The sequence below is a fragment of the Thermococcus atlanticus genome (assembly GCF_054657855.1).
In genome coordinates this window covers 1844334-1898226 of record NZ_BAAHXX010000001.1, presented here as the reverse complement: position 1 = coordinate 1898226, position 53893 = coordinate 1844334, and the positions used below count along the sequence as shown (strand labels likewise).

The following is a 53893-nucleotide window of genomic DNA, read 5'->3' as shown; positions in this document are numbered from 1 at the left end:
GCGGGCCTTGGGGTAGCCCGATAATGCTCAGGTTTAAAAATATAAACATGGAGATGGGCCAAAAATGAATCCGGATCAGCCAAGGGCTGAAAGTAAAACCCCTGCCGCCACTGCGGTTCCGATAACCCCGGCAACGTTCGGGCCCATCGCGTGCATGAGGATGAAGTTCCCCGGATCCTCATCGCTGGCCATCTTCTGCACCACTCTTGCGCTCATTGGCACGGCCGAAACTCCCGCCGCTCCTATCATCGGGTTTATCTTGCCGCCGCTGAGCTTCATCATGACCTTTCCGAGCAGCACACCTCCCGCAGTGGCTGTTGCAAAGGCCACTATGCCGAGGGCCAGGATTTCGAGGGTCTGGAGCTTCAGGAAGTAGTCTGCCCTCATAGTTGAGCCCACACCGAGGCCGAGGAATATTGTGACGATGTTCATCAGTTCTTCCCTCGCCGCCTTGCTCAGCCTCTCAACGACACCGCTTTCCCTGAAGAGGTTTCCTATCATGAGCATGCCGACCAGCGGGGCTGCCGAGGGAACCAGGAGGCCTATGATTATCATCGCCGCTATCGGGAAGAGTATCTTCTCCCTCTTTGAAACAGGCCTGAGCTGCTCCATTCTGATTTTCCTCTCCTCCCTGCTGGTCAGGGCTTTAATGACCGGAGGCTGGATGAGGGGGACGAGGCTCATGTAGGAGTATGCCGAAACGGCCGTAGCCGGCAGTATCTCCGGGGCGAGCTTTGTCGTCAGGTAAATCGTCGTCGGACCGTCGGCGCCGCCGATAATTCCTATTGATGCGGCCTGCGGGAGCGTGAAGCCAAGCAATACCGCTGTTAGCATTGCGATAAAAACACCGATCTGGGCAGCAGCTCCGAGCAAAGCCGTCTTCGGGTCTGCGATCATGGGCCCGAAGTCCGTCATGGCCCCAAGTCCGAAGAATATCAGCAGGGGAACGATTTCGGTCGAGATAAGGTATCTGTAAATCAGGTCAAAGAGTCCCGGAGAAACCCCCTGAGGAATTGGCCCAACCATTGGCCAGTTGACCAGATGGGAGTTGGGAATGTTGACGAGCACGGCGCTTATGCCGATTGGGAGGAGCAGGAGGGGCTCCATCTGGTATTTAACCGCGAGATAAACCAGTGTCAGGCCCACGATTATCATTATGATGTTTCCAGGCGTCAGGTTCACCAGCCCCATGCCCCTGAAGAATTCGATGACCGCCTGTTCCAGTCCTGTCATGTTCATCACCCGATTTCTATTAGTGGTTGTCCTGTGTCTACGGTGTCGCCTTCTTTTATGAGGATTTTTTTGATTGTGCCGTTTTTTGGTGAGGGTATTTCGTTTTCCATTTTCATGGCTTCGAGGGTTAATAATGCTTGGCCTGTTTTTACTTCTTCTCCCTCTTTCACGAGTATTTTCAGTATTTTCCCGGGCATTGGGGAAGTCACAACACCCTCCCCCGCTGCCGCCGGAGCAGGAGCAGCGGGTGCGGAAGGAACAGGAACAGAGGCAGGCGCTGCGGGAGCCTGTGCCTGAACGGGCACTTCAACAGCATTCAGCGGGATTCCCAGATCCTGGGCTTTAACCTCGTAGCTTTCTCCATCAAAGGTTACCCTGAACTTCCCGGGGCTGAGCTCTTCAACATCAACCTCGTATTCAATTCCATCAACGATGACTCTGACCTTCGCCATTTTACCACTCTCCCATCTCATAATTAAAGTTTTCAACCTCCTCCATCTGGCTGTGGAGTCCGTACAAACGCCATGCATCCGAGGGCTTCCTCTTAAAGGGCAGGGGCCTCAGCTGGGCGGCTTTCTCGGCGGTATATGCGAGAACGGCAGCCGTGATAACCGCCACCTTTCTGGGTTCCAGCTTCGGTTTTTCCTCAATACCCTTCTCTGCCTTAACCTCCTCGGCTGGAACCGGCTTTTCCTCCCTCTCCACGAGGCTAACCTCAAGCTTTCCGATTGCATACATGGCTATTGACAGTATTATGAGAACTCCGAAAACCACGCTAACGCCCAAAATGGTGATGTAGAGGCCTTCCATGAAGGCTGCCATTGAAATCATTTCCCACACCTCACAGCGGAATATTGCCGTGCTTCTTCGGAGGCAGCTTGACCCTTTTGCTTTCCATGGCCTCAAGGGCAAGGATTATCTTTGCCCTCGTCTCTGCGGGGTCTATAACGTCATCGATGTACCCCCTGCTCGCTGCCACGTACGGGTTTGCAAACCTCTCCCTGTACTCCTGAATCTTCTGCTTTCTGACCTCCTCAGGATTTTCTGCTTTTGCTATCTCCTTCCTGAAGATGATGTTTGCAGCCCCCTCAGGCCCCATCACTGCAATCTCTGCTGTTGGCCATGCAAACACAAAGTCTGCCCCGAGGTGCTTTGAGCCCATGGCCAGATAGGCCCCTCCGTAGGCCTTTCTCAGGATTACGGTAACCATTGGAACCGTTGCCTCGGCATAGGCGTAGAGAACCTTTGCACCGTGTCTTATTATTCCCCCGTACTCCTGCTGAACGCCGGGCAGGTAGCCGGGAACATCGACCAGTGTAACTATCGGGATGTTGAACGCGTCGCATGTCCTCACGAAGCGGGCTATCTTGTCAGAGCTATCAATATCGAGAACCCCTGCGAGGTGAATCGGGTTGTTTGCCACTATGCCAACCGTCTGGCCGTTCATTCTCCCGAAGCCGACGACGGCGTTGGGGGCATAGTACGGCAGTATCTCAAGGAAGTCGGGATTTCCGTTTGCGTCCCTGTCCACAATCTCATAGATGACCTGCCTTACATCGTAACCTTTGTTTGGATCATCCGGAACGATGCTGTACAGCCCCTCGGTCTTCCTGAACGGCAAATCGTTCGTTTTAACCCTCGGTGGCTTCTCCATGTTGTTGGACGGCAGATAGCCCACGAGCCTTCTGATGAGTGCTATAACCTCCTCGTCGCTTTTGCCCATGAGGTGTGCCTGACCGCTCTTTTGAGCATGAACCATTCCACCTCCAAGCTGGCTCGGGGAGACCTCAACGCCCGTGACAGCCTTGACCACCTGGGGCCCTGTGATGAACATGAATGTTGCGGGATTGTCCACCATGAGAATGAAATCGCCTATTGCGGGGCTGTAGACGGCTCCTCCAGCGCAGGGGCCCATAATGGCTGTAATCTGAGGAACAACACCGCTCAGGATTGTGTTCATCTTGAATATCTCGCCGTATCCCTTAAGCGAGTCAACTCCCTCCTGTATCCTCGCCCCTCCGGAGTCGTTGATGCCTATTACGGGGGCTCCTGCCTCCAGCGCCAGCTCCATAACACGCTTTATCTTTGCGGCGTGCATTTCACCGAGTGACCCACCCATCACTGTGAAGTCCTGAGAATAGACAAAGACGAGCCTCCCATCTATGGTGCCGTAGCCTGTGATAACACCGTCGGCGGGCAGCTCCATTCTGTCGAGGCCGAAGTCCATGTTTCTGTGCTGGATGAACATTCCTATCTCCACGAAACTTCCCGGGTCGAGAAGCTTCTCTATTCTCTCTCTGGCCGTTAGCTTGCCCTTATCATGCTGCTTCTGGATTCTTGCCTCCCCACCCATCTGAAGAATCCTCTCTTTCTTCTCATAGAGCTCTTCAACCTTCTCCTCCATGCTCATAAGAACTCCTCCTTTTAATATGGCATGAACTTGAAGGTTTGTCGTTTGTAAAGTTTAAAAGGGTTTCCATGGCCCCGGGCTGGCCAGAAGAATACAAATGGGCATTAAAAAATTAAAACCGAAGTGCTCAGAGATGGGCTATCGGCGTCTCGGCACCGCAGGCCTCGCACTTGAGGAAGTGGAATCTTCCCTTCTTGAGAATCTTTGTATCGGGTGAGCCGCATACCGGGCAGATAACATACTCCTTGATGTACTTCTTCATCTTGTTTGCTATCAGGTATGGGGTGAAGCGGCCCTGGAGAACCACCCTCCTGCCCTCAAGAGTTCCTGCGGTTGCAACCTCCCTGAGGATGAATTTCAGCAGGTGGTTGGGGTCTCTGTTCAATGCGTCTGCTATGTCCTTGAAGTTCTCGATCAGCGTCTTGTTGCCCTCGATGTTGACTATTGCAGCGGGCACCTCAAATCTGGATGTGTGGTGCTTCACATTCTCCGGCAGCTCCTCATACGCTTTATCGAGTAAAGCCTCGTAATCGTAAAAGTCAACCTCATCCATTTCAACACCTCCGTAGTCCCATACTCCTCTCCATTTATAATCTTTGGCCTCAGCCAACTATCTTGTAGTAGCCGTTCCGCGGTTCATAAATCCTTGAGTTGGCAATCAGCTCCTCTATAAGCTTCCTCGCTTCCTGTTTGCTGATTCCTGCCTTTCCTGCCTCCTGAAGGATGTCGTCGGCTGGTGCGCCGTAGTCCGTCGAATCCTGAAGCTTCTCTATAATCTCAAGCAGCCTGTCAATCTTGTTTATCTTTCTTGAGGACTTCCCGACTTCAAGGATTGAAATGTCCATTATGCCCTCCTCGTCGATGGCTATCTTCTTCAGGGTCTCCTCCATGATCTTTATGGCCTCCCTGGCGTCGTGCCTCGTCACTATCTCGCTCAGCCTCATCCTTGCGTGGGCCTCGCTCAGGCGGATTAATGCCTCAAGCTGTCTCGCCGTTATTGGGATGGGCTTGACGCCCTCAGTCTCACTCCCTCCCCCGATTCTCTTCCTCATCTTCACGTAGTATCTCTCAAGCTCCTCCATGGCCTCCCTTGTGAGCACGGGGTGTATGTTCTTCCTCGCGTAGGCGATGTACTTCTTGAGGAGATCATAGGGCACCTTGGGCGTAACGGCCTCGCTTTCACCCTTCCTCACCTTGAGGATGTGGCGGGCTATTTCACCGTCCACCCTTTCATCGGGTTCGTCGAGGAGGAGGAATATCAGGTCAAATCTGCTGAGCAGAGTTGGCGGTAAATCCAGCTGCTCCGGCAGTGGCTTGTGCCTGTTGAAACGGCCGTATTTTGGATTTGCGGCGGCTATAACCGTGGTTCTCGCATTTAAGGTGGCTGTAATGCCGGCCTTGGCTATGCTTATGGAGTTGTGGAGGACGAGGCCGTGGGAAACGAACAGGCCGTAGGGCTCAACCGTTACATCATAGGCCCATTTCCAGCGGTCGTTTGGAATAGCCCTGGCGGATTTTACAGTGAGGAAGTTCACGTTGGAGTCTAAAAACTCCCTGACTTCCCGGATGGCGTCCCTTACCTCCCTTGCCCTTGCACTGATTTCACCCTGAACGATGCTCACCGCAATCGGCTCGCCTTCCCTGACCCTCTTTTCAAGCGTTAAAACGCTCATTCCGTACTTGAAGGAAATCGCCGACTTGGGGAGATACCTCAAAGCCTCTGAGGGTTCCCTTTCGGCCAGCTCTTCAGCCATCCGGGTGTGGCGTTCGAGCCTCTCGATAACCTTCCTGATGTATGACTCGGGCACAACATGCCTCCTCACGATATATGAATTTTCCCTCCTGAATTTTAGTCCCCTTCCTGCCCTGAGGAGCTTTTTGAGAAGGTCTGCGGGCAGCTTTCTCTCATCGGGAACTACCTCGTAGTAGTTCGGCCCCCTCCGTATCTTTGAGACCACACCTCTTGAGTAGAGGACATCCTGGTATGCCAGGGCTTCCTCCAGGGATTTAAACCTGCCTCCGCCTTCCGCGGGGAGTTCGAGGGGATACCTCGCAATCCCCAGTACAGCGCTGCCCTCTTCAATTTTTCCCGCCGGCTTCTCCACAATCCTCCCATTCTCCCACACCATGATTGGATGCTCGGGTGTAACCAAAATCTCCCTGCCATTGGAGAACTTTATGTGTATAAACTTCTCCGGGGCTTTATGCCTGCTCACGCGGGATACCTTTGCCTTCACAACATCCTTTCTCTCAAGGTCGTAGGCGAGGATATGAAGGTCATCAACGGGCAGAATCTCGGTGTCTATGCCTTTTATGACCCTTTCACGGTTCCTCTCGATGAGGGAATCAACAAGCTCGCCTATCCTGACCTTCCTCCCGTCCGCGAGGAGGAGTTCGAAGTCGTGGTGGTAGCTCTGCTGTTCGAGAGCTTCGTGTATTGCACTCCTGTCTCTCTCGCTCATCTTATCGAATTCATCAATGCAGTTGTGGACGATTATCCCCTCTGCCAAGAAGTTGTGATTCCCGGGAACGTAGAGGTCGTAAACGTAGCCCTCATATGGAACACGTTCAATGGAGATGATTTCATCGAGGAAATAGTCCCTCATTGCCAGGACCTCCAGCTTAAACCTCAGTTCTGTTGGTAGAAGGTCTTTTAGCTTGTTCAGTATCTTTCTTAGCTGAATCCTGCTTGGCTGATATCTTCCTTTGGCGTATGAGTAGAGCGTGCTCCAGAGACCCATCTGCTGGAGTGTGCTCGCGGGTACACCCTTTATTATCTCCTGTGCGAGGGATTGCACAGGTTTTGCTGGAACTTTATCGCTTCTCGATGAAACGAGATGTTTCTTGAGAGGTATATCCTTAACCTTAACACTGTATTGTCTTATGGCTTCAAGAAGGTTCGAGACGTCTTCCCTGCCTGTTATCCTTATCCTGTTCACACCCTTCCCAAGAACCACTCGGGCATAAACGTCGAATCTGCGGAGGAGCAGTGCAAATGCATTATCCTGTTCTCTGCCGTTGGAGAGCAGGAACTCAATATGAATGACTTCTCCCTTCCTGCTCCTCTTGATTGAAACACAGCCATCGGAATCCAAGGCTCCAGCTATGAAGGCCTTTAAAGCCTCATCATCGAGGGAAAACGCATTTTTAAGATTATCTCCGGTGATATATTCATAGATGAAGGCGAGCAATGGTGAGCTTATATGGAAAATTATGCTGTTGCTCTTTATTCTGTTGCCAGCCAGCTTACTCTTGGTTGTTCTCTCATATTCCCGTAGCCCATCCCGGTAGAAGCTTTTGAATGTCTCCCGTATCCGGTTAATTTGCTTGGGATGGGTCTTTGACTGAACAATGCGCACATGGACTTTCGAACCGTTTCTGTGTATCCATCCATCTCCGTAAAGGAATCCAATGAAGTACGCAAGTTCGGGACTTATATAGGCAACTTTGAGACGCTCTCTGCGGTAATTGGGACCGTAGGTTAGTGGTCTCTCTTTCCATTTGTTGTAGATGCCAAAGTCCTTAAGAATCTTTCTGAACCTTTCAACGCTTATTGCACCCTTTCCTGACAGGAAGTCCTTGGAAAGCTCGTATTTGCGGTTGAACTCTGCCAGGGTTTTAAACCGCCTGAGCACTTCTTTCTTTAGTTCCTCATTCTCTTCTCTCGTTAGCTTGACTTTCCAATCTCCGGGGAGTATATCAAGAAGGTAGATTCTTTCTTTCACGCCCGGAAGCCTTAGAGGTGAGACTATCCTGTCGCCAACCCTAAACTTTTCGGCTTCTTTCCATTCAAGTGTATCGCCATCTATAAGGAAATGATCAGGAGTTAGAGTTATCTCGTTGCCGGAGCGGAGCTTAATCCTTAAAAGTTCGCCCTTCCAAGGCTTTCTCCTGATTATGGTTGCCGGCGATATTTCCGTCTTCATGCTTTCGAGGTTTAAGGATGTAACCCGGATTGTCTTTTCTTGGATGTCCACAAGCTGGCCGTCTGAGAGAGCTTTATAGGATTTCTCGGGCTCAAGGAGTTCTTCAATGCGCATATATTTTCCGTCTACGAGCACCCTTGAATCCGGATGCAGACAGGCAATCCCGCCGTCCGCCAGCACCAGAACACCCGCCTCAAGAACCCATGAACCTGTAAACTCGTCGCGCACTGCTGCGGCGGTGAGCCCGGCTGCGCTTGAACTCTTACCGCTCGTGTATATTGCCCTCGGAGCGAGGTTGGCAACGTAGCGGAGAATCTGACTGTTGTGAACGAAGATGTCGTTGGCTATAAAGTTGTGGTGCTCTGGAATCTGAAGGTCATAGACCCATTGCTGTTTAGGAACATATTCAGTGATTTCCACGATTTTGTCCCAGAATATATCTGACTCGGCAAGGAGCTTTCTAAGGTGTTCATCATATGTCTCTGGAATCATCCCCGGTTCGCTCTTCCCCCGGGGTGTTGCAATAAAGTCCCCAATCTTCAGTTCTTCCGCCTTTTTAGTCTTAAACTGTCCGTCCTCAAAGATGAAAAACGGATGGGTCGGTGTTACTTTTATCTCCCTTCCACTTGCGGTTTTAATTCTGAACATTCTCTCTGGAGCACTCCTCTTCCAGGCGATATTTGCCTTGGCTTTCCGAATCTTTAATGTTTTAGCATCAAGGGCATAGAGTTCCAGCTCGATGGGAGCGTAAAAGCCGTCATCGACGATTCCCAGATTTCCCATCTTCTTAGCCTTTTCAATCGCCCCTTCTACAAGTTCCCCTATGGATTTGAGAGTGCCATCTGAAAGAACAACTTGAGTCTCATAATCGACGCATTTTGCAACACCCGGATCCCCAACCAGCAAAATATGGCTCTCTCCCCTCAGCTTCGTCCCGTCCGGCAGAACCTTCTGCACACCTCCGAAGAGTGCGAGGGCGATTCCCTTCTTGACATCCCGATGTCCCCAGATTGCGGGTGCTATCGAGTCCACTATCACATCGACAACATCCTTCCTCTTGGCCAGCTCCCTGATCCTCTGCTCATCTTCGGGGGTTATTTCGAGCTCCTCAAGCTCCTTGCTCAGGGGTTCTATGTGGTTGACCTCAAGAACCTTCTTGAAAATCGGCCTCTTATCCTTCTGTTCGAGGATGACCCTGAGAACCCCGGTCACGATAACCCTGTCTCCGGGCAGCGCTGTGTCCACGAGGTCATCCAGCAGGATGGCATCTATAAAACGGGGCATCTGACCGCCTCTGAGACTTTCCGGCCTGTCCTGAAGGCGGAAGCTCTGGAAATTTATAAATCTGCTCTTGTCGACATCAAGCTCAAGGTTTCTGCTCCCGCAGGCCTCACATTTCACGGGTTTTACAATATTCTGATACGGTCTCTGAAGCCTTACCATCTCATTCCCGCAGTCCTTGCACACGTAGACCGCCTTTGCAACATAGGGCTTTACCTCGCTCACACGGGTTATTATACCATCAACCTGAACGAACCGGTTTATATGCTCGCTCGCCAGCTCCTTCACAAGGAGGGTGTTGGGCATGTTGAAGAATCTGGCGTGGATTTTGAACTCCTCTTTTTTCAATATGGGCGGCTCTTTGAGAACGATCTGGATGGCGTCTTCGGCTGCAGCGATGCTCTCCTCCGGGTTTTCTATGAGCTCATTTGCAAGCTCGGGGTCATAGGAGTTGAGATGCATCCAGTCTATCGAGAGCGAGCGTTTTGGGGTTATCGTGAGCAGATCCCTGAGCTTGTTTATATAAACCTCTTCCCCCTCATCATCCACATATTCCCTGAAAAAGCGGGCGTATCTCTCTATCATATCCTCCCTGTCCATCAGCTCTCACCCAACCATTCATCCCTTATGCCTGAAAGCTCCAGATAAATTCTCCTCTCCTCCGGTGAAAGGCGTGAGAGGATTTCGAGACTGTTCGGTCTCTGCATCACGGATTCGAGTATCTTCTTGAAGCGTATGATTTTCAGATTTCTCAGCTTTTTCTTGAGGTTGGCCAGCTTTGTTAGCTTGACGTTTATCGTTTCGATGTTTTCACCGGCGTTCATCCTGACGTAGTTCTCCAGATAGTACATGTAGAACTCTGCTCTCTCGTAGAGTCCGCTGGGGAGGGGCATTAGGGGCTCGTTCTGCATCTCCTCCCTTATCGCCCTGTCAATCTCGCCGAGGATTTTGTCTGTTTCATCGAGGATCTCGGCGATGCCGGCTTCCCACAGCTCTTTCGCCTTCCAGTCTTCGATTATTATCCTATCCCCTGCTTTCCAGTCTCTGAAGGGTTTCAGGATTTTAACTGCTATGAGTGCTCTCCCCATGAACATACCCATCATCTCTATGGAGTAGAACATTTATCTCTTAAACTTTCCCACCTCCATACGGCAGCTTTAGTTAAGCCTATAAACTTAAAAGTGAAATATTCCCTTAGGTGGTGCAATGCTGATTGGAATCATGAGTGATACCCACGATAATCTGCCTGCAATAAGGAAGGCGGTTGACCTGTTTAATAAGAGCGGGGTTGACCTGGTGGTTCATGTGGGTGATTATGTTGCCCCGTTCACGGCAGGGGAGTTTTCGAGGCTTAAGGCACCCCTGAAGGGAGTCTTTGGAAACAACGACGGTGAAAGGGCCGGCCTGAAAAATGTCCTTGGAATAGAGGATGAAATCCTCGAGCTCAACGCTGATGGCATGAAGATGGTGCTCATCCACGGGACTGATGAGAGAATAATCAACGCCCTCGCAAGGAGCCACCTCTATGATATCCTCATAAGGGGGCACACCCACAGATACGAAATAAGGGAGTGCGGGAGAACCATACTCATAAATCCCGGGGAAGTATGCGGTTATGTTACGGGAGTGAAGAGCGTCGCCCTGCTCGACACTAAAAAGAGGGAGGTTAGGATAGTCAACATTGATGATGGCACCCTGCTCGGACTCATGAGCCTTTGAGGGAGGGTAAAGATGGAGGACGTTGAGATACCCAAGGAAAGGTACGACTCTCTGGTGTTCATAGGGGTTAGAAGGGACGGCACGGTTGAATTCGTCAAGGTCTACGCTGAAAACAGGGAGAAAGCCATGCAGGTGCTTGAGGGATTTTTCTTCAGGAGAGGCCTCCATCCAGCGGATTTTGTTGTCATTGAGCAGGGTGAGGAGGATGTGAGCGGAAAGGCCATGATAGGCACGAGGACTGAAAAGGAGCTGTCAGCAACTCTGGCCCGACTGGGTTTAAAGCTTGTATCAAACGGTGTCTTATACACCTCTGGAAGGGACACATTCTACCAGATCACAGCCGTCAGCAGGGGCATACTCGCTGAATTGAAGGGTGAGGGTGCAGAGCTGGAAGGTGGTTCCGTTGAGATTGACCTGAGCGGGGTGAAGGGCTACCCGTACATTGAAAAACTCAGGCTCTTCGAGCTCAGGGAGGACGTTCTCGTGGAGAATAAGGCCGGTGTTGACCTTGAGGAGTTCCTTAACACCGTGGTCAGGGGCACCGTCAGGATACCCGCATTCATAGACCTCGATGAGAACAGGATTCTGGTCTACGATGGGATGTTTCACGAGAAGGTGTCAGACCTGCATGATTATGTCCTGGTCAGGGTTCCCGTGATATACTGGGATGCGTATTCGGACGACATTGAGGACTTTAAGCTGAGAAAAGTTGCAAGGAATATCTACTCAGCGCCTTTATTCATGAAGGCACACAGGGGATACCTCATACTGAACGAACCTCCTGTAGGCCTCGTGCAGAGGCTTCTAAGCATCAAAAGGAGAGGATACTTCAGGTTCAGGCTCGAAGGCCGGAAGTATGAGATTCCCGTTGATTTCATGCTCGTTGTCGAGACTAAGGACTCCTCGAAATACGTTGGCATGAACTTCCCGATACTGATACTGCTGCCCGAACTGCACGCCACTGAGATAGGGCGCCTCATATACAACAGGCTTGGCATAAAGCCGTTTATACCGACTGTCGGGAGCATCCCGAAGGAGCTCAGAACCATTCCGGCCGTGGAGAACATCGTGCGCCTCGTTGAAAAGCTTAGGGAGAAGAACCCCCACAGGAGTCTTGATGAGCTTATTGATGATGCAATAGCCATGATGACGGGAGGGGTTTGAGAACCTGCCCCTGTTCTTTTATGGATGATTGCGCACGGTGGTAAAATGATAGTGATAGACGGCTCCCACGGCGAGGGCGGGGGGCAGATACTGAGAACTGCAATAGCCCTCTCGGTTATCACTGGAAAGCCCGTTAAAATCGTCAAAATTCGCGCCAACAGACCGAACCCGGGCTTAAGGCCGCAGCACCTCCACGGAATTCTGGCCTTGAAGGAGCTGAGCAATGCGAAAGTTAAAGGGGCAAAGGTTGGCTCAACCGTTCTTGAGTTCATACCCGGAAGGGCCGAGCCAAAGCACATTCGCGTCCCGATAAAGACTGCCGGCAGTATAACGCTCGTTCTTCAGGCTTTGCTTCCTGCGATGGCCTTCACTGGCGGGAGCTTTGAGGTAACGGGGGGAACAGATGTACCGTGGAGCCCTCCCGTCGATTACCTGAAGAACGTAACGCTTTACGCCCTCGAAAGGATGGGTCTCAAAGCGGAACTCGAAATCAGGCGGAGAGGCCACTACCCGAAGGGCGGTGGGCTGGTGGTTGGCAGGGTTGAGCCCTGGGAGGAGAGAAAACCGCTCGTGGCCCTTGCATGGAAAAAGGTGGAGCGCTTCGCCGGGATAAGCCACGCCACCAACCTGCCGGCCCACGTCGCTGAGAGGCAGGCTAAAGCAGCGATGGAAAAGCTTGAAGAGCTTTATGCCCTGCCCGTGGAAATCGAGAGGGAGGTTTCCCGTTCGCTGGGGCCGGGGAGCGGCATAGTTGTGTGGGCTGAGACCGATTCGCTGAGGCTCGGCGGAGATGCACTCGGAAAGCGCGGAAAGCCGGCTGAAGTGGTCGGCAGGGAAGCCGCTGATGAACTCATCAACCAGCTGACGAGCAGGAAGGCCGTCGATAAATTCCTCGGCGACCAGCTGATACCTTTCCTGGCCTTTACCGGTGGGGAAATCGGTGTGGCGGAGATTACGAACCACCTCGTTACGAACGTCTGGGTCGTGGAGCAGTTCCTCGGCAGAATCTTTGAGGTTGAGGGAGAGATTGGAGAGCCTGGAAAAGTAAAGGTGGTGAAGCGGGCAGAGCTGTAGCGAAGATGTTAAATATGCGCGGAACGAAACACCTTCCGGGTGTAAGGATGGAAGGTGTCGAATATATATATATATATGACGAACACGGACGGATCAAAGGAGTCATAGTCCCTCCCGAGCTCTGGGAGAAACTGAAGGGAGAGCTCTTTGAGCCCTCACGATACAGGGGAATCTACAAGGGCAGAAAAGACCTTGAGAGAAGCCTGAGGGAGCTGAGGGACGAATGGGAGAGGGGTTTCTGATCGACACGAACATTTTAATCTATTATCTCGCCGACGCCATTCCTGAGGAGGAGCTCCCTAAGGTTGAGGAAATCCTCAAGAAGAGCTTTAACGTCTCCATCATCACTAAGATAGGGTTCCTCAGCTGGAAGGGGCATACCAAGGAGGGCTTTGAGAAGTCGAAGGAGTTCATAAGCTTCGCGCATGTTATACCTCTCACCGATGAGATAGCAGATATTGCCATCGAACTCCGGAGAAAGGTTAAAGTAAAGCTCCCCGATGCTGTTATAGCGGCAACTGCATTGAGGCACAACCTCACGCTTGTTACAAGGAACGTTAAGGATTTTGAGAAAATTGAAGGGCTGAGGATATACAACCCCTTCGAAAAGGTTGATAAGAGGTGTTAGCTCTCCTTTGCCTTTTTTATTCCGATTTCGATGCCCTTGGCAATGACTTCTTGGAGGAGCTGTTGATTTTTGAAAAACCGGTATCTTCTATACGCGAGGATTCCAATAACCAGCGCAGTAAATGCGGCAAAGCCGTCTATAATTGCCAGATAAGGACTCTCAGAAAGAGAATATGCCAGCGGATTAAACAGAAAACCGAGAGCCCAGATGCCCAAGAAGCTCTTGTACATTTCTTCCGAATCTTTTAATGACTCTCCAAGAATACTCCCTTTTTCCGCTGGACATCCCAGATGCCCCCAAATACCATAAGCGCATAAACAAGGCCAGATAAATAACCGACCACAGCAGAGGCCATATCGTACATTTCCCTCCTCCCTCCGGGTATTTATGTATTTCCCTCCTTCCGGAGGGTTAATATATGCGAAGGCGTTAAATACCTGGAAGCCCCAATATCTACGGGTGAAAAAATGGAGATAGTCATACCCGATGATGTCCTCGTGTCCATCAAGCTCCCCAGAGCTGAGATGGAGAGGGAGCTGAAGCTTGAGTTGGCGCTGATCCTCTACTCGAAGGGTGCCCTTTCCCTGGGTAAAGCGGCCAAGTTGGCTGGCCTCACGAAGAGGGAGTTTTTGGAAGAGCTTGCGAGGAGAAAAATCCCGAGGCACTACACTGAGAGAGAGCTTGAGGAGGATTTGAACTTTGCCCGTGGTTAGCAACTCCACACCACTTATTCACCTCGCCAAGATCGGAAGGCTTAACCTTCTGAGGGAGTTCTTTGGAGAGGTTTTCATTCCAGAGGCGGTTTACAGGGAGTGCGTGGTTGAGGGCAAAGATTTGGAAGATGCGAAACTCATCGAAAACGCCGGCTGGATTATGGTTGAGAGGATACGCGACGGGAGGCTTAAGAAGTCCCTCATGATCGAGCTCGACGAGGGCGAGAGCGAGGCGATAGTCCTGGCGATTGAAAAAGGAGCTGAGATGCTTTTGATGGACGACTACGATGGCAGAGAGATTGCCAGGGCTTTGGGGTTGAAAACCACTGGTACAATTGGAATCCTCCTGCGCGCGAAAATTGAAGGACTGATTGAGAGCATAAAAGATGAGCTCGATAAACTTAAGGAAACCGGCTTCTGGCTGAGCGAGGGGCTTTACAGAAGAATATTGGAAGAGGCCGGGGAGGGTTAAATTTCCTTTACTTTCAACCCTTTGGCCATTGACTCGCCGAGCTTTTCACCTACCTTCTCTGCGAGCTTTTCGAGCATCTCCTCCTGTTCGAATCGCTTGAGGCGGCGGTAGGAGATTATTGTTGCAGTTCCGGAGAGTGCGAGTGCTATTGGTATTAAGGTGAGGGCCCATCGGTGTTCTTCCAAAACTCCTCCTAATGCCTCTGGATCAGAGTATAAGAGGATTGATCCAACTATGACGCCTAGAGTTACCCCGATGGCAATACGAAAATCTTCTTCTGCATTCCACTTCGTGATCGGTGTTTGAAAAATAATGCCGACACCACTCAATACGGCAAGGAACTCTGAAATGAATAATATCCAAGTCCCAGCTGTCCCGAGAAATCCCATTTCCCTCCTCTCTCCGGGTATTTATATATTTCCCTCCTCCCGGAGGGTTAATATAGCGAAGGCGTTAAATACTGCCTGTCATAACATTAAACCGGTGGGAGAATGGGGAAGAAAGTAGTTGTCGAGCTCCCGGGAATGGTGAAGATACCCGATGAGGAAATCGAGAAGAGGATCAAGGTCGAATTGGCTATAAGGCTCTATGAGAAGGGCATACTCTCCCTCGGGCAGGCGAGAAGGTTGGCAGGTCTAAGCAAGTGGGAGTTCATTGAACTCCTCGCAAAAGAAGGTGCGGGGATTCCCTACGACGAGGAAGAGCTTGAAAACGACCTCAGCGTTCTTGAGGGACTCTCGTGAGGATCCTCGTGAACTCGTCCCCTCTCATCTTCCTCGCCAAGCTGAAGTTGCTCAATACCATGAAAGAGCTTTTCGATGCGGTCTATATCACCGACGCCGTTTATCAAGAGACAGTTGTAGAAGGCGCTGGGCATGAGGAGGCGATTGACATCGAAAACGCAGGTTTTCTGAAGAGGGCTTCAGTTAGAAACCATAGGCTCGTTAAGTTTCTGCTTGAGATGATTGACTACCGCGAGCAGAGACGATAGCCTTCGCTCTTGAAAACGACGTTGATTTGGTCGTTCTCGACGACAAGGACGCGAGAAAAGTCGCGAGGGGCTTTGGGTTGAGGGTAACGGGAACCCTTGGGTTGCTTCTCCTCGCCAAAAGAAAGGGGCTGATTGATGCTATTGGGCCTTACATCGAGGGGCTCAGAAAGCATGGCTTTAGAATCTCAGATGAAATCGTGCGGAAAATACTGGAAAGTGCTGGAGAGCTTTAGATTTTGATTGACACCTCAGCTCTCCCATTCTGGAGATGGAGGAGCTTCTTGCTGTAGTCTTTCCACGGAATCCTTTAAACCAATGTGACAAAAACAAATCAATGAGAGCGACCCTCCACGATTGCGGCGAGAAACCCCTCGGCCCCTTCAAGGTCCTTCTCGCGGAGGTGGGCTATCAGATTGGCGTAGAGGCCGGCGAGCTCAAGATTTCCATCACTCCCCAATCTCCACCCCGTAGACCTTCCCCGGGTTCTCCACGTGAATCTTATAGACATCTTCTTCCGTGAAGAGGCCGTTCTGGAGGAAGGCTTTGGTTCTCTTCGGAACGGTTTTTGGCCCTAAGACAGCACCCGGCCTTTTCCTGTCGTCTATGTAGTCGGTCTCCATCATGAAGCGGTTCCCCTGCTCTATCGCCGCCTTGATGTTCTTCCTGCTGGCTATTATGCTCGGGAAGACTCCGACCTCTTCTGCCACCTTCACGAGGGGTGGTGAGAAGTGCTTGACAACGCGATAGGGCTTTATCCCGACCTCTTTAATGTACTCCCCAAGCTCGCGGAACTTGGCCTCGTCAAAGCTCTCCGTATGCAGTTGCACGGCGCAGTCGGCTTCCTTGGCAAGGCTCATCCCGTACTTCATCATCTCAATGCTGGCATTCCAGATTTCTTCGCTAACCTCGTAGTGCGGCCTGCCTATCTCGCCTATGGCTACAGCCTTCCCCTCACGGCACAGCTTTTGGGCGTACTCTAAAGCTTCCATGACCTCATTCTTGGCGTACTCGAGGCCCTTCTGCTCCGCGAGGTAAACGAACTCCGCAGGGTGAACACCGACGACGGCATAGGCCTTGACGGGCGTTTCCTCGTTGATTTTCTCGACGAGCTCGATGTGAAAGTCCATCGCCTTCATGAAATCATCGGCCTTAAGGCCCGGAAAGCCGTAGTCGTGGGCCGTCTTGTAGACCACGACGAGGTGAGTTCCTCCTGCTCTGTGGAACTGCTTGACGGCCTCAAGGAAGAGGCCCTTGTAGGGGTCAACATGGAAATGATTATCGAGGATTATCATATTCTCACCGGAGGGACTTGTTCTGAATCCTTAAAAGTCCTATGACTGGTATATCTCAAGTATTTCCCCTTTCCCTGTGGTTATATGACCATCAAGGATCAGGGCAACCCTGTCGTATTCAACGGCAAAGTCAACGCTCTTTCTATCCCGCTGGATGGCCCTGATTGGTGCGGCTCCCTCCCCCTTCACCTTGTAGCCGGGGTATATCACGCCCTCAATGACCTCGCCGACGAGAACCTGCTTTCCAACGATTTCGAGAATCTCCTCCACCCTGAACCTTCCGGCGGCTTTCCTTGAAACCACGGCGGTCTCATCTCCCCCGTGTTTGAAAAACCTTGAGAGGAACGACAAGTGCCTCACCTCAGAATCTCGTCCATTGTGACCTCTACGGCCTTGCCCCTGAAGCTGTGTGCGGCTGATTTCTTGAAAAACAGCCTGGCGGAGATTCCCCTACCTTCGACGTCAATTACGGTGCTCATGATTCTCTCCATTTCTGGGAGGGGGTTTATATATGCCCTTTTTGCGACGTTTTTATCGATTATGTAGAAGGCCTTTCTGGATTTGTTGCCCAGAAACTCCTGCATTGATACGATTATTGTGTAGAACTCCTCTGGGTCGCGCACGAAGTAGAACAGCCTCTCCAGACCGAGCACAATATTGAGGGCTTTGTCACTATCACGAAAAGCCTCCTGGGCCGCCTGCTTGTATTTCTGGATATACGTTGGGGGCGCTTCGGTTATTGATATTCTTCTGATGACATTGCCAACCTCAATCCTGCCTCCGGTCTTTATGACGTTCACATCGCTGAAGTCCTCCTTAACTCCAAAAAGCTCAAGATTGGTCTTTATGGTGTACAGCATGTCCAGATTGTCGTCAATTATAACCGGAAGGTTTCTTCTTCTGGCATACCTTGTCAGGGCAAGCACCGTGAATTCAGGTATGTATGATGGCCTGCACTCTATGAGTATGCTCTCCCCGAATTTCAGCGTATCCAGAATATCCTCCAGCACGTTTTCCCTGATCATACTCACACCTTACTTTTATTCGCATACAGGTAATTAAACTTTTCGTGAAGAGCTGGAGGTTAAACAACATCTTGTAAGAAATTAAGGCAGGTGCTTCACCACCTCATGATTTCCTCGAGTTTCCCTGCAAACTCCTTACCTATAATTTCGACGAAAAGCGCTTTCTTGGGAATCACCACGTGGACTCCGTCCTTTATCCTGATTTCGACAACGGTGCTGGCTATCTCCTCAAGCTCAGGTAGGGGGTTGAACTTTATGCTGGGTATGATGTTTCTGTTGAGGATATAGAACGCCTTCCTGTTCCTGTTTCCCAGCAGCTCCTTGAGGTAGGTTACGAACAGATAGAACTCACGCCTGTTCCCGAGGAAGGCAAACATCCTCTCCATCCCGAGGACTATGTTTATATGCCTGCCCTTGGACAGGATTTCCCTGGTTATCTCCCTGTGGCGGGTTATGTACATGATGGGCTCGCTCTCCACGGGGAGCCTTTCAATGACGTTCCCGACGTTTTCAATTCCGCCCGTTTTGATGACAGACACATCTGAAAAGTCCTCATCAATTCCCAGAAATTTCAGATGTTTGCCCACCAGGCTGAGCGAATCAAGGACATCGTCGATATAAACCGGGATTCCTGCCTCCCTGGCATACTTTACGATAACATATGTCGCTATGGCGGTTCCGTAGGGAGAGTCGTCCTCCATGAGGACTATGTCTCCGAAGGGAGCAAGTTCAAGGAACCTATACGCGGTTTCCTTTGTGGCGGGCCGCACTGCCCATCACCTCCGTCGGGATTTCGAGTTCAGTTCCTGTGAGGGACACAATTGGTGTTTTCTTGAATACAATCCTTCCCGAGAGGGGGGTGGGGATTATCTCGACCACCGTGCTTGCTATGCGTTCCATCTCGGGAAGGGGATTGAACTCCATGGACCTGGCAGTTTCTTTATTGACGAGGTAAAATGCCTTCCTCGGACCGCCGAGAAAACGCTGGATGTGTGTTATGATCAGATAGAACTCTCTGACGCTGCTGACAAAGGCGAATATCTTCTCAAGTCCGAGAACTATGTTGATTGACTCTCCCAGCTGCGGGAGCACATTTTTGCCCGCTTCCTCATACCTTCTCACATAAACCACGGGTTCGGCGCTGAAGCGTATCTTTGCGATAACATTTCCTATGTCCACGCTTCCGTCTGATTTTATTACAAAGACATCTCTGAAGTCCTCCTCTATCCCCCACAGCTTCAGATGTTTGTGTATCACGTGGAGTGCATCGAAGTTGTCATCTATAATCACAGGGAGGCCCCTTTCCCTCCCGTACATCACCAGAGACAGCGTCACGAATTCAGGGATATACGATGGATAATACTCTATCAGAACGGTTTCCCCCGGCTTTACACCATCTATGATTCTAAAAAGCTCGTCCATACTGTCCATGGTGCTGTTCCCCTCCCAGCATATCGGTGTATACCTCACACAGTATATATCCCAGATGATAAATATATATCTTTTGCCTGAGCTGATGAAAAATGTCCGCGAAACCAGAAAAAAGATTAAGAATTAAAATGCAGAAGCTCTCATAATTTGACAATGTGCACCGAGCAGGAGATGCACGGATCGAAAGCTCTTACGACTTCCTCAAGCTTCTGCACAAACTCTGCCTCACTCATTTCACCGTATCTCTTCCCTGCCTCTGTGAAAAGGCTCAGCTCCATCATGGCGTGGTTGAAGGCCGTGGGCGTTATTATGTTTGAGTAGGCTATGTTGCCCTTCTCATCTATGCGGTAGTGGTGGACAAGGACTCCCCTTGGAGCCTCAACGTAGCCTATACCCTCACCCTCCCTGGGCTCTACTGGAATGTTCTCCCCCTTTATGCCGGAATCTAAAAGTTCCTTCGCTATCTCTCCGGCGCGTTCGAGCGCATAGATGAGCTCTATGGCCTGTGCCAGGTTGTTCAGGCTCACGTATCCCTTTGACAGCTTTTCCCTGTGCTCCTCAAAGAGCCTCTTGGCGAGGGGGGTTAGCTTTTCTCCTTTGAGCATGAGCCTCGGCAGCGCACCCACCATGAATACCTCGCCCTTGTACAGGCTCTGCTTCGCGAAGCTGTAGGGCAGGGACTTTTCCTCAATGTGCTCGAAGTAGTCAAAGCTCTCCCCGTCGCTCGCTATGAGCCTGCTCCCGTAGAGGTAGCCGTCCGTGGCCACATGGTGGTTTACCCTTGCTCCCAGAGGTTCCTGGGATGCGAAGATTCCTACAACTCTCTTGGCAAATGTCAGCAGGGCTTCGCTGTTCCTCTCGATCCTTTCAAGCTCCTCCACGCTTGGATACCTTCCGAACCCTCCGGGCTTTATGTTTATGCCGTGTATCTCCCTTCCGCCTATTGTTTCCCTTATGTAGTTGCCGAAGGCCTTTATCGTCAGCCCCTCCTTAACGACCTCGCCGTGCTTGCTCGCCATCCTTATGGCATCGGCGTAGCCGAAGAGGTCAGGCGCAACGAGGAGGTAGAGATGCAGGGCATGGCTCTCAAGGAATTCGCCGATTAAAGCAAGCTCCCTGAGGAGCATTATCTCCCTGGGAACCTCGACACCGAAGGCCCTCTCAATTCCGAGCACTGAGGCAACGCTGTGGGACAGATAACAGATGGCGCATATCCTCGCCTCTAAGTCCGGCACATCGTAGTAGTGCCTTCCGAGCGTAAGGAGCTCAAAGAACCTCGGCCCCTCGAAGATTTTTACCCTCACCTCCTTTACCTCGCCGTTTTCCACGATTATCTCGGCACCGCCGTTTCCCTCAACCCTTGTGAAGGCATCAATTTCAATGCTCACCATCTGAGCTCACCCCTTGCGAAGGTCTTGAACTTCCTCCTGATGTACTCCTCGTCGTAGCCCAGCTCCTTTAGAATCTCAAACTCCCCGGCAGGGTTGGCGTCCTTCGGCAGAGGACCGCGGCACCCGATGCATCCGAGTCCGGATTTTACGCAGATTGCATTGCATCCCCCGAGCGTTATCGGGCCGAGGCATGGTATGCCCTTTTTGACGAGGACGCACTCATACTCGTTGAGCTTGCACTCGATACAAACAGGATAATCCTTCTTCGGAGGCTCGATGCCCTTTGCTATGTCCATCAGCACCTGGTAAATCTCGTCCTTGTCATAGGGGCATCCCGGGAGCGCGTAGTCGACGGCCACATATTCGGTTATGGGTTTTGAATCGAGGGCCCTCATGGGGTTTGCCTTCGTCCCGTAGACCTTCTCAAGCTTTTCCCGGATTTTACCCTCAACTCCTCCCTGGACGGAGCCGTGGGTTGCACACGTCCCCAGAGCTATCAGGTAGTTTGAATGGTTCCTCGCATGCTTCAGGAGTTCCAGGTCCCTCTGCGTCGAGACCGTCCCGGTTACGAGGGCGACATCGAGGTGGCCGTGCTCCTTAAAGCTTGAGGCCATGTGGAACTCCTTAATCTCGTAGAATTTCAGCACGTCGAAGAGCCTCTCGTAGAGGAAGAGTATGTTGAGCGCACAGCCCCCGCAGTCCGTAAGCTCAAAAACACCAAGCTTCAGCATCATATCAACCCCCTCGTGGACAGGGCATCCCAGTATGTGAAGACGGGCCCGTCCTTGCACACGTATTTTATTGAGGTGCTCGTCCCCACGATGCAGTGACCGCACTTGCCGACGCCGCAGCGCATCCTCCTCTCCAGCGTCATGTAAATCCTCCCGGGCGAGAGCTTTCTGTCGAGGAGCTCCCTTATGACGAACTTATACATCACAGGGGGCCCGCAGATGAGGGCGTAGGTGTTGGTAACGTCGAACTCCTCCCCTCTGAACAGGTCGGTGACGACACCCTTGCACACTTTCGGGGCAAAGCCCTTCTCCAGGTAGATGCACGATGGGCTCTCAACCTCATAGGCGAGCTTTACGGTGCAGTTCATCGCTTCTCCATGCTTCAGGAGGTGGGTTATCTCGTCCCTGAAGAGTATGTCCTCATAGCTCTTTGTCCCGTAGAAGAGGTATATGTGCTCGTATTTTCCGCTGTCGAGGGCATACCAGAGCACCGAGCGGAGCGGGGCCATCCCGAGACCGCCTGCAACGAGAACTAGGTTTGAGCCCTCCATGCTTTCCATGGGGAAGCCGTTTCCGTAGGGCCCGCGGATTCCGACTATATCCCCCTCCTTCAGCTCATGCACGTATTTGGTCATCCTTCCCACCCTTCTGATGCACAGCTGGAAGTAGCCCTCCCTCGTTGGGGTGGAGCACAGGCTGATTGGGAACTCGCCGAAGCCCCTGATGTCAACGATAACGAACTGTCCCGGCCTGTATTTGAATCCTCTGCTGACCTCAGGGTCTGTAAACCTGAGCGTGAAGAGCTTTTCCCTCGGTGTCAAATCCCTTACCTCCAGAATCCGGGCGTCATGGGTTTGAAACGTGCTCATTCCAAAGCCTCCCTCACTTCATCCAAAACCTTAACGTGCTCTATCTTGGCCGGGCAGAATTCATCACACCTTCCACAGCCGACACAGTTGAACCCTGCCTCGGGGTCAAAGTAGTTCTTGCAGTAGTAGCGGTGTCTGAACCTGTCCAGACGGGTTGGCCTGAAGTTGTGGCCTCCTGCAACGAGTCCGTGGCTCACCATGAAGCATGAATCGTAGCGCCTCTCCCGAACGGCCTCGTACGCGTTCAGCCAGCGGTCGCACACCTCGTAGCATCTGCATGTTGGACACACCATGTTGCAGTTCCCGCATCCGAGGCATATCCTTTCGTACTTCTTCCATACAGGGCTGTCATAGGCTAAATCCAGCATGTCAGCGAGCCCCTCTTTGTTGAGCCTCTTTTTGAACGCTTTCGCCCTCTTCTCCTCGAAGGCCCTGAAGTTCCTCAGGTCTTCCTCGTTTATCTCTTCGAAAAGCTCCTCGTTTGCCCATGCTATCTCATGTCCCCTGACACTTCCGACCCTCACGAGCCAGCCATCCGGGAGCTCATGGAGGAATAGATCAAAGCCGCTCATGGCAAAGTCGGTGCTCAGGCTCTTGCAGAAGCAGTACTCGTCGGGCATACAGCTGATTCCAATTATTATCGAGTTTTCCCTCCTTTTCCTGTAGTAGGGGTCTGCGGGTTCCTCCAGATAAACTTTGTCGAGTATCTGGAGTCCGTGTATGTCGCAGGAGTGGACTCCGAAGAGGACTATTTTCTCAGCTTCGATGCACTCCTCCCACTTTTTGCCCTTAAGCCTCAGCATCTCGTCCTTCGGCCTGACGAAGAACTTCTTTGGGGGCAGCATGGTTCTGCTGTAATCCAGAGAAACCTCGCTGAGCTCCTCAACGCTCTTAAAGGAGTATATATTTCCCTGCTTTGTTGGAGCATAGACTTTTCCCCAGTTTTTTAGGGAGTTGAAGAATTCCTCAAAATTCTCCTTCGGGAGTTTTACGTATCTCAATATGACCACCAGCCCGATTTCCTTTCATTTTATGTTTGTAAAGGGACCGATTTAAGGATTTTTTAAACGATGAGTGTCCAACTTTAGGTTCAAAACATGTACTTTAATGCACTTTTATAAACATTGACGTAGATAAAGATCTGAGGATACTTAAATGTTCAAGCCGGTGATGAGTATGGATGCAGGATTTGATTACATTCGGCAGTATGAGTCTAATCCGAGTTCGCTGATTCCCCTTCTCCAGCGAACTCAGGAAAAGTTCGGCTACCTGCCCAGGGAGGCACTTGAGGAGATAGCAAACTACCTGGGAATACCGCTCAGCAGGGTCTACGGTGTGGCCACTTTCTACGCCCAGTTCAGGTTTGAACCCCTCGGAAAATACGTCGTCAAAATCTGCCACGGTACTGCCTGCCACGTGAACGGCGCCGTGAACATATCGCAGGCCATAACCGAGGAGCTCGGAATCGGGGAGGGTGAGACAACGGAGGACGGTCTCGTAACGCTGGAGCGCGTCGCCTGTCTCGGCTGCTGCAGTCTGGCCCCGGTCATAATGATAAACGACAAGGTCTTCGGAAAGCTGAATCCTGACAAGGTCAGGAAGCTGATGAGAAAGCTAAGGGAGGGGAAGCTCGATGTCTGAAATCAAGGCCATCGCAGTCGGCATGAACTCCTGTGGAATAGCTGCCGGCGCGAGGGAAACCTACGAGGCTATAAAGGCCGAGATTGAGAGAAGAAACCTCGACGTGAAGCTCAAGATAGTCGGCTGTGTCGGCATGTGCTACCGCGAGCCACTGGTTGACATAATCACCGATGATGAGATAATCACCTACGGTCACGTTGACCCCAAGAAGGTCCCCCGGATTATAGAGGAGCACGTCCTCAACGGAAAGCCGGTCGAGGAATGGATAGTCAAGCGCGACTGGTGGGAGGACGGCGAGAGAAAGACGTGGGACGTTGACGGCTACTTCGCAAAACAGAGGAAGATAGTGCTCGAAAACTCCGGCTACATAGACCCGGAGAACATCGACGAGTACATCGCCGTTGGAGGCTACGAAGCCCTCAAAAAGGCCCTCAAAATGGAGCCCGAGGAGATAATAGACGTCATCATGAAGTCCGGTCTGAGGGGGAGGGGCGGTGCGGGCTTCCCGACCGGCCTGAAGTGGAAGTTCGCCAGGGAGGCCAAGGGGGACGTGAAGTATATAGTCTGCAACGCCGACGAGGGCGACCCCGGGGCATTCATGGACAGGAACGTGCTCGAAGGCGACCCGCACCGAGTTATTGAAGGCATGATAATCGGTGCCTACGCGATTGGGGCAACCAAAGGGTTCATCTACGTTAGAGCAGAATACCCGCTCGCCATAAGGAGGCTGAGGATAGCGCTGAAGCAGGCTAAGGAGAGGGGCTTCCTGGGCGAGAACATCCTCGGCTCGGGCTTTTCCTTCGACATCGTCATCAAGGAAGGCGCCGGAGCGTTCGTCTGCGGTGAGGAAACCGCTTTGATAGCATCGATAGAGGGCAGGCGCGGAATGCCGAGACCGAGGCCGCCTTATCCGGCCCAGAAGGGCCTCTGGGGCAAGCCGACGAACATCAACAACGTGGAAACGTGGGCGAACGTGCCGTGGATAATCAAGCACGGCTGGGAGGCCTACGCCTCGATAGGAACCGAGAAGAGCAAGGGGACGAAGGTCTTCGCCCTCTCGGGCAAGATAAAGCACGGCGGAAACGTCGAGGTACCGATGGGAATGACGCTGAGGGAGATACTCTACGAGATAGGTGGGGGGACAAAGACCGGCAAGAGGATAAAAGCCGTCCAGCTCGGCGGTCCCTCGGGCGGCTGTATTCCCGAGTACCTCTTCGACACGCCCGTTGACTACGAGAGCGTGAACGCTACTGGAGCGATAATGGGGAGCGGCGGAATGGTCGTCATGGACGAGGACACCTGTATGGTCGATGTGGCAAAGTTCTTCCTCGACTTTACCGTGAAGGAATCCTGCGGGAAGTGCACCTTCTGCCGTCTGGGCACTAAAAGGATGTGGGAGATACTGGACAGGTTCACCAAAGGCGAGGCAACGGAGGAAGACCTCGAAAAGCTTGAGAGCTTGGCTTATCAGGTCAAGGCCGGCTCTCTCTGCGGCCTCGGGCAGACGGCACCTAACCCGGTTCTGACGACGCTCCGCTACTTCAGGGACGAATACCTCGCCCACATCAAAGGAAAATGCCCCGCCAAGGTCTGCAAGCCGCTCATCAGGTACGTCATAATAACCGAGAAGTGCACTGGCTGTACAGCGTGTGCGATCTTCTGTCCCGTCAAGGCCATCAGCGGCGAGAGGCTCAAGCCCCACGTCATAAACCAAGAGGAGTGCATCAAGTGCGGGACCTGCTACGAGGTGTGCCGGTTCAACGCCATAGAGATAGTCGATGCGGGGGGTGAGTGAGATGGTTAAGATCATAGTCAACGGGAAAGAGATTGATGCCCCGGAAGGAAAGCCTCTCATAGACTTCCTCCGTGAAATCGGGGAGCACGTTCCCGGCTTCTGCTACACGAGCGAGCTCGACCCCTACGGCTCCTGCAGGCTCTGTCTCGTCTCCACCAGGAGGGGGGTCACCACCTCGTGCACCCTCAGGCCGATGGAGGGGCTTGAGTTAGAAACGCTGAGCGACGAAGTTGTTTCGATGAGGAAAACGGCGCTTGAGCTAATCCTCTCTGACCACTACGGCGACTGTATCGGCCCCTGTCAGGACGGCTGTCCGGCCCACAGCGACGTTCAGGGCTACCTCGCACTCATAGCGATGGGCAAGTACCACGAGGCGGTCAAGCTGATGAAGGAGAAGTACATCCTGCCGGCTGTGCTCGGAAGGGTCTGCCCGGCCTTCTGTGAAGAGAGATGTCGGAGAAACCTCGTGGAGGAGCCCCTCGCGATAAGGCAGCTCAAGAGATACGCAGCAGATTACGACCTTGAGCACGGCCCGTGGATGCCGGAGATTCCGCCTTCTACTGGGAAGAGGATTGCCGTCGTGGGTGGCGGCCCCGCTGGATTGGCGTGCGCATACTACCTCAGGACGATGGGTCACGAGGTCACGATAATCGAGGCGATGCCTCACTTAGGAGGAATGATGCGCTACGGAATCCCGCCCTACAGGCTGCCGAGGGACGTTCTGGACAAGGACATAGCGACGGTCATAAACACGGGAATAGAGGTGAAGACCAACACCGCCCTCGGAAGGGACGTGACCCTTGAGGAGCTCAGGGAGAAGTACGATGCCGTCTTCCTCGGCGTTGGGGCCTGGAGAAGCAGAAAGATGGGGATTCCTGGTGAGGAGCTTGAGGGAGTGATGCACGGCATAGAGTTCCTCAGGAAGGTCAACACCGGCGAAAAGGTCGAGCTCGGGGAGCGTGTCATAGTCGTTGGCGGCGGAAACACCGCGATGGACGTTGCAAGGACTGCTTTAAGGCTTGGAGCCAAGGTTACCGTCGTTTACCGTCGCTCGAAGGCAGAGATGCCCGCCAACGAGAGGGAAGTTGAAGAGGCAATCGAGGAAGGCGTCGAGTTCCTCTTCCTCACGAACCCGGTGAAGATTCTTGGAAAAGATAAGGTCGAGGAGGTAGAGCTCATCAGGATGCGCCTCGGCGAGCCAGATTCAAGCGGAAGGCGGAGGCCGATACCGATAGAGGGTTCGGAGTTTAGGGTTAAAGCCGACAACGTTATCCTCGCGATAGGCCAGTACTGCGACGAGGAGTTCTTAAAGGCCCTCGGTATCGAGGCGAGGCGCGGAAAGGCGGTCGTTGATGAGGTGACGCTCCAGACGAGCGTTCCAGGCGTATTCGCTGGCGGCGACCTCGTCCTCGGGCCATCAACGGTCATCGAGAGCATAGCCACCGGAAGAAGGGCCGCGATAATGATAGACCTGTACCTTAAGGGCAAGCTGGAGAAGGCTAAAGCCGTTCTCACCGAGCCCGAAAAGCACATCGAGGAAGTTCTAAGCGATGATGACCTTTACAGGGTTCTCTTCGACCTCAGGCCCTACAACCACTGGAAGAAAGTCACCGAGAAGGACTACGAGGGCGTTGAAAGAAAGCCGAGGGCGAAGGTGGAGCTCCTCGACCCGGAAAAGAGGAAGAGAACCTTTGAGGAGGTCGAGCCGGCCCTAACCGAGGAGCAGGTTCTTGAAGAAGCGAGGCGCTGTATGAGCTGCGGCTGTATGGAGGTCTTCCGGTGCAAGCTGAGGGAGTACGCAACGCTCTACAACGCTCAACAGCACGCCTTTGAGGGAGAGCAAAACAGGTTCGAGCTCGACGAGAGCCACCCGTTCGTTACCCTCGACAACAACAAGTGCGTCCTCTGCGGCCAGTGCGTCAACTTCACCCACGAGATAGCCGGAGAGGGCGTCCTCGACTACCTGTTCCGCGGGTTTAAGACGAGAATCTCACCGCCGCTCGGGGAGAGCCTCGGAGACATGCATGGTCAGTTTATAGGCGAGATGATAGACCTCTGTCCCGTTGGGGCGATAACCGAGAAGCTTCCGTTCGTCAAGCCCGGGCCCTGGAAGACAACTCCAGTTAAGACCGTCTGCAACGGCTGTTCCTTCGCCTGCGAGATGAACGTTGAAGTTTACGACGGCATGCTCGTGAGGGCTTCAAGGGTAGAAAACTCTTGGAACGGCCACCTCTGTGACGTCTGTCGCTTTAACAGGCCCTGGGCCGAGGATTTAACCGGGCCGCTCCTCAACGGAAAGCCGGTGAGCTGGGAAGAAGCCAAGAAGTTCCTCACCGAGAGGAGCTACGCCCTGATTTTGACGCCGGAGCTTACCAACGAAGAAATCGCCCGGCTCAGGGCCTTCGCTGAGGAGAAGGGCATTCCATTAGGCTCGACAGTTGGTGGAAGCATCTCCACGGCCACACTAGAGGATGTCAGAAACGCCAGGAGGGTTCTCCTGAAGGCAGACCCGGAGAAGTTCCCGCTCCTCAAGGTACTCCTGAAGGGGGAGGAGCTCGTCGAGGAGGACTACGACGCGGCCATTCTGGAGGGCCCGGCAGAGCCGCTGGAGGTGCCGACACTGATTCTCCACGAAGGCGTCAATGCCGCTGGTCTTATCAAGGCAGGAATAACTGGAATCCCGGAGAGCGAGGCCTATGTCGTCGTTGGCCGGCCGGCGAAAGAACTGCCCGGGGACGTCCTCGTGATTCCGGCTGGGGTGTGGGCAGAGAAGAGTGGAACAGTCACCAACGCCTTCGGGATGGAGCTGAAAATGGAGAAGGTGAGGGAAGGCTACTCGCCGGTGGAGCTTTTCTCGTGATTTTCTTTTCTCTTTGATGTCTTGGTTTATTCTCTCATCGCCTCGAACAGCGCCTCAAGGAACATCTCGACGTCATCCAGCGTGTTGTAGAGATGCGGCGAGGCCCTGATCCCGTAGTGGCCAAGAACGCCGCGGTGGCTGACTGAAATCCCCTTTTCGACGAATGCATGGTAAATCCTCTCTTCTTCCTCATAACTCAGGCGGGTTTTTATCGTGACTATCGGTGAGTCCTCCGAGAAGATCTCAAGGCCAGCGCTTAAAACCTCGTCCCTTATCCTGCCGGCCAGCTTGAGGTTGTGGCGCTCTATCTCCCTGATGCCCATCCCGTTTATCAACTTCAACGAGGCTTTAAACGCCGCGGCTATGAGATATGGTGGCCCGCCGCCGAAGTCGAGCTTCTTGACGCCTTCAGCAGGCTTCAGCTCGCCCCAGGGGTTCTTCTCAGGCAGACCCCACCAGGGCCCCCATTCGCCGGTCGGCGGTTCGTTGTTGAGCAGTCCAGTTATAGGCCTGGCCTCCTCAATGAGCTCATCAGAGACATATATCAATCCTGCACCGGTGTCGGGGCTGAGGAGCCACTTTTCACCGCCCGCCGAGAGCGCATCAATGCCCTCCTTTTCGGGGAACAGTCTCATGGCTCCAAGGTGCTGGACGGCGTCAACTATCAGCCATGCCCCGTGTTCGTGGGCAATCCTCGAAAGTTCTCGCAGGTTGAGCCTTTCTCCGGTTACCCAGTTGACCGAACTCAAAACCACCGCGAAGGTGTCGTCGTCTATGGCCTTCTCGATGTCCTCCAGGCTGTGAACCCCGTCCCTGTTCTCCACAACGCGCAGCTTGAGGTTAAAACGCCCCGCGTAGCTCTTGAGGAGTGCTGGAAGGGTCGAAAACTCTGTATCAAGAGAGACGATGTTCTGCCCCTTCTTGGGTTCGAGTGCCAGCAGGATTCTCCTCAGGCCTTCCGTGGTCTGTATGGACAGACCTACGTTTTCTACCCCGGTTCTCATTAACCTGGCCGCCTCTTTCAGCAGGGGCTTCAGAACGACCTCATCCATGTAGTCAACTGAGTTGACTTCCCCGTTGAACTCCATGACATCTTCCAGTAGCTTTGATGCCTCCAGAAGTGCGGTTGAAGGCATCAGGCCGAGGCTTGCGGTGTTCAGGTATGCTTTAAACCTTCCCAGTGCTGGAAACATGCTTTTCCTCATATAAATCCCCAAAGAAGTAGAGAGGGATGGTTTAAATGGGTTTTGAGACTGGAAATGTGAAAATGCCTCAGATGACCGCCGGAACGCCCGGAATCCTCGGGAAGGGCTGCACCTCGGCTATGTGCTTTGCCCCGACCATGTAGCGCACCAAACGCTCAACCCCTATGCCGGCCCCTGCTGTGGGTTTCAGGAGTCCTGCTTTTGCAACTTCGAGGTACGGCTTAAAAGCCTCAAGGCTGAGCCCGCTCTCCCTCAGCTTTCTGATAATCACATCATACTGCCACTCCCTCTCGCCGCCGCTTGAGACTTCTCCGTAGCCCTCCGGGAGGATCAGGTCGTAGTTCCTGAAGTGGCCGGGCCTCTCAGGGTCTTCCCTGTCATAGAACTCTCTTGAGATGTCGGTTATCCAGAAGGGCTCTTCCATGATCCTGCTGGCTTCGTCTTCGTCCCCGAACTCGGCTTTGATCTCCTCAAGCGTGAAGCGCCTGAAGGGCGGCTTGACCTTCGGCACCTCCCTGCCGAGGAGTTCCCCAACCGGGTTCCTCATCTCCTCGAACAGCCCGCTGATGAGTTCTTCAATAAGTCCCATAACATCGTCCATACTGGCATAGGCTATCTCGAAGTCGAGCTGGGTGAACTCGTATGCATGCCTGCCGTCATCCCTGTCCCTTTCCTCAAGCCTTATGTTCGGCGAGAGTACGAATATCCTGTCGAGCCCCATGGAAACGGCGAACTGCTTGTGGAGTATCATGCTGTGCATCAGCTTCAGCTTTGAGCCGTATGCTTCGATCTCCGGCGCCCTCATCTTGCTCGCTGCCGGATCAGGCCAGAGAGGGTCGGTTATTGAGCTGAGCATCACCGGCAGAAGCCATTTAAACCCCCTGTCCACGAAAAAGCCGGTCATGTAATCTATCACCTTTGTCTGCACGGCCATTGCCTTTCCTATATCCCTGCTAATAAGCTGAACCGCATTCATAACTATCACCTGTTATCGGAAAGGCCTCATGCTTTATGTCATTTATGCAGAAAATATTGGAAATAGGACGAATTTTTACATTAAAATACAGATAAATTGGTATAAATATCAAAAATTTGATTTTAAGTTGGCGCATGTTCGCCCCCTGTATCCGATATGATTATAACATCCAACTCCAAGTTTCTATGGTGATGAGCAGTGGGAGGCTATATCTTCACACCGGAGGATTTGCTGAGGTATGGGACCGTAACCCGGGAACAGCTTGAAATCCTTAAGAGGGCTCTCCTTGAGAGAAAGGACATTCTGATTGCTGGAACAAGCAGGGCAGGTAAAACCAAATTCGTGGAGGCTTTGATTCATCTCGTTCCCGCTGACAGAAAAATCGCTGTTGTTACAGCGTATAACGAATTCAAGCAGTTCAGGGAGAACACGGTGGTTATAAACACCGAATTCGGACAGGACAGCCTCAAAAACAGAACTGAACGCGTCATGGAAAAAATCAGAAGGCTAAATCCGGACTACGTTGTCATTGACACTATTCACACTGTCCATGTGCCGACGATTCTAGGCCGGCTCCTCGACGATTACACATTCATCGTCACCTCACTGGCAATGTCGAAGGATATCATTGATGAGGTCAGGCACTGGCTGAGGGCTGACGACGATGTTATAGCCAGGTTCGATGTTGTGGTTGAGCTCAAAAGGGACTTCAGGACGAACACGAGGAGGGTCAACAGGATATACGCTGTTAAAGCGGAGGATGGAAAAATAAAGCTGGAGGACATAGCCTGAGGCAGTTGAAAATTTCAAATAAAGAAGGGAATCATCCTTTAAGCTTTAAGCTTTTCAATGACCTCGCGGAGGTTTTCGAGCATCTCCTCAATGTCCTCGAAGGTCATGTAGCCCATGTTTCCGATTCTGAAGGTCTTCTCCTTTATTCCCTCACCGTAGCCCTTTGCGAGCTCGAAGCCCCTCTCACGCATTGCCTTGTATACCTCAACTCCTTTCACACCTTCGGGGGTCAATACTGCTGTGATCGTCGGGCTTTCATGGCCGGGCTCCGCCAGTATATCCAGGCCCATTTCCCTAACCCCGCTCCTTATCATCTCGCTCCTCTTCCTGTACATGTCTAGCCACTTGTATTTGCCGCCCATCTTTTCGATGATTCTGAGAACGACGTTTAGTCCAAACTCCTGCGGCATTGCCGGGGTTGAAGGCGGCCCCTGCTTCTCGTTCTGCACCTTTATATACCTCGAAACGTCGAAATACCAGCCCTTCTCCTCCATCCCACGCGCTATCTCGATGAACTCCTCGCTGAAGGCACCGACCGCCAGCCCCGGTGGAACACCAAAGGCTTTTTGAGAGCTTCCAAAGACGACATCAATTCCCCATTTGGTGACCTTTATGTCGGCACCGCCCATTGCACTCACGGCATCAACGAAAACGAGCTTGCCGTGCTCCTTCGCAACTTTGGCGAGCTCGGGCAGCGGATTGAGAACACCTGTGGATGTTTCGTTGTATGTTATGGTTACTGCTTCAACATTGGGATTCTTCTTTAAAGCTTCGTCGAGATCCTCTGGCTTTGCGGCCCTTCCGGGATCGTATTCGAGGGTCACAGCTTTCCTCCCGTTGGTCTCAACCACCTGTTTGTACCTCTTTCCAAAGGCGCCAATTACGGTTACGAGAACCTTTCCACCCTTGGAGACGCCGTTCCTTATGCTGGCTTCCATAACTCCGGTGCCGGAGCTCGGGAAGAGCAGAACCTCTCCCTTCTCAACTTCGAGGAATTTTTTGAGCCTCTCAACCGTATCAACGTGCATCTCCTTGTATTCGGCCGCACGGTGGCTGAACATCTGCACCTTCATTATCTCAAGAACCTCCGGAAAACATGCAACCGGGCCTGCTGTAAAAAGCCTGTATTTTGGTTTTACAATCTCATAAACTTCCCTGTAAGCGTCCTCGAACTGCATCTGCATGCCAACCACCTCGGTCAACAGTGGTAGGGGCATGTATAAAAAGGTATTCTTGGATGTGTTTCCATGTCCATCATCACGCAGAGAGATAAGTTTTAATACCCTCCCCAATACATCAGATGGAGAACCATGAAAAGGGAGCATCTCGGAATAGCCCTTCTCATCGCATCGGCATTTACCGGGACGCTGGCATTCAGGTTAGCCCTGCCTGCCGTTGCATTCTACACACGTGACGTTTTGAGAGCTTCGATGGCATACCTCTCCGTGATCTCGGCATCATTCATCCTGGCCCGTTCATTCTCCGCACTCTTCAGCGGTCTGCTGCTTGAAAGGAGGAAAAGCCTGGTTTATCTTGGAGTCCTGACGATGGCGGGAAATGCGGTTGCTGTAAACCTGTATCCCTTCACAACCTCCTGGATTCATGTCATGGGAATCAAGCTCCTGAATGGCTTTTTAAACGGTATTTCGTGGCCGATTGCCCAGTTTGTAATTGCCGTTTCCTCCCCGAAAGAAATCCGGAGCAGGGTGACTGCGCTCTACTTTATCTTCGGAAACTTTGCTGGGTTTCTCGGTAACTATACATATTCCCTGACCCGGAGCATAGGACTGAGCGGACAGATGTATCTTTCCTCTGCGTTTTTCTTTCTGACGGCACTACTTATGCTGCTCTCTTACAGGATCCTCTATGAAAGGATAGTTCCCAAAAAAGAAAGGGATACGAATCGGGGCAAAAGCCGGATAAACGTGGGGAGAATCCTCATGCTCTCCGCCTTAATCTCCCTCCTCTCGGCCTTCACGTCCGGTGAGATAACCTATGTCTATGTCGCCGAGACGCTGGGCATGGATAAGGGTACGGCGGCGTTTATGATAGGTCTCATAGGATTTGTTGCAACGCTCCTCGCGTATATCCCCTCAAGATTTGCCGATCTGGGCAGCGGGAGGAGGGTTGTGGTGGCAATCTCGGTGGTGGCAGGACTGTCGCCACTCCTTGCGGCGGTTAAAAATCCCGTGACGGTTTTTCTGGGCATACTGATGGCGATTTTTGCCGCCCAGACGTTCAGACCCATTTCAAGGAGCATGCTGGCTTCGGCAAGAAGGGCCTCGGCGGCCATCGGGGGAATAAATGCTGTCAGGAATATCTCAACAACTGCAGGACAGCTGGCTTTTGGCCTTGCCTATTCCCTGGGTGAAGTTGTGGTGGGCGGCATCGTTTTGAAGGCGGCGCTTTTGATATTCGCCCCTGCTTCGATTCTGCTGCTGGGGGCTGCGGTGAAAATCAGGAAGCTTTCCTGAGCTTGCATGTTTTCCTCAATGCACCATATGGCTCGGGGGGTGTGCATGCTGTTGGGTAACTGTGACGTGCCTGATAATAAACCTGTTCTTTCAAATTTGGGCACTATCAAACCTGCTAACATTATCAAGATGTGCTCCAAAACTTTTATAAGCTGAGTGGATTGGTTAAGTTTAGGTTGCGTTCATCATTGGAGGTGAGATTATGGGATTGAGACCTGCTAAGATTGACAGGAAGGTTAAGAAGCCCGCTTACACGAGGAGGGAGTATATAAGAGGTGCTCCGGGTCCAAAGATCACGATCTTCGACATGGGGAACCTCTCAGCTGAATTTGAATATGAAGTGAGCCTCCACACCGCGGATCCGGTTCAGATAAGGCAGAACGCCCTTGAGGCTGTCAGAATCCAGGTCAACAGGTACCTTCAGAAGAACGTTGGAAGAAGCAACTATCACTACAAGATCAGGATTTACCCGTTCCAGGTGCTTAGAGAGAACCCTATGGCAACAGGAAGGAAAGCCGACCGTTATGGAAACGGCATGAGGAGACCATTCGGTAAGCCGATAGGCCTTGCCGCACGGCTCAAGAGAGACCAGAAAATCCTCACCGTCTGGGTCACCAGAGGGCATCTCAAGTTCGCGATTGAGGCCATGAGAAGGGCCGGAATGAAGTTCCCCTGCAAGACGTACTTCAGGATTTACGATAAGGAAGGCAGAGATATTACGAGCAGGGTTCTCTCAACGCTGTGAGCATCTCTTCTTTCATCTTCTTGCTGTACCCTATATTCATAACTATTATTAACGATGCAGTCCAATTTAAACCGGTGGGATGATGGTAAGCTCGGGCTTTAGGGCAACCCTTCTCAAACTCGGCGTTCCCGAGGACAGGCTGGCGGTTCTTGAGGGCAAGGGTGGAGTTGTGGAGGGGGAATTCGAAGGAATCAGGTACGTTCGATTTCGAGATTCCGCCAAGGGCTTCCGGCGCGGGACGGTCGTCTTTGAGAACGGCGACGTTGTTCTGGGCTTCCCTCACATAAAGCGCGTCGTCCAGCTGGATATGGGGATAAAGAGGGTCTTTAAGAACAGACCCTTCTACGTCGAGGAGAAGGTGGACGGCTACAACGTCCGCGTCGTGAAAGTGAAGGACAGAGTTCTCGCTCTAACGAGGGGCGGCTTTATCTGTCCCTTCACGACGGAGAGGATACTGGACTTCGTAAACGAGGAGTTCTTCAAAGATTACCCCAACCTTGTCCTGGTGGGGGAGATGGCCGGGCCGGAGAGTCCGTACATCGTTGAAGGGCCGCCCTACGTGAAGGAGGACATAGAGTTCTTCCTTTTCGATATCCAGGAGAAGGGGAGCGGGAGGAGCCTGCCGGTTGAGGAGAGACTCAGACTGGCTGAAGAGTACGGGGTTCGCCATGTTGAGACCTTTGGTCTCTACGACCGCTCGAAAATCAAGGAGCTGCATGAGCTCATCGAAAGACTCAGCAGGGAGAGAAGGGAAGGCATCGTCATGAAAACGCCAGATATGAAGAGAATAGCCAAGTACGTGACCCCCTATGCAAACATCAACGACATCAGGATAGGCTCGCACATATTCTTTGACCTGCCCCACGGCTACTTCATGGGGAGGATTAAGCGCCTCGCCTTTTATCTGGGCGAAAAGCACATTAAAGGAGAGGAGTTCGACGAATATGCCAAGGCCATTGGAAAGGCCCTTCTGAGACCGTTCGTCGAGAGCATTCACGAGGTTGCCGGCGGCGGCGAGGTCGAGGAGGTCTTCACGGTCAGGGTGAAGAGCATAAGCACGGCCCACAGGATGGTGACCCACTTCGAGAGGCTCGGCGTGAAGATCCACATCGAGGACATAGAGGAGATGAAGCCCTACTGGAGGATAACCTTCAAGCGGGTATATCCCGATGCAACGCGCGAGATGAGGGAGCTGTGGAACGGAAGGGCGTTTGTGGATTGAAGCCGAAAGGCTTAAATTATTATCCTGCCAAAGATTATCTTGGTGATGATAATGTTTGTCAACCGAAAAGATGAGCTGGCTCTCCTTGAGTCTTTCTACTCTTCTGGCAAAAAGGAGATCCTGATTCTCTACGGGCGCAGGCGAGTTGGAAAGACCGAACTCCTAAAGAGGTTTATTCGGGGGAAGAATGCCCTCTATTTTTTAGCCGACAGGGACGGACTGGAGTCAAATGCTAAAAGATTTTACTTTGAAGCGGTGGAGGTTCTTGGACTTCCTAAGCTGGAGGTGAGGGACTTTAGAGAGGCTTTCGAGTTGATAAAGCTCAGGGCACCCGAGAGGTTTGTCGTTGTCATAGATGAGTTCTCCTACCTTCTCCTCACGGACAAGAACACTCCTGCGGTTTTCCAGCACGTGATAGATGAAATCCTTGACGACCGATTTTTCCTAATTTTGAGCGGCTCGATAATCGGCCTTATGGAAGGGTTGATGAACTATACCAACCCCCTCTATGGCAGAAGAACGGCACAGCTCAAGCTTAAACCTCTGAACTTCTTCCATGTTCGAGAATACTTCAAAAACGCGCCCATCGAAACCGTCGTGAGGATATACTCGGTCACCGGCGGCGTGCCCATGTACTTCAGGCTCTTTGAGGGGAAGAACTTCGAGGAGGAACTCCTCAGGGTGGCATTCTCGCCTACGTCCATACTCTACGAGGAGCCAGAGTTCATTTTGAGGGAGGAACTCGGTGACGTGCACAGGTATTACCTAATTCTTGAGGCGATGGCCCTTGGAAAGCACAGGGTGAGCGAGATTGCGAACTTCGCAGGAATCGAGGCGAAGGACATGCCGAAGTACCTGAGGACTTTAATCTCTCTCGAACTCGTGAGGCGCGAAGTCCCGGTTACAGAGTCTGAGAGGAGCAAAAAGGCTCGCTACTATCTCAACGACAACTTCTTCGCATTCTGGTTCCGCTTCGTAAAGCCGAACCGGGGAAGGATAGAGATTGGGACGTTCGAGATGGACTGGAATGCCTTCAACGCCTACGTGGGCAGGGCATTTGAAGGGATCGCCAGGGAGTTCCTCATACAGCTCAACAAAGCCGGAAAGCTGCCGTTCATATTCACGAAAATCGGCCGCTGGTGGCACAAGAGGAAGGAGATTGACCTACTCGCGCTCAACGAGCAAGAGAAGAGGGCTTTCTTTGTTGAGATTAAGTGGAAAGACCTTAGCTTGAGGGAAGCGAAGGGAGTTTTGAGGAATCTGGAGGGAAAAGCTGAGTTAGTTGGCCTTGATGGGTGGGAGAAGTTCTACGGTTTAGTGGCGAAGTGCCTCGAAGGGAAGGAAGAGCTTAAGGCGGAAGGCTACCTCGCTTGGGACTTGGCGGACTTCGAAAGGCTTATCTCCTCCAAGGACGGAATTTGAGGGGTGGTGCCTTTGTCGCTTTTGCCTTTGGCTGGGATGTTCATCTTTGGGGGGAAGAAGAAAAAGGAGGAAAAGCCAAAGAAGAAAACATGGGATGAAGAACTGGAAGAGTTTGCAAAGAAGTATGGACTTCCAAAGGAGAACGTTAAATACATCGCAGCCACATATCTCAACCCGTCAATCGGTTTCCTGAAGATCCTCGCTCGAGCAAGTCCCGATGGATCATACAAGAGAGTTGCAAAGGCACTCTCAGCAGAAAAGCAGCCAAGATGATATATATTAAGGGGATCCGCGAACACCCGTACCACAAAAAAACAGGGACGAATATAACCCAAAAGCCGTTCATCTCCCACTGCTCCACGGCTTTCTAACACTGGCTCTTGTTCACCATATGGGAGAGAGTTCCCCTTCTATCGGGGATGCTATTGGTGATGCGTTATACGATTGGACAGATATAGGAAAAGGCTGGGAAGAACTCAAGAAAAACCCTGAAGAATTTGCAGAATATGTTTTGAGCTACCTGGAACAAACCGGGAGCGCGCCGATAAACAGGGATGCGACAAAGAAGGTAATTGTGCAGGCAGTCCAGAAATCTGCTAAGGTACTCGACAAGATGATTCCCTCCGTAGAGAGCCTAAAGCATCTGAAAGCAACATCACACGCTGTTTCCGGAGCTGTAGATGACCCCTTCGTCGTTCTCCGAAACGCAGGCATCGATATTGAGCCAGAACTTGAGGAGTTCAGGCAGTTCCTGGCGGAGATGGGCGGAGAGAAGGTGGAACCAGAGGGGCAAATAAACGTGGCGAGAGTTCCCAAACCCTCCGGAGAACTTGCCGGGGCAAAGCTCGAAGTCCTCTCCATTCTTCACGGCCTCGAATTTGCAGGCTTCTCCGAGGAGGCTAAGCAGAAGGCCATCGAGAGACTCTCCGCAAGGATAGGGGAAGTTTCCGCTGAGAAGCTAACGCCCGAGAACCTTCAGCAGCTCGGTCTCTATGCCTTCGCAATCGAGATGATAAAGAGCGGAAACTTCGAGAGGCTGGGAGAGATCGAGAAGCTCTAACTTGCGCCCCCACAAGTTACTTGCACCCCTGCAAGTTAAAGCTCCCTGAAGACCTTCGCCAACACGGGGTCGGGGATGTGGTAGCTTCCCTTCTTCTTTTCCACGTAGCCCGCTTTGACGAGGTTCTCAAGCAAAGCTGAAAAGTTCGAGTCGTTTACGGGGCCGAGCTTCAGGGAAAGGTAGTCTCTAATGTCCTTCCAGCGGGAATAGTTCAACGCTATCGCCTTCAGTATGAAGCGGTATCTTGGGCTGTAGTTGAAGAGCTTCGACAGCTCGTTTCCAGCTATGGCTTTAGCCTCCCTGAGGACTTCCTCAATGGCTTCATGATGTCCGAGTTTCCTCGTAACGCGGATGTACCCGTAGAGGGAGAGCCAGCCGGGGATACCGTCGAGCTCTTCAACGGCCCCTTCGATTTCCCTTTCCGTAACTTTAAACTTTGTCTCTTCGAAGCCCGTTCTCAGGAATTCTCTGCTCAGCTCTGGATTAAAACGCTCAAGGGCTATGTCGTGGTGGTATCTGCCGAAGAGCGGCGCTTCAGGGTCGTTAAACTTCAAGAAGTCGAAGAGAAGACCCACCTCTGAGCCGGTGAGAATGAATGTCAGGTTTTCGAGGTTGTCGATGGCGTAGGCTAAAATTCCATCGTACCTTGTGGCACCCCCAAAGCGCAGGTACTGAGCCTCGTCAAAGGCTATAACGACCCTTCCTGCCTTCTCCCCATATTCGTTGAGTGCCTCCAAGAGCTCGGTTATCGAGAAGTCCTTTGAGGTTATCTCCAGCCTGAGCCCGGAAACGCTTACCCCCTTGACCCTCTCAAGGAAAAGCTTTGCCTCCTCAATCAGCTTTTTCCTTCCGCTCATTCCTGAAAGGAGCATCTTCCCGATTACGTACCTGTTGACGGATGAGAGCTCGGAGTAGGTCTTTCTCACGTCGACTTTTATTGAGGAATAAGGGAGCTCGTTGAGCGCAACGTTGAGGAGTGAGCTCTTTCCAAGCCTCCTGAGGCCGAGAAGGAGGATTAGCCTTTCTCCTCTCCCCACTGCCTCCTTAAGCTCCCTGAGTTCCCTTTCCCTGTCAAAGAGTTCTTCCCTCTTCGTCTTTGGGTACGGTGAAAACAGCATTAGCTTGCACCCCCACAAGTTACTTGCACCCCTGCAAGTTAAAAGGCTTTCCCCGAAACTTTTCTGGCGAAAAGTTTCATCAAAGTTTGTGATTCTTTTTTAAAATACATCGGGGAACGTTTGCGCTCTCAGGGAGGCATTCCTAAATAGGAATTCACTTCCAAAGCGCCTGAAATGAAGGTTTAACTCCAAAAGCGCTCCGTTGGAGCGCAAGAAAAAGTAAAACCCACTCAAACATGGCCCAAAGTGAAGAATTCCAACGGCCAAAGTTACAACTCAAGAAGGCAAACTCTCATAGAAGGAACCGTTTTACGGGGGAATCACTAACCCTGATCAAACTCAACGGGACTGTCGTCCCGTGCGTTGAAGCTCCGCTTCAACGTCGCGAAGGCGAACAAGCTTTTAAAAAAGCTTGACCAAAAAGCCTTAACTGCCTAGAAGCGAGGAGTTAGAAGTTGGTAGCTCTTCTTGAGGTCATGCTCTGAATACAGGGGGTTTCAAGTCAGGTGCCAATGTTTCAAGTGAGAACCGGTTTTGGGTTCCTTTGATGAGGGTTTAACTTGAAAAAGACGCCCGCAGGGCATCAAAAAGGCAAACCTAACCCAAGAGTGAATTTTAGGCAAGTTCTTTATGTTGAACGCTCCAGTAATGATAAACCCCTTGAAAATCGGCACGTCCAAATGGGGCTACAAATTTTGATGAAACTTTGCGAGAGCAAAGTTTCTTTGCAAAAAAATTGTACACCTCCCAACCCAAAAAAGGGTGGAAGGGTTCGAAAGCCTTTTAAATAGTCCTCTTTAACTCCCACTCAGCTTTAGACGGAAGGATGACCCAAAATGGCATGGCATATCTTCATACCTGATTCACTCCTCGAAGAGACCGATGACCCGAAAATCAGGACATACAAGGTTGGACAGATAGCAAGAGCAGCGGCAATCTTTGGAGTCGAGGGCATCTGGATATACAAAGCCGGCGGCAGGGACGGAAGGTTCATCAAAACCATCCTTGAGTACGCGGAAACTCCCCAGTATCTCCGAAAGGAGCTCTTCCCGCTGATGCCGGAACTCAGGCATGCTGGTGTCATCCCACCCCTGAGAACCCCCCACCACAAGCTCAAGTCCAAGCCGAAGGTCGGTGAGCTCAGGGAGGGGTTTGCATTCAGAAGGGGCAGGAGATACTACGCTGATATAGGCCTTGATGAAACGGCAGAGGTCGAGGGAAAAATTGAAGGGCGCGCAACCTTCAGAATCGTCTCAGTAAAGCCCCTCAGGGTGATACCCGCAAAGCCGGTTGAATACTGGGGGTACAGGGTGCATCTCACAAGGAGGAGTCTGGCAAAAACACTTAAAAAGGCAGGGCTGGACTTAGCCATCGCGACCTCACGCAGGGGTGAGGATGTGCGGTATGCAGCTCTCCCTGAACTTGAAGGGAAGATAGGTTTCGTATTTGGGTCTCCGAGGAGAGGCGTGCTGGAGACCCTGAGAGATTACAATGAGGATTATCCCTTTGATTTAATCCTCAACACCATTCCAAATCAGAAAACAAAAACTGTAAGAACGGAGGAGGCTGTCTTAGCCACTCTGGCTGTGTTTAATTTCATAAGGAGGGATTGAAATGGGAAAAATACACAGACCAAGAAGAGGTTCACTGGCGTATTCCCCGAGGAAAAGGGCTAAGAGCGTAGTCCCGAGAATCAAGAGGTGGCCGCAGGACAGTGAGGTCAGGCTTCTCGGCTTTGCAGGATACAAGGCAGGGATGACCCACATCCTGATGGTGGATGACAGGCCGGGACTGACAAAGGGCAAAGAGATATTCATGCCGGTTACAGTAATCGAGGTTCCGCCGCTCTTCGTCTACGGCATCAGGGCATACAGGCAGGGATACCTCGGCCTTGAGACCGCCACGGAGGTCTGGGCACCAAACCTCAGCGAAGACCTGAAGAGGAGGATAAAGACCCTCCCGAAGAACTACGATGAGGATGCATTCAAAGAAAAGCTCGGCCAGCTTGAAGATCTCGTTAGGAGCGGTGAAATAGTCGAAGTCAGGGCTCTGGTCCACACCCAGCCGAGGCTCATCAAGCTCAAGAAGAAGCCGGAGGTCATGGAGTACGCTGTTGGAGGAAACAGCGTTGAGGAGAAGTTTGCCTATCTGAAGGAGAGAATCGGCAGGGAAATCAGAGCCAGCGAAGCCCTCAGGGAGGGGGAGCTGCTCGACATAATTGCGGTTACAAAGGGTAAGGGAACACAGGGCCCAGTCAAGCGCTGGGGTGTCAAGATACAGTTCCACAAGGCCCAGCGTGCCGGAAAGGCCAGACACATCGGTAACCTCGGCCCCTGGCACCCAACGAGGGTCATGTGGACGGTTCCCCTTGCTGGCCAGATGGGCTTCCACCACAGGACGGAGTTCAACAAGAGGCTCATAGCGATAGGCGAGAACGGCAGGCTGAAGCTCGACGATAAACATGAGGTGGAGATTACTCCAAAAGGAGGATTCCCGCACTACGGAATAATAAGGAGCGACTTCCTTCTCATCCAGGGGACTGTCCCGGGAGCTATAAAGAGGATAATCAGGGTCAGGCCTGCGATAAGGCCGCCAGCAAAGAAGCCACCTGTCGAAAGGGTTCAGATCACATACATTAGTAGGGAATCAAAGCAGTGAGGTGAGTTAGATGAAAGTTAAGGTTTTTTCACTCGAAGGCGAGCCCGTTGAGGAGATAGAGCTTCCAAAGGTCTTCAGCACCCCCTACAGACCGGATATCATTAAGAGAGCTGTCATTGCCTCATGGACACACAGAATTCAGCCCCAGGGAAGGGATCCGCTGGCCGGCAAGAGAAGGGTAACCGAGAACATCGGAAAGGGCCACGGCATGGCGAGGGTTGAGAGGATAAAGACATCTCCGAGGTTTGCCGCGTTCGTTCCCTTTGCAAGGGGTGGAAGGAGAACCCACCCGCCCAAGGTCGAGAAGGTTGTCTGGGAGGACATCAACAAGAAGGAGCGCAGGCTGGCAATAATGAGCGCCATCGCTGCCACAGCAAACTACGACCTCGTCAGGGCCAGAGGGCACGTCGTTGACAACGTTCCGCAGGTTCCGCTCGTGGTTGATGATGAGCTTGAGAAGGTCTTCAAGACAGCCCAGACAAGGGAGATTTTCAAGAAGCTCGGCGTCTGGGACGACATCGAGAGGGCAAAGAAGAACACCAAGATAAGGGCAGGTAAGGGCAAGATGCGCGGGAGGAGATACAAGAAGGCTAAAGGTCCGCTCATTGTCGTTGCGAAGAACGAAGGCATCGTCCAGGGTGCGAGGAACCATCCCGGAGTAGACGTTGTCACAGTGGACAACCTTGGAGTTGAGCTTCTCGCCCCGGGAACGCACCCCGGCAGGCTAACGATCTGGACAAAGGGCGCGATTGAAAAGCTTAGAGAGATTTACGGGTGATGGAAATGGATCCGTACAGGGTTATTGTCAGACCGGTCGTGACGGAAAAGGCTGTTTCACTCATTGAAACAGAGAACAAGCTCACATTCATAGTCGACAGGAGGGCCACAAAAAGCGACATAAAGAGGGCTGTTGAGGAGATATACAGCGTCAAGGTTGCAAAGGTCAACGTGGTGCTTACAATGAGGGGAGAGAAGAAGGCTTATGTAAAGCTTGCTCCTGAATATAATGCAAGTGAAATAGCCGCAAGGATAGGATTGTTCTGAGGTGAGTGAGAATGGGTAAGAGTTTGATTCAACAGAGGAGAGGAAAGGGGACGACCACATTTAGGGCTCCATCTCACAGATACAGGGGCAGGGTTAAGTATGTGCCCCTCAACCTGACGAAGGAGAAGACCCTTGTGGGGAAGGTCGTCGAGATACTCCACGACCCCGGAAGGACAGCACCGGTTGCAAGGGTTAAGTTTGAGGAATTTGAGAAGCTCATAATAGCCCCGGAAGGCATACTCGTTGGCGACGAGGTGGCAATCGGGCCGAACGCTCCAGTGAAGATAGGCAACACCCTTCCTCTGGCAATGATTCCCGAGGGTTCCTATGTCTATGACATCGAAGCGGCCCCAGGTGACGGAGGAAAGTTCGTGAGGGCAGGCGGTGCCTACGCCCTTGTCGTCAGCAGGGAGAGGGATAAGGTCATAGTCCAGCTCCCGAGCGGTGAGCTCAAGCAGTTCAACCCGATGTGCAGGGCGACGATAGGTGTTGTCGCCGGCGGCGGAAGGCTTGAGAAGCCCATCGTTAAGGCCGGTAAGGCCTACTACATCGCCAAGGCAAGGAACAGGTTCTGGCCGAAGCCGAGGGGTGTCAAGATGAACGCCGTCAACCACCCGCACGGTGGTAAGGAGCACCACATAGGTAGGCCGAGCACGATCTCAAGGAGAGCCGCTCCGGGTCAGAAGGTCGGTCACATAGCTGCGAGAAGAACTGGCAGGAGGAAGTGATGGAGATGGCGAGAAAGAAGGAGTTTAAGTATAGGGGTTATACGCTCGATGAGCTCTTAAACATGTCACTTGAGGACTTCGCAAAGCTCCTCCCATCAAGGCAGAGGCGCTCCCTGAAGAGGGGGCTTTCACCGGAACAGAAGAAGCTCCTCAGGAAGATAAGGCTGGCAAAGAAGGGCAAGTACAGGAAGCCAATCAGAACGCACAGCAGGGACATGGTGATTCTCCCGGAGATGGTCGGACTGACGATTCATGTCCACAACGGCAAGGAGTTCGTGGCACTTGAGATAAGGCCCGAGATGATAGGGCACTACCTGGGAGAGTTTGCCCTGACGAGGAAGATTGTCCAGCACGGCTCACCGGGTGTTGGTGCTACAAGGTCATCAATGTTCGTGGCGATCAAGTGAGGTGGTGTGAATGGCCAGGTTTTCCTACTCTTTCCAAAATTATGATCCAGAGAAAATGGTGAGGGCGAGCGGAAGGGACTTGAGGATTTCACCGAAGTTTTCAATTGAACTCTGCAGGGAGCTCCGGGGGATGATGCTCAACGATGCTCTGAAGTACGTTGATGACATCATAGCCCTCAGGAAACCTGTTCCGCTGAAGCGCTTCAATGACAGTCAGGGCCACAAGCCGGGCAGGGGCTTCGGTCCTGGCAGATACCCGGTGAAGGTTGCAAAGGCCATGAAGAAGATACTCCTCAATGCCAAGAACAACGCAGAGCAGAAGGGTCTTGATCCGGACAGGCTCAGGATTATACATGCAGCAGCCCATAGAGGCCCGGTTCTCAGAGGTTACATACCCAGAGCCTTTGGAAGAGCGACGCCATTTAACCAGCAGACAACCCACATAGAGATAGTGGTTGAAGAGGTAAGGAGGTGAGCCCATGGCTATTGAGAGATACTTCATTAAGGAATCCGTCAAGGAGATGCTCATCGACGAGTACCTTGAGAAGGAGCTCAGGAGGGCCGGCTATGGCGGTCTGGACATCAAGAAAACCCCTCTTGGAACCAAGGTCGTCATCTTCGCCGCCAGTCCCGGCTACGTCATAGGCAGGGGCGGAAGGAGGATAAGGGAGCTCACCAGGATACTTGAGAGGCAGTTCAATCTTGAGAACCCGCAGATCGAGGTTGAGGAAATAAAGAACCCCTACCTCAACGCCAAGGTTCAGGCCGTCAGGCTTGCCCAGGCCCTTGAGAGGGGCATACACTTCAGGAGGGCAGCATACGCAGCCATAAGGGCCATCATGAGGAACGGGGCAAGGGGCGTTGAGATTCGCCTGAGCGGAAAGCTCACCGGTGAAAGAGCCAAAAGCGTGCGCTTTTATCAGGGTTACCTCGCCAAGGTCGGAAATCCAGCTGAAACACTCGTCAGCAAGGGCTACGCCCAGGCAAAGCTCAAGCTCGGTGTCATAGGCGTCAAGGTCTCAATAATGCCCCCTGAAGCCAGACTTCCGGATGAAATCGAGGTTCTTGAAAAGCCCGCTGAAGAGGTCGTTGAGGTGAGCTCACAATGAAGGCAAGTGAGATTAGAGAGATGAGCATAGAGGAAATCGAGGAGAAGATCAGGGAGCTCCGCCTTGAGCTTGCCAAGGAAAGGGGCATGCTCACCATGGGGACCTCTCTTGAGAACCCCATGGTCATCCGCGATTTAAGGCGCGATATAGCGCGCCTTATAACCATAAAGAAGGAGAAGCTTAGGGAGAAAAGGTGATGTTTGGTGCCGAGGATTGTGAACCCGCTGGATGAGATGCTCTTTAAAGAGGTGCTGAAGGAGCAGCAGAGGATTAGAGTCTATATCGAGAAGGCCCGCTACGGGAAGCTCAAGACAATAATCGAAGGAATAGATGAGAAGGAGTTCAACCTTGAGGAGATTGCAAAAAAGCTGAAGGCGAAGCTGGCATGCGGCGGAACCGTAAAGAAGGGAAGGATAGAACTGCAGGGAGACCACAGAGAAAAGGTCAGGCACTTGCTGGCAGGCCTTGGATTTTCAGAGGACTTAATAGAAATCGAGTGACGGCGAGGAGCATAGTATGGCATGAACTGATAGGGCTGAAAGCAAAGATTATAAGGGCATCTCATCCAGAGCTGGTTGGCATCGAAGGCCACATCATCGATGAGACGAGAAATACACTCACGATGGTGGGAGATACGGCTGAAAAGCTCTGGGTAATCCCGAAGAGCGTCGTTGAAATTGAGTTTGAAATTGACGATAAAAAGATACGGATCCACGGAAGGGATTTGATTGGAAGACCCGAGATGAGATTGAAAAAGAGGTGGAGAAGATGAGAGACATCGGATTGAAGATTCAGCCTCCTGCTGAGAAGTGTGATGACCCGTACTGCCCGTGGCACGGGCACGTTAAGATTCACGGCAGAGTATTCGAAGGAATCGTCGTCAGCGACAAACCGAGGAGAACCGTAACCGTCGAGAGGCAGCACTACCACTATCTCAAGAAATATGAAAGATACGAGCTCAGGAGGAGCAGGATACACGCACACAACCCCCCGTGCATCGCTGCAAAGCCCGGTGACAGGGTCATTGTCGCTGAGACAAGACCACTCAGCAAAACGAAGAGCTTTGTTGTCGTTGCCATAACGCAGAAGGCTGGGGAGAGGTGATAGCGATGGCAAAGAAAGGTGCCGGTGCAACGAGAGGTGTGAGTCCGGTCAGGCCAACGAGAGCTCTGCCCATCGGGGCATATCTTAGGGTCGCAGATAACAGCGGCGCCAAAGTAATCCAGATTATAGGCGTCGTGGGCTACAAGGGCACCAGGAGGAGGCTTGCTTCCGCTGGCGTTGGCGATATGGTGATTGCAACCGTAAAGAAGGGAAGGCCGGATATAAGACACCAGGTTGTCAGAGCGGTGATAGTCAGGCAGAGAAAGGAGTACAGAAGGCTCGACGGAATGAGGGTTAAATTTGAGGACAACGCTGCTGCAATAGTAACTCCTGAAGGCGTTCCGAGGGGAACTGAAATTAGAGGTGCCATAGCGAGAGAAGCTGCTGAAAAATGGGTCAGACTCGGCAGCATAGCGAGTATAGTATTGTGAGGTGAGAAAGATGGAATTAAAAACAAGAAAACCCGGAAAGCAGAGGAAGTTTTTATATAACGCTCCCCTTCACCTCAGGCAGAAGATAATGAGCGCCCCTCTCTCAGGGGAACTCAGGCAGAAGTACGGCATCAGAAACCTGCCCATCAGGGAGGGCGACAAGGTTAAGGTCGTTAGAGGTGACTTTAAGGGCACGGAGGGCAAGGTCACGGAGGTCGACCTTAAGAGATACAGAATACACGTGGAGGGGGTTACCCAGAAGAAGGTGGACGGGACAGAGGTATTTTATCCGCTTCACCCATCAAACGTTGTTATTGTCGAATTGAACCTCGATGATGAGAGAAGGGAGAAGATAATTAATAGGAGGGCCTGAACATGGCGAGGAAAGGTGCGAAGAGGCACTTGAAGAGATTGAGTGCTCCTACTCAGTGGTATATCGAACGCAAGACGTACAAATGGGCTGTCAGGCCCAGACCGGGACCGCACAGCATGAAGACGTCTATTCCACTGCTCTACATAGTCAGGGACTATCTCGGCTATGCAAAGACGGCGAGAGAGGCAAGGAAGGTGCTTAACGAGGGGAAGGTTTTGGTTGATGGTATCCCGAGGAGAGACTACAAGTTCCCTGTTGGAATCATGGACGTGGTTTCCATCCCCGAGACCGGCGAGCACTACCGGGTTCTTCCAAACAGGCTCGGAAAGCTAATACTCCACCCGATAACCGACAAGGAAGCGGGCCTCAAGCCGCTCAGAATAAGCAACAAGAGGATGGTAAAGGGAGGCAACCTGCAGCTGAACTTCCATGATGGAACCAATCATCTCATAAAGCTCAGCTCGCTCACGGACGAGGCCAAGGACAGATTCAAAACCGCATACACGGTTATCATGAAGGTTCCCGAGAAGGAGATTGTGGAGATAATCCCGTTCGAGATTGGGGTGCAGGTGTTTGTTACCCAGGGTAAGAACGTTGCAAGAATGGGCAAGGTGGTTGAGGTCAGGCAGTTCCCTGGCGGCTGGCCGGATGTCGTTACGATCGAGGACAGCGAAGGGGAGCTCTTTGACACGCTGAAGGAATACGCATTCGTTGTTGGGAAGGAGAAGCCAGAGATTTCACTTCCATGAGGTGAGAGGAAATGAATAGAGAGGCCATATTAGCGGATTGGGAAGCTCATCCAATGAGGAAGCCAAGGATAGCAAAAGTTACAATCAACATTGGTGTTGGTGAGAGCGGGGAGCGTTTGACTAAGGCTGAGAAGATGCTTGAGCAGCTGGTCGGCCAGAAGCCGATAAGGAGAAGGGCGAAGCAAACGAACAAGGACTTCGGTATCAGGAGGGGAGAGCCCATAGCGGTCAAGGTTACCCTCAGGGGCGAGAAGGCAGAGGAGATGCTCAAGAGACTCCTCGCTGCGGTTGACAACAAGCTCAAGGCAGGTAACTTCGACGAGCACGGCAACTTCTGCTTTGGAATTCAGGAGCACATCAACATCCCCGGCGTTGAATATGACCCGGAGATCGGAATATTCGGCATGGATGTGTGCGTAACCCTTGAGAGGCCCGGTTTCAGGGTCGCCAGGAGGAAGAGGCGCAGGAAGAAGATACCGAACAGGCACAAGCTCACGAAGGATGAGGGTATAGTTTTCGTTCAGGAGGAGTTTAACGCCGTCGTGGAGGGATTGTGATGGCAAAGGCTGATTACAACAAAAGGAAGCCCAGGAAGTTTGGTAAAGGTGCGAGAAGATGCATGCGTTGCGGCCAGTATGGGCCGGTCATCAGAATCCACGGATTGATGCTGTGCAGACACTGCTTTAGAGAGATGGCCCCCAGGCTGGGCTTTAAGAAGTACGAGTGAGGTGAGGGAGGATGACTTTACTTGACCCATTGGCGAATGCCTTATCACATATATCAAACAGTGAGAAGGTTGGAAAGAAGGAGGTTTACTTAAAGCCCGCATCAAAGCTTATAGGAGAGGTTCTAAGGGTTATGCAGGAGAACGGCTACATAGGTGAGTTCGAGTTCATTGACGATGGAAGGGCCGGGATATACAGGGTTCAGCTCATAGGCAAAATCAACAAAACAGGTGCAATAAAGCCGAGATTCCCGGTAAAAGCCAGGGAATACGAGGCATGGGAGAAGAGATTCCTTCCGGCATTTGAGTTCGGTATCCTCATAGTATCGACATCACAGGGTGTTATGACCCACAAAGAGGCCAGGGAAAAGGGGATTGGTGGAAGGCTTATAGCATACGTCTACTGAGGTGAGAGAGATGCCAATCGACGCGTGGGTAAGGGAAGAGGTTGAAATTCCAGAAGGAGTCGAGGTTACTGTTGAGGGCAACCTCGTCAGGGTTAAAGGCCCGAAAGGGGAGCTTGAGAGGGAGCTTAAGTACCCGGGTGTTAAAATATTCGAGGAAGACGGTAAGGTCGTTGTCTTCAAGGAATTCCCGAGGAGGAGAGACATAGCAATAGCCAGAACCTTCAAGGCCCACATAGCCAACATGATCAGAGGAGTTACCGAAGGGTTCCAGTACAAGCTTAAGGTGCTCTACAGCCACTTCCCGATGACCGTCAAGGTTCAGGGTGACGAAGTCCTTATAGAGAACTTCCTCGGTGAGAAGAACCCGAGGAGGGCCAAAATCCTTCCGGGGGTTACAGTAAAGGTCATGGGGCAGGAGATTATAGTTGAGAGCATCGACAAGGAGAAAGCAGGGCAGACTGCAGCAAACATTGAACAGGCCACAAAGATAAACAAATGGGATAGGAGAGTTTTCCAGGATGGAATCTACATAGTGGAAAAGGCTGGTAAGCCGATAAAGTTCTGACCGTGAGGTGTGAGAAATGAACGAAAAAGCGAGACTCCTGAGAATAAGGGCAAACCTCAAAAGGAAGAAGCCGAGATTTTTAAGGCAGGAATGGTGGCGCTTTCCAAAATTCAGGAACGATCCGAAATGGCGCAGGCCGAAGGGAATTGACAGCAAGATGAGGCTCAAGAGGAAGGGCAAGGCCAGGTCACCGAGCATCGGCTGGAGTTCACCCAGAGCCGTCAGGGGACTTCACCCGAGCGGCTACGAGGAGGTTCTCATTCACAACGTCAGGGAGCTTGAGGCAGTTGACCCGGCAAGGCAGGCGGCAAGGATAGCAGGCACAGTTGGTGCAAGGAAGAGAGAGATGATAATTGCGAGAGCCAAGGAGCTGGGGATTAAAATCCTTAATGCGAGGTGAATATCATGCTCAGGATGCAAAGAAGGGTAGCCGCTGAACTTTTGAAATGTGGGGAGAACAGGGTCTGGATAGACCCTGAGAGGATTGATGATGTCGCTTCCGCTATCACAAGAGAGGACATAAGGAGACTCATCAACGACGGCGTTATAAAGAAGAAGCCGGTTAAGGGACAGAGTTCCTATAGAGCCAAGATCAGGAAGGAGGCGAGGAAGAAGGGACGCCACCGCGGACCCGGAAGCAGGAAGGGTAAGAAGACAGCGAGAATGGGCAGGAAAGAAAAGTGGATGATGACAATCAGGGCACTCAGGAAGGAGCTCAGGAAGCTCAAGGCCGAGAAGAAGATAGACGAGCACACCTACAGGAGGCTCTACATCAGGGCCAAGGGCGGTCAGTTCAAGAACAAGAGACAGCTCTACCTCTTCATGGAGGAGAGGGGAATATTGAAGAAGTGAGGTGGGAAATATGGCACATGGACCGAGATATAGGGTTCCATTCAGGAGGAGAAGGGAAGGTAAGACTAACTATCACAAGCGCCTGGCGCTGCTCAAATCCGGAAAGCCCAGGCTGGTTGTTAGAAAGACACTCAACCATCACATAGCTCAGGTAGTGTTTTATGACCCGAAGGGTGACAGAACAATTGTTTCAGCTCACACAAGGGAGCTAATGAGGGACTTCGGCTGGAAGGGGCATGGAGGAAATACCCCCTCTGCATACCTCCTCGGCCTGCTCATAGGTTATAAAGCTAAGAAGGCGGGCATTGAGGAGGCCATCCTTGACATAGGTCTCCATCCGCCGACAAGGGGGTCAAGCATATTCGCAGTCCTCAAGGGTGCGGTCGATGCAGGCTTAAACGTCCCGCACAGCGAGGAGATTTATCCGGAGGACTACAGGATAAGGGGCGAGCACGTTGCGAACTATGCCAGAATCCTCAGGGAAGAAGATGAAGACCTCTACAGGAAGCAGTTTTCAGGTTACTTCGTCAAGGGACTCGAACCCGAAAAGCTCCCCGAGCACTTTGAGGAGGTTAAAGCGAGAATAATCGAAAAATTTGAGGAGGCGAGAGAATGAGCGATCCAAGGGAAATGGCCCAGAGGGTTCTGGAAGAGTGGGAGCCCAGAACAAAGCTTGGCATTCTGGTCAAGGAAGGCCAGATAACTGACATTCATGAAATATTCAGAAAGGGCTATCAGATCAAGGAGCCCGAGATAGTCGACGTCCTCCTCCCGGAGGTCAACATGAGGGAGAATCAGGAGATCCTGGATATAGCCCTGACAGTCAGAATGACCGACAGCGGCAGACGTATAAGGTTCCGCGTTTTAGCTGCCGTCGGCAACAGGGACGGCTACGTGGGTCTTGGAATAGGACATGGAAGGGAAGTGGGCATTGCCATCAGAAAGGCCATAAACTACGCCAAGATGAACATCATCGAGATCAAGCGCGGCTGCGGGAGCTGGGAGTGCCGCTGTAGAAGACCGCATTCAATACCGTTCGCAGTTGAGGGCAAGGAAGGCAGCGTCAAGGTAAGGCTCATGCCGGGGCCGAGAGGCCTTGGTCTGGTCATAGGTGACGTTGGCAAGAAGATACTTGCACTGGCGGGTGTCAAGGACGTGTGGTCGCAGACCCTCGGTGAAACCAGAACCACAGTCAACTTCGCCAAGGCGGTATTTGATGCCCTCTACAACACCAACAAAGTTGCCGTGCAGCCCGATATGGCTGAAAAATACGGCATCGTCGTTGGGAGAGAGATGTCAGCCAACTTTGAGCTGGAGTGAGGTGAGCAAAGATGACAAAGGTCGCACTCATCAGGATTAGGGGAAGGGTCGGCGTGAAGAGGCCCGTTAGGGACACCCTTGCAATGCTCCGCCTTCACAAGGTCAACCATCTCGTCATAGTCGATGAAAACCCGACATACAGCGGAATGATTCACAGGGTCAAGGATTACATAACATGGGGCGAGATCAATGCGGAAACACTTGCAAGGCTCATAAAGAAGAGGGGAAGGCTAACTGGAAACAGAAAGGTTACAGAGGAATATGTGCAGGAGAAGCTCGGCATGGGCATTGAGGAGTTTGCCGAGAAGGTCATTAAGGGCGAAATGAAGCTCAGCGACCTGCCCGGCATCAAGCCCGTGTTCAGACTCCACCCCCCGAAGGGAGGATTCAAGGGCAGCAAGAAAAGGACATTCAAGGAAGGCGGCGCCCTTGGTTACAGAGGCGAGGCAATAAACGAACTCATTGATAGGATGCTCTGAGATATGAGGTGAGAGGGATGATTAGGAGAAAGAGGAAGGTGAGAAAGCTCCGTGGAAGTCACACTCACGGATGGGGCTGTAAGAAGAAGCACCGTGGTGGCGGCCACAAAGGCGGAAGGGGAATGGCAGGGACAGGAAAGAGAAAGAACACCAAGTGGACATGGGTAATCAAGTATGCGCCTGATCACCTCGGCAAGAGGGGCTTTCACAGGCCGAAGGCTGTACAGTGGATTCCCAGCACCATGAATCTCAGGGATATCGAGGAGAACCTCGATGACTTCATGGCGATGGGCATTGCATACGAGGAGGAAGGGAGGATCATAGTCGACACAACCCAGCTCGGGATTGACAAGGTTCTCGGTGCCGGGAAGCTCACAAGGCCGCTGGTCATCAAGGCCCGCTACATATCCCCCAAGGCTCAGGAGAAGATAGCCGAGGCAGGGGGAGAGGCTCTATTCGCTTGATTTCCCCTTTAATTTATTATATTCATAAAATCTCCAAAGGTGTTGCTCATGGGAAAGTTAAGGGATCTGACATTTGCTATTGAGAGATGGTTCCCGGAGATTGAGAGGCCCAAAAAACATGTAGCTCTCAGGGAAAAGTTCATATGGACGGGAATTGTTCTGGTGCTCTACTTTGTGCTTGCTGAAATTCCTCTCTACGGTGTTCCACCCAAGGTACAGGACTATTTTTCCACTCTGAGATTCGTTCTTGCAGGCAGGAGCGGAACGGTTTTGACCCTTGGAATAGGCCCTCTGGTCACTGCGGGTATTATCATGCAGCTCCTTGTGGGATCCGAGATCGTCAAGCTTGATATGTCAAATCCTGAGGACAGGAAGTTTTATCAGGCAGCTCAAAAGCTCTTCTCAGTGTTTATGTGCTTCTTTGAGGCCGCGATATATGTCTTTGCCGGGGCATTCGGCAGCCCTGAGCTCGGCATAAAAATACTCCTGGTAATTCAGCTTGCCCTCGGCGGTATAGTGCTGATGATAATGGACGAACTCGTCAGCAAATGGGGAATAGGCAGCGGTATCAGTCTCTTCATTGCGGCCGGTGTCTCCCAGCAGGTTATTGTGAAATCGCTGAATCCCCTGACAACCAAGAGCTATATTGACCCCGTTACCGGCGGACCCGCCATAATCGGTGCTGTTCCGGCTTTCATACAGCATCTGCTCCACGGGGACATCACAGGGGCTCTCTACAGGGGGAGCATGCCCGACATGATGGATCTCATGGCAACAATCGTCGTTTTCCTCATAGTTGTCTACCTTGAGAGCATGCGC

Annotated in this window: 67 protein-coding genes and 1 pseudogene (1 of these 68 running past the window's edge); 45 read left to right on the top strand and 23 right to left on the bottom strand. The window is 52.1% G+C overall.

Annotated elements, in window-relative coordinates; genetic code table 11:
- Positions 1–75: 75 nt before the first annotated feature.
- The 7 genes from ACYQ27_RS10270 to ACYQ27_RS10240 form a co-directional block, all read right to left on the bottom strand.
- Positions 76–1233, bottom strand: a complete 1158-nt coding sequence (locus tag ACYQ27_RS10270) for a sodium ion-translocating decarboxylase subunit beta (protein ID WP_456452682.1) — start codon at positions 1231–1233, stop codon at positions 76–78.
- Between the two features lie 5 nt (positions 1234–1238).
- Positions 1239–1685 carry an acetyl-CoA carboxylase biotin carboxyl carrier protein subunit gene (locus ACYQ27_RS10265; protein ID WP_460041589.1) on the bottom strand — a complete coding sequence of 149 codons (447 nt, stop codon included), beginning with the start codon at positions 1683–1685 and terminating at the stop codon, positions 1239–1241.
- A 1-nt stretch (position 1686) separates the two neighbouring features.
- A complete protein-coding gene (locus ACYQ27_RS10260; protein ID WP_456394705.1) occupies positions 1687–2055 on the bottom strand; it encodes an OadG family protein in 369 nt (122 codons plus the stop codon).
- 19 nt (positions 2056–2074) lie between these two features.
- Positions 2075–3643, bottom strand: coding sequence for a carboxyl transferase domain-containing protein (locus tag ACYQ27_RS10255; protein ID WP_456453465.1), 1569 nt, complete (start codon positions 3641–3643; stop codon positions 2075–2077).
- Positions 3644–3770: 127 nt separating this feature from the next.
- A complete protein-coding gene (locus ACYQ27_RS10250; RefSeq protein WP_456394686.1) occupies positions 3771–4196 on the bottom strand; it encodes a translation initiation factor IF-2 subunit beta in 426 nt (141 codons plus the stop codon).
- 49 nt (positions 4197–4245) lie between these two features.
- Positions 4246–9450, bottom strand: a complete 5205-nt coding sequence (locus ACYQ27_RS10245) for an LAGLIDADG family homing endonuclease (RefSeq protein ID WP_460041588.1) — start codon at positions 9448–9450, stop codon at positions 4246–4248.
- A complete protein-coding gene (locus ACYQ27_RS10240) occupies positions 9450–9944 on the bottom strand; it encodes a hypothetical protein (protein ID WP_456394706.1) in 495 nt (164 codons plus the stop codon). Before ACYQ27_RS10240 ends, ACYQ27_RS10245 begins: the two co-directional genes overlap by 1 nt.
- Before the next feature lie 112 nt (positions 9945–10056).
- Here ACYQ27_RS10240 and ACYQ27_RS10235 point away from each other — a divergent pair, with 112 nt between their 5' ends.
- Genes ACYQ27_RS10235 through ACYQ27_RS10215 form a run of 5 tightly spaced genes read left to right on the top strand, consistent with a single transcriptional unit; the run spans position 10057 to position 13435 of the window.
- Positions 10057–10569 (top strand): metallophosphoesterase, encoded by a 513-nt coding sequence (locus ACYQ27_RS10235; RefSeq protein WP_456453463.1) that lies wholly within the window; start codon positions 10057–10059, stop codon positions 10567–10569.
- A 12-nt stretch (positions 10570–10581) separates the two neighbouring features.
- Positions 10582–11733, top strand: a complete 1152-nt coding sequence (locus tag ACYQ27_RS10230; protein ID WP_456394689.1) for a hypothetical protein — start codon at positions 10582–10584, stop codon at positions 11731–11733.
- Between the two features lie 45 nt (positions 11734–11778).
- Positions 11779–12807, top strand: coding sequence for an RNA 3'-terminal phosphate cyclase (gene rtcA, locus ACYQ27_RS10225; RefSeq protein WP_460041587.1), 1029 nt, complete (start codon positions 11779–11781; stop codon positions 12805–12807).
- A 47-nt stretch (positions 12808–12854) separates the two neighbouring features.
- The gene (locus ACYQ27_RS10220; RefSeq protein WP_460041586.1) at positions 12855–13049 is read left to right on the top strand and encodes a hypothetical protein; all 195 of its coding nucleotides are present in this window, start codon (positions 12855–12857) and stop codon (positions 13047–13049) included.
- Positions 13031–13435 carry a type II toxin-antitoxin system VapC family toxin gene (locus ACYQ27_RS10215; protein ID WP_460041585.1) on the top strand — a complete coding sequence of 135 codons (405 nt, stop codon included), beginning with the start codon at positions 13031–13033 and terminating at the stop codon, positions 13433–13435. The genes ACYQ27_RS10220 and ACYQ27_RS10215 overlap by 19 nt, the downstream gene beginning before the upstream one ends.
- On the opposite strand, the gene ACYQ27_RS10210 is transcribed toward ACYQ27_RS10215, so the two are convergent.
- Entirely contained in the window at positions 13432–13665 is a 234-nt protein-coding gene (locus ACYQ27_RS10210; RefSeq protein ID WP_460041584.1) for a hypothetical protein, read from the bottom strand. The two genes, ACYQ27_RS10215 and ACYQ27_RS10210, sit on opposite strands and share 4 nt — an antisense overlap.
- 237 nt (positions 13666–13902) lie before the next feature.
- On the opposite strand from ACYQ27_RS10210, the gene ACYQ27_RS10205 reads away from it, so the two are divergent.
- Positions 13903–14148 carry a UPF0175 family protein gene (locus tag ACYQ27_RS10205; RefSeq protein WP_460041583.1) on the top strand — a complete coding sequence of 82 codons (246 nt, stop codon included), beginning with the start codon at positions 13903–13905 and terminating at the stop codon, positions 14146–14148.
- Positions 14141–14620, top strand: a complete 480-nt coding sequence (locus ACYQ27_RS10200) for a PIN domain-containing protein (RefSeq protein ID WP_460041865.1) — start codon at positions 14141–14143, stop codon at positions 14618–14620. The genes ACYQ27_RS10205 and ACYQ27_RS10200 overlap by 8 nt, the downstream gene beginning before the upstream one ends.
- On the opposite strand, the gene ACYQ27_RS10195 is transcribed toward ACYQ27_RS10200, so the two are convergent.
- On the bottom strand, positions 14617–15009 hold the full coding sequence (locus ACYQ27_RS10195) for a hypothetical protein (protein ID WP_460041582.1): 393 nt from the start codon (positions 15007–15009) through the stop codon (positions 14617–14619). The two genes, ACYQ27_RS10200 and ACYQ27_RS10195, sit on opposite strands and share 4 nt — an antisense overlap.
- A 102-nt stretch (positions 15010–15111) precedes the next feature.
- Here ACYQ27_RS10195 and ACYQ27_RS10190 point away from each other — a divergent pair, with 102 nt between their 5' ends.
- Together ACYQ27_RS10190 and ACYQ27_RS12595 are read left to right on the top strand one after the other, a co-directional pair.
- Positions 15112–15363, top strand: a complete 252-nt coding sequence (locus ACYQ27_RS10190; RefSeq protein WP_460041581.1) for a UPF0175 family protein — start codon at positions 15112–15114, stop codon at positions 15361–15363.
- A gap of 59 nt (positions 15364–15422) precedes the next feature.
- Positions 15423–15844 (top strand): annotated as a pseudogene (locus tag ACYQ27_RS12595) (PIN domain-containing protein).
- Between the two features lie 98 nt (positions 15845–15942).
- Here ACYQ27_RS12595 and ACYQ27_RS10175 read toward each other — a convergent pair.
- The 10 genes from ACYQ27_RS10175 to shyB form a co-directional block, all read right to left on the bottom strand.
- Positions 15943–16068 carry a hypothetical protein gene (locus ACYQ27_RS10175; protein ID WP_460041578.1) on the bottom strand — a complete coding sequence of 42 codons (126 nt, stop codon included), beginning with the start codon at positions 16066–16068 and terminating at the stop codon, positions 15943–15945.
- A complete protein-coding gene (locus tag ACYQ27_RS10170) occupies positions 16058–16903 on the bottom strand; it encodes a TatD family hydrolase (RefSeq protein ID WP_460041577.1) in 846 nt (281 codons plus the stop codon). Before ACYQ27_RS10170 ends, ACYQ27_RS10175 begins: the two co-directional genes overlap by 11 nt.
- Positions 16904–16942: 39 nt before the next feature.
- On the bottom strand, positions 16943–17263 hold the full coding sequence (gene pbp11 / locus ACYQ27_RS10165; protein WP_456394696.1) for a tRNA-binding protein Pbp11: 321 nt from the start codon (positions 17261–17263) through the stop codon (positions 16943–16945).
- A complete protein-coding gene (locus ACYQ27_RS10160) occupies positions 17260–17928 on the bottom strand; it encodes a DUF257 family protein (RefSeq protein ID WP_456453789.1) in 669 nt (222 codons plus the stop codon). The genes pbp11 and ACYQ27_RS10160 overlap by 4 nt, the downstream gene beginning before the upstream one ends.
- A gap of 95 nt (positions 17929–18023) precedes the next feature.
- Positions 18024–18698 carry a DUF257 family protein gene (locus tag ACYQ27_RS10155; protein WP_456453790.1) on the bottom strand — a complete coding sequence of 225 codons (675 nt, stop codon included), beginning with the start codon at positions 18696–18698 and terminating at the stop codon, positions 18024–18026.
- Positions 18667–19359, bottom strand: coding sequence for a DUF257 family protein (locus ACYQ27_RS10150; protein ID WP_460041576.1), 693 nt, complete (start codon positions 19357–19359; stop codon positions 18667–18669). The genes ACYQ27_RS10155 and ACYQ27_RS10150 overlap by 32 nt, the downstream gene beginning before the upstream one ends.
- A gap of 140 nt (positions 19360–19499) precedes the next feature.
- Entirely contained in the window at positions 19500–20747 is a 1248-nt protein-coding gene (gene shyA, locus ACYQ27_RS10145) for an NAD(P)-dependent hydrogenase/sulfhydrogenase 2 subunit alpha (RefSeq protein ID WP_460041864.1), read from the bottom strand.
- Positions 20744–21478, bottom strand: coding sequence for an NAD(P)-dependent hydrogenase/sulfhydrogenase 2 subunit delta (gene shyD / locus ACYQ27_RS10140; RefSeq protein WP_456394709.1), 735 nt, complete (start codon positions 21476–21478; stop codon positions 20744–20746). Before shyD ends, shyA begins: the two co-directional genes overlap by 4 nt.
- Positions 21479–21480: 2 nt before the next feature.
- The gene (gene shyC, locus ACYQ27_RS10135; protein WP_460041575.1) at positions 21481–22350 is read right to left on the bottom strand and encodes an NAD(P)-dependent hydrogenase/sulfhydrogenase 2 subunit gamma; all 870 of its coding nucleotides are present in this window, start codon (positions 22348–22350) and stop codon (positions 21481–21483) included.
- Positions 22347–23351 carry an NAD(P)-dependent hydrogenase/sulfhydrogenase 2 subunit beta gene (shyB, locus tag ACYQ27_RS10130; RefSeq protein ID WP_460041574.1) on the bottom strand — a complete coding sequence of 335 codons (1005 nt, stop codon included), beginning with the start codon at positions 23349–23351 and terminating at the stop codon, positions 22347–22349. The genes shyC and shyB overlap by 4 nt, the downstream gene beginning before the upstream one ends.
- 175 nt (positions 23352–23526) lie before the next feature.
- On the opposite strand from shyB, the gene nuoE reads away from it, so the two are divergent.
- The 3 genes from nuoE to ACYQ27_RS10115 are packed head-to-tail and all read left to right on the top strand — an operon-like array spanning position 23527 to position 28646.
- A complete protein-coding gene (nuoE, locus tag ACYQ27_RS10125) occupies positions 23527–23991 on the top strand; it encodes an NADH-quinone oxidoreductase subunit NuoE (protein WP_456453794.1) in 465 nt (154 codons plus the stop codon).
- On the top strand, positions 23984–25786 hold the full coding sequence (nuoF, locus tag ACYQ27_RS10120; protein WP_167891560.1) for an NADH-quinone oxidoreductase subunit NuoF: 1803 nt from the start codon (positions 23984–23986) through the stop codon (positions 25784–25786). Before nuoE ends, nuoF begins: the two co-directional genes overlap by 8 nt.
- Before the next feature lies 1 nt (position 25787).
- Positions 25788–28646 carry an NAD(P)-binding protein gene (locus tag ACYQ27_RS10115; RefSeq protein ID WP_460041573.1) on the top strand — a complete coding sequence of 953 codons (2859 nt, stop codon included), beginning with the start codon at positions 25788–25790 and terminating at the stop codon, positions 28644–28646.
- A gap of 26 nt (positions 28647–28672) precedes the next feature.
- On the opposite strand, the gene ACYQ27_RS10110 is transcribed toward ACYQ27_RS10115, so the two are convergent.
- Together ACYQ27_RS10110 and ACYQ27_RS10105 are read right to left on the bottom strand one after the other, a co-directional pair.
- Positions 28673–29851 (bottom strand): aminotransferase class V-fold PLP-dependent enzyme, encoded by a 1179-nt coding sequence (locus ACYQ27_RS10110; protein WP_460041572.1) that lies wholly within the window; start codon positions 29849–29851, stop codon positions 28673–28675.
- Between the two features lie 67 nt (positions 29852–29918).
- On the bottom strand, positions 29919–30827 hold the full coding sequence (locus ACYQ27_RS10105) for an asparagine synthetase A (RefSeq protein ID WP_456396008.1): 909 nt from the start codon (positions 30825–30827) through the stop codon (positions 29919–29921).
- 198 nt (positions 30828–31025) lie between these two features.
- On the opposite strand from ACYQ27_RS10105, the gene ACYQ27_RS10100 reads away from it, so the two are divergent.
- Positions 31026–31619: a P-loop NTPase family protein gene (locus tag ACYQ27_RS10100; protein ID WP_460041571.1), complete on the top strand. Its 594-nt coding sequence runs from the start codon at positions 31026–31028 to the stop codon at positions 31617–31619.
- 38 nt (positions 31620–31657) lie between these two features.
- Here the strand turns inward: ACYQ27_RS10100 and ACYQ27_RS10095 are convergent, their stop codons facing one another.
- On the bottom strand, positions 31658–32797 hold the full coding sequence (locus tag ACYQ27_RS10095; RefSeq protein ID WP_456452636.1) for a pyridoxal-phosphate-dependent aminotransferase family protein: 1140 nt from the start codon (positions 32795–32797) through the stop codon (positions 31658–31660).
- A gap of 132 nt (positions 32798–32929) precedes the next feature.
- Here ACYQ27_RS10095 and ACYQ27_RS10090 point away from each other — a divergent pair, with 132 nt between their 5' ends.
- The 6 genes from ACYQ27_RS10090 to ACYQ27_RS10065 all read left to right on the top strand — a co-directional run bounded on the left by ACYQ27_RS10090 (position 32930) and on the right by ACYQ27_RS10065 (position 38542).
- Complete coding sequence (locus tag ACYQ27_RS10090) at positions 32930–34093, top strand: MFS transporter (RefSeq protein ID WP_460041570.1); 1164 nt, start codon at positions 32930–32932, stop codon at positions 34091–34093.
- Positions 34094–34295: 202 nt separating this feature from the next.
- Positions 34296–34838, top strand: a complete 543-nt coding sequence (locus ACYQ27_RS10085; protein WP_460041569.1) for a 50S ribosomal protein L16 — start codon at positions 34296–34298, stop codon at positions 34836–34838.
- A gap of 82 nt (positions 34839–34920) precedes the next feature.
- Positions 34921–36060, top strand: a complete 1140-nt coding sequence (locus ACYQ27_RS10080; protein WP_460041863.1) for an RNA ligase — start codon at positions 34921–34923, stop codon at positions 36058–36060.
- 45 nt (positions 36061–36105) lie between these two features.
- The gene (locus tag ACYQ27_RS10075; protein WP_460041862.1) at positions 36106–37482 is read left to right on the top strand and encodes an ATP-binding protein; all 1377 of its coding nucleotides are present in this window, start codon (positions 36106–36108) and stop codon (positions 37480–37482) included.
- Between the two features lie 3 nt (positions 37483–37485).
- Positions 37486–37755: a hypothetical protein gene (locus tag ACYQ27_RS10070; RefSeq protein WP_460041568.1), complete on the top strand. Its 270-nt coding sequence runs from the start codon at positions 37486–37488 to the stop codon at positions 37753–37755.
- A gap of 118 nt (positions 37756–37873) precedes the next feature.
- Positions 37874–38542, top strand: a complete 669-nt coding sequence (locus tag ACYQ27_RS10065; RefSeq protein ID WP_460041567.1) for a hypothetical protein — start codon at positions 37874–37876, stop codon at positions 38540–38542.
- 35 nt (positions 38543–38577) lie between these two features.
- Here the strand turns inward: ACYQ27_RS10065 and ACYQ27_RS10060 are convergent, their stop codons facing one another.
- Positions 38578–39660 (bottom strand): AAA family ATPase, encoded by a 1083-nt coding sequence (locus tag ACYQ27_RS10060; protein ID WP_460041566.1) that lies wholly within the window; start codon positions 39658–39660, stop codon positions 38578–38580.
- An 836-nt stretch (positions 39661–40496) separates the two neighbouring features.
- On the opposite strand from ACYQ27_RS10060, the gene ACYQ27_RS10055 reads away from it, so the two are divergent.
- The 26 genes in view from ACYQ27_RS10055 to secY are tightly spaced (at most 48 nt apart) and all read left to right on the top strand, a layout consistent with a single transcriptional unit that may run on beyond the window.
- Entirely contained in the window at positions 40497–41273 is a 777-nt protein-coding gene (locus ACYQ27_RS10055; protein WP_456395480.1) for a putative RNA uridine N3 methyltransferase, read from the top strand.
- A gap of 1 nt (position 41274) precedes the next feature.
- On the top strand, positions 41275–42318 hold the full coding sequence (locus tag ACYQ27_RS10050) for a 50S ribosomal protein L3 (RefSeq protein WP_456453394.1): 1044 nt from the start codon (positions 41275–41277) through the stop codon (positions 42316–42318).
- 10 nt (positions 42319–42328) lie between these two features.
- Positions 42329–43096 carry a 50S ribosomal protein L4 gene (rpl4p, locus tag ACYQ27_RS10045; protein ID WP_456395476.1) on the top strand — a complete coding sequence of 256 codons (768 nt, stop codon included), beginning with the start codon at positions 42329–42331 and terminating at the stop codon, positions 43094–43096.
- A 5-nt stretch (positions 43097–43101) separates the two neighbouring features.
- Entirely contained in the window at positions 43102–43362 is a 261-nt protein-coding gene (locus tag ACYQ27_RS10040; RefSeq protein ID WP_456395496.1) for a 50S ribosomal protein L23, read from the top strand.
- 11 nt (positions 43363–43373) lie between these two features.
- A complete protein-coding gene (locus ACYQ27_RS10035; protein ID WP_456395474.1) occupies positions 43374–44090 on the top strand; it encodes a 50S ribosomal protein L2 in 717 nt (238 codons plus the stop codon).
- Between the two features lie 5 nt (positions 44091–44095).
- Positions 44096–44497, top strand: coding sequence for a 30S ribosomal protein S19 (locus tag ACYQ27_RS10030; protein ID WP_456395494.1), 402 nt, complete (start codon positions 44096–44098; stop codon positions 44495–44497).
- A 10-nt stretch (positions 44498–44507) separates the two neighbouring features.
- The gene (gene rplV, locus ACYQ27_RS10025) at positions 44508–44972 is read left to right on the top strand and encodes a 50S ribosomal protein L22 (protein WP_456395472.1); all 465 of its coding nucleotides are present in this window, start codon (positions 44508–44510) and stop codon (positions 44970–44972) included.
- A gap of 4 nt (positions 44973–44976) precedes the next feature.
- On the top strand, positions 44977–45606 hold the full coding sequence (locus tag ACYQ27_RS10020; RefSeq protein ID WP_456453393.1) for a 30S ribosomal protein S3: 630 nt from the start codon (positions 44977–44979) through the stop codon (positions 45604–45606).
- A complete protein-coding gene (gene rpmC / locus ACYQ27_RS10015; RefSeq protein WP_456395468.1) occupies positions 45603–45803 on the top strand; it encodes a 50S ribosomal protein L29 in 201 nt (66 codons plus the stop codon). The genes ACYQ27_RS10020 and rpmC overlap by 4 nt, the downstream gene beginning before the upstream one ends.
- Positions 45804–45806: 3 nt before the next feature.
- Positions 45807–46106 carry a stress response translation initiation inhibitor YciH gene (yciH, locus tag ACYQ27_RS10010; protein ID WP_456395466.1) on the top strand — a complete coding sequence of 100 codons (300 nt, stop codon included), beginning with the start codon at positions 45807–45809 and terminating at the stop codon, positions 46104–46106.
- Positions 45992–46378, top strand: coding sequence for a ribonuclease P protein component 1 (locus ACYQ27_RS10005; RefSeq protein ID WP_456453392.1), 387 nt, complete (start codon positions 45992–45994; stop codon positions 46376–46378). The genes yciH and ACYQ27_RS10005 overlap by 115 nt, the downstream gene beginning before the upstream one ends.
- The gene (locus ACYQ27_RS10000; protein WP_456395462.1) at positions 46375–46710 is read left to right on the top strand and encodes a 30S ribosomal protein S17; all 336 of its coding nucleotides are present in this window, start codon (positions 46375–46377) and stop codon (positions 46708–46710) included. Before ACYQ27_RS10005 ends, ACYQ27_RS10000 begins: the two co-directional genes overlap by 4 nt.
- 5 nt (positions 46711–46715) lie before the next feature.
- Complete coding sequence (locus tag ACYQ27_RS09995) at positions 46716–47141, top strand: 50S ribosomal protein L14 (RefSeq protein ID WP_456395460.1); 426 nt, start codon at positions 46716–46718, stop codon at positions 47139–47141.
- A gap of 10 nt (positions 47142–47151) precedes the next feature.
- Positions 47152–47514 (top strand): 50S ribosomal protein L24, encoded by a 363-nt coding sequence (rplX, locus tag ACYQ27_RS09990; protein ID WP_456395458.1) that lies wholly within the window; start codon positions 47152–47154, stop codon positions 47512–47514.
- 2 nt (positions 47515–47516) lie between these two features.
- Positions 47517–48263, top strand: coding sequence for a 30S ribosomal protein S4e (locus ACYQ27_RS09985; RefSeq protein WP_456453391.1), 747 nt, complete (start codon positions 47517–47519; stop codon positions 48261–48263).
- Positions 48264–48274: 11 nt separating this feature from the next.
- On the top strand, positions 48275–48820 hold the full coding sequence (locus tag ACYQ27_RS09980) for a 50S ribosomal protein L5 (protein WP_456395454.1): 546 nt from the start codon (positions 48275–48277) through the stop codon (positions 48818–48820).
- Complete coding sequence (locus tag ACYQ27_RS09975) at positions 48820–48990, top strand: 30S ribosomal protein S14 (protein ID WP_456395452.1); 171 nt, start codon at positions 48820–48822, stop codon at positions 48988–48990. The genes ACYQ27_RS09980 and ACYQ27_RS09975 overlap by 1 nt, the downstream gene beginning before the upstream one ends.
- 11 nt (positions 48991–49001) lie before the next feature.
- Positions 49002–49394, top strand: a complete 393-nt coding sequence (locus ACYQ27_RS09970; RefSeq protein ID WP_456395450.1) for a 30S ribosomal protein S8 — start codon at positions 49002–49004, stop codon at positions 49392–49394.
- Positions 49395–49404: 10 nt separating this feature from the next.
- Positions 49405–49959: a 50S ribosomal protein L6 gene (locus ACYQ27_RS09965; protein WP_456395448.1), complete on the top strand. Its 555-nt coding sequence runs from the start codon at positions 49405–49407 to the stop codon at positions 49957–49959.
- A gap of 16 nt (positions 49960–49975) precedes the next feature.
- The gene (locus tag ACYQ27_RS09960) at positions 49976–50359 is read left to right on the top strand and encodes a 50S ribosomal protein L32e (protein WP_456395446.1); all 384 of its coding nucleotides are present in this window, start codon (positions 49976–49978) and stop codon (positions 50357–50359) included.
- Between the two features lie 5 nt (positions 50360–50364).
- Positions 50365–50811, top strand: a complete 447-nt coding sequence (locus ACYQ27_RS09955; protein ID WP_460041565.1) for a 50S ribosomal protein L19e — start codon at positions 50365–50367, stop codon at positions 50809–50811.
- A gap of 10 nt (positions 50812–50821) precedes the next feature.
- Positions 50822–51427, top strand: coding sequence for a 50S ribosomal protein L18 (locus ACYQ27_RS09950; protein ID WP_460041564.1), 606 nt, complete (start codon positions 50822–50824; stop codon positions 51425–51427).
- The gene (gene rpsE, locus ACYQ27_RS09945; RefSeq protein WP_456395440.1) at positions 51424–52131 is read left to right on the top strand and encodes a 30S ribosomal protein S5; all 708 of its coding nucleotides are present in this window, start codon (positions 51424–51426) and stop codon (positions 52129–52131) included. The genes ACYQ27_RS09950 and rpsE overlap by 4 nt, the downstream gene beginning before the upstream one ends.
- Before the next feature lie 11 nt (positions 52132–52142).
- Positions 52143–52610, top strand: coding sequence for a 50S ribosomal protein L30 (locus ACYQ27_RS09940; RefSeq protein ID WP_460041563.1), 468 nt, complete (start codon positions 52143–52145; stop codon positions 52608–52610).
- 17 nt (positions 52611–52627) lie between these two features.
- The gene (locus ACYQ27_RS09935; protein WP_456395425.1) at positions 52628–53074 is read left to right on the top strand and encodes an uL15 family ribosomal protein; all 447 of its coding nucleotides are present in this window, start codon (positions 52628–52630) and stop codon (positions 53072–53074) included.
- Positions 53075–53122: 48 nt separating this feature from the next.
- Positions 53123–53893: the 5' portion of a preprotein translocase subunit SecY gene (gene secY, locus ACYQ27_RS09930; protein ID WP_456395388.1), read on the top strand. 624 nt of this gene lie beyond the right edge of the window; only the first 771 of its 1395 coding nucleotides appear in the window; its start codon is at positions 53123–53125; the stop codon falls past the right edge of the window.

Coding starts and splice junctions, on each gene's coding strand:
- ACYQ27_RS09965 (WP_456395448.1), top strand. CDS start 49,405: ATGCCAATCGACGCGTGGGTAAGGGAAGAGGTTGAAATTCCAGAAGGA.
- ACYQ27_RS10215 (WP_460041585.1), top strand. CDS start 13,031: ATGGGAGAGGGGTTTCTGATCGACACGAACATTTTAATCTATTATCTC.
- ACYQ27_RS10085 (WP_460041569.1), top strand. CDS start 34,296: ATGGGATTGAGACCTGCTAAGATTGACAGGAAGGTTAAGAAGCCCGCT.
- ACYQ27_RS10270 (WP_456452682.1), bottom strand. CDS start 1,233: ATGACAGGACTGGAACAGGCGGTCATCGAATTCTTCAGGGGCATGGGG.
- rplV (WP_456395472.1), top strand. CDS start 44,508: ATGGCCAGGTTTTCCTACTCTTTCCAAAATTATGATCCAGAGAAAATG.
- ACYQ27_RS10105 (WP_456396008.1), bottom strand. CDS start 30,827: ATGAATGCGGTTCAGCTTATTAGCAGGGATATAGGAAAGGCAATGGCC.
- ACYQ27_RS10230 (WP_456394689.1), top strand. CDS start 10,582: ATGGAGGACGTTGAGATACCCAAGGAAAGGTACGACTCTCTGGTGTTC.
- ACYQ27_RS10150 (WP_460041576.1), bottom strand. CDS start 19,359: ATGGACAGTATGGACGAGCTTTTTAGAATCATAGATGGTGTAAAGCCG.
- ACYQ27_RS10260 (WP_456394705.1), bottom strand. CDS start 2,055: ATGGCAGCCTTCATGGAAGGCCTCTACATCACCATTTTGGGCGTTAGC.
- ACYQ27_RS10000 (WP_456395462.1), top strand. CDS start 46,375: ATGAGAGACATCGGATTGAAGATTCAGCCTCCTGCTGAGAAGTGTGAT.
- ACYQ27_RS10065 (WP_460041567.1), top strand. CDS start 37,874: ATGGGAGAGAGTTCCCCTTCTATCGGGGATGCTATTGGTGATGCGTTA.
- rpl4p (WP_456395476.1), top strand. CDS start 42,329: ATGAAAGTTAAGGTTTTTTCACTCGAAGGCGAGCCCGTTGAGGAGATA.
- rtcA (WP_460041587.1), top strand. CDS start 11,779: ATGATAGTGATAGACGGCTCCCACGGCGAGGGCGGGGGGCAGATACTG.
- ACYQ27_RS10055 (WP_456395480.1), top strand. CDS start 40,497: ATGGCATGGCATATCTTCATACCTGATTCACTCCTCGAAGAGACCGAT.
- ACYQ27_RS10170 (WP_460041577.1), bottom strand. CDS start 16,903: ATGATAATCCTCGATAATCATTTCCATGTTGACCCCTACAAGGGCCTC.
- ACYQ27_RS09950 (WP_460041564.1), top strand. CDS start 50,822: ATGGCACATGGACCGAGATATAGGGTTCCATTCAGGAGGAGAAGGGAA.
- ACYQ27_RS10050 (WP_456453394.1), top strand. CDS start 41,275: ATGGGAAAAATACACAGACCAAGAAGAGGTTCACTGGCGTATTCCCCG.
- ACYQ27_RS10235 (WP_456453463.1), top strand. CDS start 10,057: ATGCTGATTGGAATCATGAGTGATACCCACGATAATCTGCCTGCAATA.
- ACYQ27_RS10240 (WP_456394706.1), bottom strand. CDS start 9,944: ATGTTCATGGGGAGAGCACTCATAGCAGTTAAAATCCTGAAACCCTTC.
- ACYQ27_RS10035 (WP_456395474.1), top strand. CDS start 43,374: ATGGGTAAGAGTTTGATTCAACAGAGGAGAGGAAAGGGGACGACCACA.
- ACYQ27_RS10020 (WP_456453393.1), top strand. CDS start 44,977: ATGGCTATTGAGAGATACTTCATTAAGGAATCCGTCAAGGAGATGCTC.
- ACYQ27_RS10210 (WP_460041584.1), bottom strand. CDS start 13,665: ATGTACAAGAGCTTCTTGGGCATCTGGGCTCTCGGTTTTCTGTTTAAT.
- ACYQ27_RS09960 (WP_456395446.1), top strand. CDS start 49,976: ATGAACGAAAAAGCGAGACTCCTGAGAATAAGGGCAAACCTCAAAAGG.
- ACYQ27_RS10255 (WP_456453465.1), bottom strand. CDS start 3,643: ATGAGCATGGAGGAGAAGGTTGAAGAGCTCTATGAGAAGAAAGAGAGG.
- ACYQ27_RS10205 (WP_460041583.1), top strand. CDS start 13,903: ATGGAGATAGTCATACCCGATGATGTCCTCGTGTCCATCAAGCTCCCC.
- ACYQ27_RS10040 (WP_456395496.1), top strand. CDS start 43,102: ATGGATCCGTACAGGGTTATTGTCAGACCGGTCGTGACGGAAAAGGCT.
- ACYQ27_RS10190 (WP_460041581.1), top strand. CDS start 15,112: ATGGGGAAGAAAGTAGTTGTCGAGCTCCCGGGAATGGTGAAGATACCC.
- ACYQ27_RS09940 (WP_460041563.1), top strand. CDS start 52,143: ATGACAAAGGTCGCACTCATCAGGATTAGGGGAAGGGTCGGCGTGAAG.
- ACYQ27_RS10220 (WP_460041586.1), top strand. CDS start 12,855: ATGGAAGGTGTCGAATATATATATATATATGACGAACACGGACGGATC.
- rpmC (WP_456395468.1), top strand. CDS start 45,603: ATGAAGGCAAGTGAGATTAGAGAGATGAGCATAGAGGAAATCGAGGAG.
- ACYQ27_RS10195 (WP_460041582.1), bottom strand. CDS start 15,009: ATGGGATTTCTCGGGACAGCTGGGACTTGGATATTATTCATTTCAGAG.
- ACYQ27_RS10095 (WP_456452636.1), bottom strand. CDS start 32,797: ATGCAGTTCGAGGACGCTTACAGGGAAGTTTATGAGATTGTAAAACCA.
- ACYQ27_RS09980 (WP_456395454.1), top strand. CDS start 48,275: ATGAATAGAGAGGCCATATTAGCGGATTGGGAAGCTCATCCAATGAGG.
- ACYQ27_RS10250 (WP_456394686.1), bottom strand. CDS start 4,196: ATGGATGAGGTTGACTTTTACGATTACGAGGCTTTACTCGATAAAGCG.
- nuoE (WP_456453794.1), top strand. CDS start 23,527: ATGGATGCAGGATTTGATTACATTCGGCAGTATGAGTCTAATCCGAGT.
- nuoF (WP_167891560.1), top strand. CDS start 23,984: ATGTCTGAAATCAAGGCCATCGCAGTCGGCATGAACTCCTGTGGAATA.
- shyC (WP_460041575.1), bottom strand. CDS start 22,350: ATGAGCACGTTTCAAACCCATGACGCCCGGATTCTGGAGGTAAGGGAT.
- ACYQ27_RS09955 (WP_460041565.1), top strand. CDS start 50,365: ATGCTCAGGATGCAAAGAAGGGTAGCCGCTGAACTTTTGAAATGTGGG.
- ACYQ27_RS09975 (WP_456395452.1), top strand. CDS start 48,820: ATGGCAAAGGCTGATTACAACAAAAGGAAGCCCAGGAAGTTTGGTAAA.
- ACYQ27_RS10265 (WP_460041589.1), bottom strand. CDS start 1,685: ATGGCGAAGGTCAGAGTCATCGTTGATGGAATTGAATACGAGGTTGAT.
- ACYQ27_RS10005 (WP_456453392.1), top strand. CDS start 45,992: ATGCGGCGGAACCGTAAAGAAGGGAAGGATAGAACTGCAGGGAGACCA.
- ACYQ27_RS09995 (WP_456395460.1), top strand. CDS start 46,716: ATGGCAAAGAAAGGTGCCGGTGCAACGAGAGGTGTGAGTCCGGTCAGG.
- ACYQ27_RS09935 (WP_456395425.1), top strand. CDS start 52,628: ATGATTAGGAGAAAGAGGAAGGTGAGAAAGCTCCGTGGAAGTCACACT.
- ACYQ27_RS10110 (WP_460041572.1), bottom strand. CDS start 29,851: ATGAGGAAAAGCATGTTTCCAGCACTGGGAAGGTTTAAAGCATACCTG.
- ACYQ27_RS10160 (WP_456453789.1), bottom strand. CDS start 17,928: ATGATCAGGGAAAACGTGCTGGAGGATATTCTGGATACGCTGAAATTC.
- ACYQ27_RS10245 (WP_460041588.1), bottom strand. CDS start 9,450: ATGGACAGGGAGGATATGATAGAGAGATACGCCCGCTTTTTCAGGGAA.
- ACYQ27_RS10080 (WP_460041863.1), top strand. CDS start 34,921: ATGGTAAGCTCGGGCTTTAGGGCAACCCTTCTCAAACTCGGCGTTCCC.
- ACYQ27_RS10030 (WP_456395494.1), top strand. CDS start 44,096: ATGGCGAGAAAGAAGGAGTTTAAGTATAGGGGTTATACGCTCGATGAG.
- ACYQ27_RS09985 (WP_456453391.1), top strand. CDS start 47,517: ATGGCGAGGAAAGGTGCGAAGAGGCACTTGAAGAGATTGAGTGCTCCT.
- ACYQ27_RS09970 (WP_456395450.1), top strand. CDS start 49,002: ATGACTTTACTTGACCCATTGGCGAATGCCTTATCACATATATCAAAC.
- ACYQ27_RS10090 (WP_460041570.1), top strand. CDS start 32,930: ATGAAAAGGGAGCATCTCGGAATAGCCCTTCTCATCGCATCGGCATTT.
- rpsE (WP_456395440.1), top strand. CDS start 51,424: ATGAGCGATCCAAGGGAAATGGCCCAGAGGGTTCTGGAAGAGTGGGAG.
- ACYQ27_RS10075 (WP_460041862.1), top strand. CDS start 36,106: ATGATAATGTTTGTCAACCGAAAAGATGAGCTGGCTCTCCTTGAGTCT.
- ACYQ27_RS10115 (WP_460041573.1), top strand. CDS start 25,788: ATGGTTAAGATCATAGTCAACGGGAAAGAGATTGATGCCCCGGAAGGA.
- ACYQ27_RS10060 (WP_460041566.1), bottom strand. CDS start 39,660: ATGCTGTTTTCACCGTACCCAAAGACGAAGAGGGAAGAACTCTTTGAC.
- rplX (WP_456395458.1), top strand. CDS start 47,152: ATGGAATTAAAAACAAGAAAACCCGGAAAGCAGAGGAAGTTTTTATAT.